We start from the raw sequence: 57,671 nt of genomic DNA, 5'->3' as shown, positions 1-57,671 counted from the left end.
TCGTCCCACGTGACGTCGGATGGCGTGATCTCCTACCTGCGTTGCGAGTGCGGCGCGTGGGAGGTGCGCACGGCCGATCACGAGAACGTCGCGACCACTCCGGCTCAACGGGTGATCACCGTGTGAAGATCGTGACCACTGGTGAGGGAACCGCCGAAGGTAACTGATCCTGACCATCGACTGACACACCGCATTCGGCCTAGAGTGCGCACCAAGTCGTCCCCCTCACCGGAGGTCAGGAATGTCCAGCATTCCCGCTCTGTTGCGCGATCGGATCAAGGCCACCCCCGACGCCGAGGCCTATCGTCACCCAGCGGGCACCGGATGGGAATCGCTCACATGGGCTCAGGTGGGCGAGCGGGTGCGCCCGCTGGCGCTGGGCCTGGCCGAACTCGGCGCCTCCGCCGAGGCCAGGGTGTCCATCCTCTGCTCGACGAGGCTGGAGTGGGTGCTCACCGACCTGGCCGTGCTGTCCACGGGGGCGGCCACCACGACGATCTACCCCTCCAACACCGCCGCCGAGTGCGCGTACGTCATCAACGACTCCGGCAGCACGCTGGTCATCGCGGAGAACGACGACCAGGTCGCGAAGCTGGCCTCCGTCCGCAAGGACCTGCCCGGCGTCCGCCACGTCGTCGTCATCGACGGCACCGCGAGCGAGGACGGCTGGGTCGTCCCGATCGACCAGGTTCGCGCCGAAGGCGACTACGACGCCATGATCGACGTGATCAAGCCGGAGGATCTGGCCACGCTCATCTACACCTCGGGCACCACCGGCAGGCCCAAGGGCGTGGAGCTGACCCACGACAACTGGCTGTACGCCGCGGACGCCGTCCGCAAGATCGATCTGATCGGCCCCGACGACCTGCACTTCCTGTGGCTGCCGCTGTCGCACTCGTTCGGCAAGCTCCTCGAGGTCGTGATGATCGACATCGGCGTGCCGACGGCGATCGACGGCCGCCTCGACAAGATCGCCGAGAACCTGGGCGAGCTGAAGCCGACGTTCATGGCCGCCGCGCCGCGCATCTTCGAGAAGATCCACAACACGGTCGCCGCGACGGTCATACGCGAGGGCGGCGCGAAACTGCGGATCTTCAACTGGGCCAAGAGGACGGGCATCAGGGTCAGCAGGGCCCGCCAGCGTGGCGCCGCGCTCCCGCTGACCACGCGCCTGGAGTACGCGCTGGCCGACCGCCTGGTGTTCGCCAAGCTCCGGGGACGCTTCGGCGGGCGCATCCGCTACTTCATCTCGGGTGCCGCCCCTCTCTCCCAGGACGTCGCCGAGTTCTTCGACGGCGCGGGGCTGACGATCCTCGAGGGGTACGGTCTGACCGAGTCGTCGGCGGGCAGCTTCCTCACCAGGCCGGACAGCGTCCGCCTGGGGACGGTCGGGCCGCCGCTGCCCGGCACCGAGGTCCGCATCGCCGAGGACGGCGAGATCCTCATCGGCGGGCGCGGCATCATGCGCGGCTACCACGGGCTCGCGGAGGAGACCGCCGAGACGCTCGAGGACGGCTGGCTGCACACCGGCGACATCGGTGAACTCGACGAGGCGGGGCGGCTGCGCATCACCGACAGGAAGAAGGAGCTGATCAAGACCTCGGGCGGGAAGTACGTGGCGCCCACCTACCTCGAGGGCCGCATCAAGGCGGCGTGCCCGTACCTGTCGCACGTGTTCGTGCACGGGGACAAGCGCAACTTCTGCACCGCGCTGGTGACGCTGGACATGGAGGTCGTACGGCCGTGGGCCGCGGCGGAGGGGCTGCCTGACGACCCTGAGAAGCTGCGCGAGCACCCGCGGATGCGGGAGGAGGTCGGCAGGGCGGTCAAGCAGGTCAACGAGGGGCTGGCGAGCTACGAGACCATCAAGGAGTTCGCGATCCTGGCCAACGACTTCACGGTGGAGACCGGGGAGCTGACCCCCAGCCTGAAGATCAAGCGGAAGGTGGTCGAGGAGCACTACGGGCAGACGCTGGACGCGTTCTACACCAACGCCAACGTCGTCTGACCTGCCGGACGTTGTCGAAGCAGGCCTCCGCCGCCCTCCGGCCTCCCGTGCGTGCGAGGTCTTCGGCGGGGAGCCGTGCTTCGCCGGATGGGCGGCGCTGCCGGCGGGGTTCGGGTCAGCGGAAGACGTGGAGGGAGCGGGGGCGCTTGGCGAACGTGAGCGGCCCGCGGGCGGTGACCGTCTCGCCGTCGCGGGCCAGCCGTACCGCCCCGGAGGGCGTCTCCACGCGCACGGTGTCCGCCTGCCATTGCCGGTAGTGCCGTGACAGCCCGAGCCGTCCGCCCACCGCGCTCCCGAACGCCCGTACCCTGGGCAGCCGCCGGGCCGCGGTCATCAGCCTGACGTCGAGCAGCCCGTCCTCGAGTCTGGCCCGCCGCCCGAGACCCGGGCCGCGCGAGCCGTACCGGCAGTTGCCCACGAACAGCCACCACGCCCGGTACGGCACGCCGTCCACGACCACGTCGACGGGCTCGACGTCGCGGCGGAGCACCTCGGCCAGGCCCCACAGCAGCGCGGGCCACTTGCCGATCCGCTTCTGCCTGGCCTCCGTGCGCCCGGCGAGCGACGGGTAGATGCCGAGGCCCGCGTTGTTGACGAAGACCCCGCCGGCGACCTCGCCCACGTCGACGGCGGCGAGCTCGCCCGCCCGGTAGGCGGCGACTGCCTCCTCCACGTCGGCGATGCCGAGTTCGGCGGCGAAGGGGTCGAGCGCGCCGGCGGGGACGACCAGCAGCGGCTTGCCGTGGTCGAGGGCGGCCTGGGCGCCGCGGTTGACGGTTCCGTCGCCGCCCGCGACGGCGAGCGCCTTGCCTCCTGCGTTGTCGATGGCGGCGAGCGGGACGAACTCCGCCCTGGGGAAGGCCTTGCGGAGCGTCTCCTCCAGCTCGTCCGCGGCGGGGTCGACGGCGACGGCGAGCCCTTCGCCCGAGGGGTCGACGTCGAAGGCGGGGGCGGTGGCCGAGGCGCGCGCCCTGCCCGCTTCGGCCGCCTCCGGCCAGATGCGGCGGGTGATGAGCCCGGCGGCGACGCCGATGGCCGCGCCCGCGAGCACGTCGCCCGGGTAGTGCACGCCCGTGTAGACGCGGGAGAAGCAGACGGCCGCCGCCAGCGCCGACACGGGGACGGCGACCGCTGCGGGGGCTTCGAGCGCGACGGCCGTGGCGAAGGCCGCGGCCGAGGCGGAGTGGCCCGAGGGGAACGACGCCGACAGCGGCGTCTTGAGCAGCCTGGCCAGCGGCAGCGCGTCGGAGACCGGGCGCTTGCGGCCGAAGGCCTGCTTGCCCGCCAGGTTGACCAGAGGGCTGGCGAGGCTGACCGCGAGCAGCCCCCTGGTCGCGGCTCTGCGCAGGCGTCTCCTGCCGCTCAGCGCGAACGTGCCCGCGACGCCGGCCCACAGCAGCGCGTTGTCGGCGGCTCTGGACAGCGGCGGCAGGACGCGTTCGAAGCCCGGCAGCCTGGCCTGCGCGACGGCGGCGTACAGGTGCTTGTCGAGGCGGTGCAGCCGTGATCGGAGTCGCATGTGTATCTCCTGCCCACGTTCGTGCGTTTTCAGCGTCACCCGATGCCGCCCCTGGGCCACGGCGGGCCGGCCGGATTCGCGTGCCGCGCCACACCACGATGGGGCGATGGGTTCACAGGTGAGGGTACGGCCCCGGCACCGCGACGCTCAGGGATGCCCCATGCCGCTCAAAGGATCCTCTTGGCGCCGGGCAGCGAGCGCGTCAAGGAGGCGAGGCCCCAGCACAGCGGCAGCGCGAGCGCGGAGACGACCGCGAACTTGACGATGGCGGCTACGTGCAGCCAGGCGAAGGCGTAGGCGAGGCCGACCAGCACGACGGGGTGGATGATGTAGACGGTGTAGGCGTGCTCGGACAGGAACCTGCCGCGCGCCCCCTGCGCGTTGAAGCGCTCGCGGAACAGCACCAGCAGGCCGATGATGACACCGACAGCGAACACCGCCTCCCATGTGGCCTGCGCGAGGTCGGCGACGGCTCCGCCGGACATGAAGCGCACGGGGAGCAGCACCAGCGTCCCCAGCCCCGCGGCGGCGAAACCGAGTCTGCCCGCCCGCCTCGACAGCGTGGCGAACCAGCCACGCCGGTGGGCGAGCACGCCGATCGCGAACATGCTGGCGTACTGCGGCAGGTGGGACGGCGTGGGCAGGCCGAGGACCGGGACGTAGAGGCCGATGGGCACGACCAGGCGCCAGGCGAAGGTGACGGCGGCGAGCGCGAGCGTGTAGGCGGCGATCGGCGCCGCTCCTGGCGCCTGCTCGGGGCCCGACCTGGGGATCCGGCCGTAGCGGCGGATGACGGCGTAGACGGCCGCGAAGACCAGCAGGACCTCCACGAACCACATCGGACCCGGGTCCCACGACCCGATGTAGAACATCCAGTACGGCATGTCGAAGTCCTGGTAGACGCCGATCATGGCCAGGGGGCGGAGTAGCAGGAGGAAGACGATCAGCGGGACGCCCAGCCGTACCAGCCGGTCGCGCATGAACGCGCCGCCGCCCTTGCGGTCGTAGGAGCCGGGGGTGAAGAAGCCGGAGATGAGAAAGAAGAAGCCCATGAAGAACGCCTGGTCGAACATGACCAGGACGTCGAGCGCCACTCCGGAGGGGTCCTTCGCCGGCTCGAAGACGTACCAGGCGTGGATGGTGCCGTAGGTGAGGGCCATGTGGTGCAGGATCACGAGGACCGTGAGGACCACGCGCAGGTTGTCGACGTAGGCGAGCCTTCTCACTGCGGCCCCTTCGTGGCGCGGACGAAGATCTCGGCCAGTTCCCTGGCGTGGGCGTCGAGGTCGTGCTCGGGGTGGACCGACCAGTAGGCGAACATGTTGTCCACCGCGGCCGAGTGGGTGATCGCCATGACCCGCGGGTCGAACTCCCTGAACTCGCCCGTGGAGTGGCCGAAGCGGTAGATCCGCTCCAGCGACTGGTAGAGCTCCTCGTTGGCGGCGATGCCGTATCTCGGGGAGCCGTCGGGGAGCCGGAGATTGGTGAAGATCTCGCCCAGGGCCTTCAGCTGGGTGCGGTGCTCGCGCATGTGCTCGGCGACGGTGAGGATCTGGGTGCGCAGCAGTTCGGTGGCGGTGGTCTTGTCCTCCATTCTGGCCAGGACGAATTCGGCGATGTCGGAGTAGACGTGGTTCACGACCTCCTCCATCAGGTCGTCCTTGCCGGAGAAGTGGTAGGAGATGACGCCCTTGCTGATGCCGGCGTGCTTGGCGATGAGGGCGAGCGAGGCTTTGGCGAATCCCACCTCGGCGATCACCTCGATGGCCGCGGCCATGATCTGGGCTCTTCTGGCCTTCTCGATGAACGATCGCGGCTTCTGGCCGGTTGCCTCATTTTCTGACCGCATGGCCAAAATCTAGCACAGTCGACCAATGTCGCACCCCGCGCCGCCCCGCGCGGTGGCCGTGCGATCGGGAAAACAATCTTAACGACCGATCGGTCTTATTGTGCTACCGTGAAGCCATGACTGACGGCAGGAAGGCGCGCGGGCAGCGCAGCAGAGAGGCCATCCTCGAAAGCGCCGTGGCGCTGGCCTCGGTCGACGGTCTCGGCGGGCTGACGCTCGGCCGTCTCGCCGAGGTCGCAGGAGTCAGCAAGTCCGGCTTCTTCGCCCACTGGCGCGACAAGGAGCAGCTGCAGCTCGACGCCGTCGAGTGGGCGAGGCGGCAATGGGTGGAGCACGTCGTCACCCCCGCCCTCGCCGCGCCCAAGGGTGTGCGCAGGGTCCTGGCCCTGCACGAGGCCAGACTCGCCTTCTACGAGAAGGGCGTCCTGCCCGGCGGCTGCTTCTTCTTCGTCGCCCAGGTCGAGTTCGACGACCGTCCCGGCCCTGTCAAGGACAGGGTGGCCGAGGCGATGAACGACTGGCTCGGCTACCTGGAGAAGTCCGTCCAGGAGGCCGTCGACAGGGGCGAGCTGCGGGCCGACCCCGCCCAGCTCGCCTACGAGATCGAGGCGCTCGGCGAGGCCGCCGTCACCCACTCCCGCCTGCGCGACGGGCCGCGGGCCTTCGGCCATGCCCGCAGGGCGGTCCTGGACCGCCTGCGGGCCCTCTCCCCCGATCCATCGCTCCTCCCGGAGGATTGACCTTGTCCCACACCCGTCCCGTCCAGGTCCACTTCGACGACCTCGACGCCATGGGCCTGCTGCACAACGCCCGCTACTCCGTGCTCGTCGAGCGGGCCATCACCGCGTTCTGGACCGAGCTCGGCTGGAACTTCGACCCCGCCCACTCCCGCTTCAAGGACGTCTTCCTCGCCGTGCGCGAGTTCAGCATCACCTACCACGTGCCGATCATGGGCGTGGGCGAGCCGCTGGTGCACTTCTGGATGGAGCGGATGGGCAACACCAGCGGTGTCTACGGCTTCCGCGTCCTGTCCCCCGACGGGCAGACCGTCCACGCCGAGGGTCGCAGGGTGAACGTCAACCTCGACCCCGCGACGCTGCGGCCCACCCCCTTCAGCCCGGAGATCCGCGACGCGGCGAAGGTGCTCGCCGCGTGATCAGGAGCCGGTGGATCCCCGGCCCTGAGCCGAGGGGCACGGGGGCCGTCGTCGTCAGCCTCACCGACTTCCGCCTGCACAGGGCCGCGCACCTGCCGCGGGCCGCCCGTACCGGATGGCGGCTGGGCAGGCTGTGGCCTGAGCTGGACGGCGCGGTCGGGCTGTGGCTGTGGGCCGAGCCGTGGGCGCGCCGCATCGGCTCGGTGTCGGTGTGGCGCTCGGAGGCCGACCTCAGGGCGTTCGTCCGGTTGCCCGCCCACGTGGAGATCATGCGCGCGTACCGGAGCAGGGGCGCGCTGGTCTCCGCCACGTGGACGAGCGAGGCGAGCGACCTCTGGGAAGAAGCCTGGTCCCACGTGGTGGAGGATTCCGCATCCGCGTAGTGACAAATGCCGCCCCACGGAATCAGGCGCGTCGCCGCACCGTGCCAGGATGACGGCACGCGAGGCGGGAGAGGCCATGTGCGATGATCCGATGCTGCCGGCGACGGTCGCGGCCGCGCTGCGAGAGTACGGCGGGCTGCTCGGCGAGCACGGCATCACCTGGGGTGAGCCGGAGATCCACTACGTCAAGCTGTTCAAGGTCAGGGCGGTGCTGCCGCCCGAGCTGATGGACCGCTTCTGGGGGCTGGCCTTCACCCGGCTGGCCGAGCGGCACCCCGGCGCGTCGTCCATGGAGCTCGGCGCCCGCCTGCGCGAACCCGACTACGACGTGCTCCTGCGCGACACGCTGGAGGGGCGGCTGCCCGGCTCGCTGGCCGCGCTCAGGATCGCCGATGAGGGGGTGCGCCTGGAATGCACCCCACGCCCCGTCCTCGGCCCGCCGCCGAAGGTGCCGCTGCTGATCGACTCGTGGCGCGACGGTCCCGTGGCGGTGGAGGTCGACGGGGTGCGGCGCGAGCTGCGCGGGGCGGGCGCGTGGCTCGCCGAGGTCGCGGCGGGCAGCGAGCTGACCGTCGACGGCATGCCGGTGAGCCTGTCGCGGCTGGCCAGGACCGTGCCGTCGGCCAGGCTCAGGCTGAGCGCCGGGTTCCCCTGCCGGTGGAGCGTGTTCGGCGCCGACGGCCACGGCTGGTTCCCCGACGGCGCGCCACACCGCCACGACTTCCACGGCCTGCCGTACTTCCACGGCGACGACCTGGTGCTGGACGTGCCCGCCGACACGCTCACGGTCACCGTCACCAGGGGCATGGAGTACGGCGAGGCGCTGACCGCCGTCACCCTCGCCCCCGGCGAGGAGCGGACCCTACGGCTGACACCGCGCAGGGTCCACGACGCGGCCGCGCGCGGCTGGTATGGCGGCGACATGCACGTGCACCTCAACTGGGCGGGCGATCGCGTCGCCGCTCCCGCCGACGCCGCGGCCGTCCAGCTCGGCGAGGACCTGCACGTGTTGAACCTGCTGGCGGGCAACGTGTCGGGCGCGCGCGTCTACGACAGGGAGGCACTCGATCACTGGGTGGGAGCCGACCTGCCGTGGTCGGACGGCACGCACGTGGCCAGGATGGGTGTGGAGTACCGCAACGACCTGCTCGGCCATGTCTACGCCTTCGCCCCCGCCAAGCCGCCCGAACGCTTCCACACCGGGTTCGAGGGCGAGGCCGACTGGCCGCCCAACGCCGACGCGCTGCGCGAGCTGCGCCAGTCGGGGGCGCTGCTCGGCTACAGCCACCCGTTCGGCCTGCCGCTGGCCGAGGACGACCCGCCCCGGCGCCTGGTGCGTCCGGTGGCGCGCAACTGCTCGGCCCGCGAGCTGGTCGTGGACGCCGCGCTGGGCCTGGTCGACAGCCTCGACGTGCTCACCCACGCCCACATCGGCGCCACCGCGATCGTCTACCGGCGGCTGCTCGGGGCGGGCAACCGCCTGGCCGTCAGCGCGGGGACCGACACCATGCTGTCCTTCACCCACCTGGACCGCCAGTCGAGCCCGCCGGGGTGGGCGCGGGTGTACGCCAGGGTGGAGGGCGCGCTCAGCGCCGCCTCCTTCGCCGACGCGGTACGGCGCGGCAGGACGTTCGCCACGACGGGGCCGTGGCTGGAGCTGTCGGTCGACGGGCAGGAGCCGGGCGCCGTGCTGGACCTGGCGCTCGGATCGGAGGTGGGCGTCACCGCGCGGGTCGTCGGCGCCGAGGTGTCGGAGCTGCGCCTGCGCACGGCGGACGGGGTGCTGGCGGTGTCGGAGGGCCAGTCCCTGACCGCCTCGCTGCGGGTCTCGTCGCCGACCTACGTGCTCGCGGAGGTGGTCGGGGGGCCGAGCCCGCGCTCGATGACGGGGGAGACGTACGCGCTGACCAGCCCGGTGTACGTGGAGGTGGAGGGAGCGGGCGTGGCTAGGCACGAGGACGTGCGGTGGTGCCTGGACTGGCTGGACGAGCTGGAGGAGCTGCTGCGCGAGCACGCCGTCCTGCGCACGCCCGAACAACTCGGCGACCACCTGGGACTGCTGGAACGAGCCCGCGAGGTCTACCGGGCCCGCCTCCGCGCGACCTGACCACCAGGCCACCGCCTCCCTGCCCCCGTGCCCTGCCACCGTGCGGTCCGGCCCGCGGCGGATCCGCGCCCGCGCATCGGCGGCCGTGGGCGGTCAGAGACGCTTGAAGACCGACAGCAGGCGTTCGGCCGCCAGCGACGGTGTCAGGGTCCCTTCGAGGACCTCCCGCTCGACCTCGGCCGTGATCGCCGCCACCGACGGGTTGCCGCGCAGCTCGGAAAGCAGCCGATCGCGCACGAGCGTCCACGTCCACTGCACCTGCTGGCGGCGCCGCTTGGCCGCCAGGTCGATCCGGCCCTGGTGGGCCATGACCTGCCCCCACACCTCGTCGAGCCCGCCGCCGGTCAGCCCACTGCACGTCAGGACGGGTGGCGGCGGCCCCTCGGAGCGGAGCATGCGCAGCGCGCCCGCCAGCTCACGGGCCGCCTTCCTGGCCGCGAGCTCGAACTCCCCGTCCGCCTTGTTGATCGCGATGACGTCGGCGAGCTCCAGCACACCCTTCTTGATCCCCTGCAGCTGGTCGCCCGTCCTGGCGAGGCTGAGCAGCAGGAAGGTGTCGACCATGTCGGCCACGGCGGTCTCCGACTGCCCGACGCCGACGGTCTCGACGAGCACGGTGTCGTAGCCCGCGGCCTCGACGACGACCATCGCCTCCCTGGTGGCCTTGGTGACGCCGCCGAGCGTGCCGGAGGTCGGAGAGGGCCTGATGAAGGCCTGCGGGTCGGCCGACAGGCGGGACATGCGGGTCTTGTCGCCGAGGATGCTGCCGCCCGTCCGCGTCGACGACGGGTCCACGGCCAGCACCGCCACCCTGTGGCCCTGCTCGGTGAGGCGGGTGCCGAGCGCGTCGATGAACGTCGACTTGCCGACGCCCGGCACGCCCGAGATGCCGACCCTGCGGGCGTGACCGGCCAGCGGGGTGAGCTCGACCAGCAGCCGCTGGGCCAGCTCGACGTGGTCGGCCCTGGTGGACTCGACGAGGGTGATCGCGCGGGCGATCCAGGCGCGGGAGCCCGACTTCACACCGTGGACGTAGTCGTCGAGCGTCCTCACCCGCGCCACCCGCCCGGCCTCCTGTGCCCGGGGCGCGAGCCGTGGAGCATCAGTGGCCCAACCGCGAGGACAGCTCGCGCACCAGGTCGAGGGCGGCGTCGGCGATCACCGTGCCGGGCGGGAAGATCGCGGAGGCGCCCGCCGCCCGCAGCTCGTCGAAGTCGCCCGGCGGGATCACGCCGCCGACCACGATCATGATGTCGTCCGCGCCCAGGGTGGCCAGCGCCTCCCGCAGCGCGGGGACGAGCGTGAGGTGGCCGGCGGCGAGCGTGGAGACGCCGACGACGTGCACGTCGGCCTCCACCGCCTGCCGCGCCACCTCCTCGGGCGTCTGGAACAGCGGGCCGACGTCCACGTCGAATCCGAGGTCGGCGAAGGCGGTGGCGATCACCTTCTGTCCGCGGTCGTGCCCGTCCTGACCCATCTTCGCCACCAGGATGCGCGGCCGCCGCCCTTCGGCGACGGCGAAGTCGGCGCATGCCTGCCGTACCAGCTCGATGCCCTTCACCGGACCCGCCTCGTCGCGATACACCCCGGAGATGGTGCGGATCTGCCCCGCGTGCCGTCCGAACACCTTCTCCAGCGCGTCGGAGATCTCGCCGACGGTCGCCTTGGCGCGGGCGGCCTCGACCGCGAGCGCGAGGAGGTTGTCGCCGCCCGCCGCGCCCTTGGTGAGGTTCTCCAGCGCCTGCCGTACGGCCTCGCCGTCCCTGTCGGCCCGCAGGCGGCGCAGCTTGTCGAGCTGCTGCGCCCGCACCGCGCTGTTGTCGACCTTGAGCACCTCGATCGGCTCGTCGGCCTGGGGCCGGTACTTGTTGACGCCGATGACGGGCTGCCTGCCTGAGTCGATGCGCGCCTGGGTGCGGGCGGCGGCCTCCTCGATGCGCAGCTTGGGCAGCCCCGCGTCGATCGCGCGGGCCATGCCGCCCGCCGCCTCGACCTCCTCGATGTGCTGCCACGCCTTCTCCGCGAGGTCGTGGGTGAGGCGCTCGACGTAGTAGGAGCCGCCCCACGGGTCGATGACGCGCGTGGTGCCCGACTCCTGCTGCAGCAACAACTGCGTGTTGCGGGCGATGCGGGCGGAGAAGTCGGTGGGCAGCGCGAGCGCCTCGTCGAGGGCGTTGGTGTGCAGCGACTGGGTGTGGCCCTGCGTGGCGGCCATGGCCTCGACGCAGGTGCGGGCGACGTTGTTGTAGACGTCCTGGGCGGTGAGGGACCAGCCGGAGGTCTGGGAGTGGGTCCTGAGCGAGAGCGACTTGGGGTTCTCGGCCCCGAAACCCGACACCAGCCTGGACCACAGCAGGCGGGCGGCCCGCAGCTTGGCGACCTCCATGAAGAAGTTCATGCCGATGCACCAGAAGAACGACAGCCTCGGCGCGAACGCGTCGATGTCGAGCCCCGCCGCCATGCCCGCCCGCAGGTACTCCACGCCGTCGGCGAGCGTGTAGGCCAGCTCCAGGTCGCAGGTGGCCCCCGCCTCCTGGATGTGGTAGCCGGAGATCGAGATGGAGTTGAACTTCGGCATGTGCGTGCTGGTGTAGGCGAAGATGTCGGAGATGATCCGCATCGACGGCCCCGGCGGGTAGATGTAGGTGTTGCGGACCATGAACTCCTTGAGGATGTCGTTCTGGATGGTCCCCGTCAGCCGCTCGGAGGCGACCCCCTGTTCCTCGGCGGCCACGATGTAGAGCGCGAGGATCGGCAGCACGGCGCCGTTCATGGTCATCGACACCGACATCCTGTCGAGGGGGATGCCCTCGAACAGCTGCCGCATGTCGTAGATGGAGTCGATGGCGACGCCCGCCATGCCGACATCGCCCGCCACGCGTGGGTGGTCGGAGTCGTAGCCGCGGTGCGTGGCCAGGTCGAAGGCGACGGACAGGCCCTTCTGCCCTGCCGCGAGGTTACGGCGGTAGAAGGCGTTGGACTCCTCGGCGGTGGAGAAGCCGGCGTACTGCCTGATCGTCCACGGCTGGTTCACGTACATCGTCGGGTAGGGCCCGCGCAGGTACGGCACCGCGCCCGGGTAGGTCCGCAGGAAGTCGAGCCCTTCGACGTCGTCCGCCGTGTAGACCGGCTTGACGGCGATGCCCTCAGGCGTCTCCCACGGCTCGCCCTCGGCGCCGCCGCCGGATCCCACGGGCGCCAGCGGGATGTTCGTGAAGTCCGGGATCATCGAACCACTCCCAGGTCGTCGAAGGTCGTGTGGAGGACGTCCAGCGCGTCGCATCCGGCGTACAGGGTCGCGTCCACGCCCTCGTGGGATCCCTTCCCCGCCAGCCAGATCCTTCTCGCCCCCGCCCGTCTGAGCGCCTGCGCGACGGCGGTGGCGTGCTCGCCGTACAGCTTGTCGGTCGAGCACAGGCACGCGACGGCGGCGCCGCAGTCGGTGAAGGCCCGTGCGATCTCCTCGGGGTCGGTGCTCGGCCCCGAGGAGACGGTCTCCAGGCCGCCGGCGTGGAAGAGGTTGGCCGCGAAGGAGGCCCTGGCGGTGTGCGCGGCCACGGGACCGATCGTGGCGAGGAAGACCCTGGGCCGCTCGGGCTGGGCGTCGGCGAGGTCGCGCAGCTCCTCGTAGGGCCGCGCGTACCGGACCCCGCCGCTCCTGGCCCCCTCGCTCCTGGCCGGGGACGGCCGCAGGGGGCGCTCACGCGGGTCGGGGAACTCGCTCACGCCCGTGATCGGGAAGCGCCGGTGCGCGACGTCGTCGTCCCTGCGCGCCCTCGTCTGCGCGATCCGCGCGGTCACCAGCTCACCGGCATCCTGGACGCCGCCGGCCGCCTCGATCTCCTGGAACCACGCCCAGGCCCTGGCGGCCAGGTCGGCGGTGCGCCGCTCGACGTACCACGATCCGCCCGCGGGGTCGGCGACCCGTCCCACGCCCGACTCCTCCAGCAGCAGGACCTGCGTGTTCCGCGCGATCCGCCTGGCGAAGGCGTCGGGCGCGCCCACGGCGGCGTCGAAGGGCAGCACGGTCACCGCGTCGGCGCCGCCGACGCCCGCGGCGAAGCACGCCAGCGTGGTCCGCAGCATGTTCACGTACGGGTCGCGCGCCGTCATCATCGCGGAGCTGGTCACCGCGTGCTGGAGCTGGACGCCCTGCCCGCCGCAGACCTCGGCCACCCGCGCCCACAGCAGTCGCGCCGCCCGGAGCTTCGCGATCGTCGCGAACTGGTCGGCGGTGGCCGCGTAGCGGAACTCCAGCTGGCCCAGGGCGGCCTCCACGGGCAGCCCCGCCGCGGTCAGCGCCCGCAGGTGCGCCACCCCCACCGCCAGCGAGCAGCCGAGCTCCTGCGCGTCGCTCCCGCCCGCGTCGTGGTACGGCAGGCCGTCCACGACGATGGCCCGCAACCCCGGATGCTCGGCCGCGCACCGCAGGGCCAGCTCGACGGCGTCGCCGCCGAGCCCCGCGCCCAGGTTGCCCCTGACGGAGGCGCCGAGCCCGAGCAGGACGCCGGCCGCCTCGGCGGTGCGCTCTCCCGCCTCCAGCACGACGGGCGCCAGGTCGAGGTGGACGCCGTCGAGCGTGCGCGCCAGGTCCTCCACGGGGACCGCCAGCCACAGCGAGGTGACCCCGCTCTCCAGGTCGGCCAGCACCGCCTCGTTGTCGGGTACGGCATGCCGCTGCCGTACGTCCCAGCCCCGGTGCGGGGCGCGGGGGGCGCGCAGCTCGGGCAGGTCGCCCGCGTCGTAGAGAGGCGCTATCCGCACACCGTCATAGGTGTCGGTGCCCAGAGCGGCTTCGGGCGAGTCCGACTCCACGCCCGACTTGCGCAGCACGCCCAGCGCGAGGGCCCGCCAGTCGTCCCGGGTCGTCGACGGAAAGTCCGCGGCGAGTCTCATGCCTTGGATGGTAGGCGCACCCGCTCCAGAACATTGATCCGGGGGCGGGTATCCGCGGCTCGTGACGGGTCAGGGCAGCGGCGCTTCCCAGGTGAGCCGCCAGGTCGTGGGGCCGACGACGCCGTCGTCGGGGATGTTCTGGTTGCGCTGGAAGCGGCGGCACACGTCGCGCGAGTCGGATCCGTAGGCGCCGTCGACGTCGAGGGTCCAGCCGCGCTTCTTCATCTGCCGCTGCCAGGTGCGCACGTCCTCGCCGCGCATCACGGGCGGGAACCTCAGCAGCCGCCCGGGGAAGGCGGGGGCCTGCGGAGGCGTCGGCGGCTCCTGCCCGCCGGGCCTGGGCGCGCCGCGCCTGACCCAGCCGTAGAGCGAGTCGCCGGGGCAGTCGGTGTTGAAGCCGTCGCGGTGGCCTTTGATCTCGCGCCCCGCCATGCCCTCGTCGCGCAGGTGCTGGATCGCGTCGAGGATGGCGTGCAGCACGCCGTCGGGCGGCTGGATCAGACCCGCGTTGCCGACCAGGCCGAGCACCGCGTAGTGGCCCGAGTTGAGCCCCGCCCCGTTGGCCGCGGGCAGATGGTGCGCCCCCCGACCCTCGAACACCTTGCGATGCGGGCACCCGATGTAGGTGTTGCCGGTGAAGTAGACGGTGCCGTTGCGGCGCGCCAGCCAGCTCTGGTTCTCCGTACGTGGGCACCAGATTTCCCCGGTGTACGTCTCGCGCGTGACAGCGAATGTCGACTGGCGCAACGCGGCGGGACGGGGGCTGAAATGGTGCAGACGCCCCAGTTTGACCTGCCACATCTCGCTGGAGCAGCTTGTGGTTGGAGGCCTCACGCGCAAGGACGCCGCCTTGCCTGAAAGGATCACGGCGAACATGAACGCTTCGGCTGCGGCCCGGCTCTTCTGCGCCAGAATCTCCTCGCCCGCGTTGTCCGCGGCCAGGGAAGACTCGATGAAGAGGGACAACTGCGCCCGGGTGAGGGAGAGCAGGAACTCATGGCTCGGCACCCTGTCAGGCGCGACCTCCAGCAGGCGCCGTCCTGCGTCCGCGGAGAGATGGAACTCCGCCAGATGCCGGTTGACGCACTCGCGCCATCGGGGATTCCCGTCGGTACGTGCGCCGACGCGAGGGAACTCCTCGACCGGTGGGCCGAACGTGGCCGTCAGCGCGGCTCTGATGCGCGCGACGTAGCCGGGATTGGTTTCCATTGACTGGTACAGGGCCACGCTGGTGGCCCGGCGCCCGTCTCGAAGCCTCTTGATATGCCCTTCCGTCCAGAACCACGCGACGAGTTCGACGAAGGCGTCGGACCATTTCGGCTCCACCGGCAGGTCTCCGCACGGAGCGGCGATCGGGATCCGGTCCCAATAGCCGAGTGTCTCTGTCGTCGCCCAGAGCCGCTCATGTGTCGTCAGTGCGCGAGGAGCCTTGCCCGTCGGCAGCCACTCCCCGTCTTGGCCCTTCTGCCGTGTGGTGCCGGTGCGCCTACGGAAACGCTCCACCGGCCAACGGTGCTGCGGAGTGGTGAGCGAGGAATGACTGACGCCCTCCATCCGGATCATCTCTCGTTCTCTGGACGGAAAGACGCACACCTCGAGGATCGGCTGCCACTGCGAGACGCCGAGCTCATGGTTGAGGGTGAGAGCGAGATCTCCGACGTCAAGCTCCTTGTAGGACTTCCAGCCCACCTGAGTGAGGATTTCCGTCTCTTCGTCCACGCAGTAGCCGATGTCGATCCAGCCGTTGGAGTCCATGTGGAAGTTCTGGATGGACTGCACCAGCGCCACGCACTTGGCATGGTCGCGCACGATGCCCGGATCGACCCTGCCGCCCGTGTAGTGGACCTTGACTCCCCTGGTGGAGTCGAGCTGGGTGTAGCTGCCGCGCGGGGAACGGGCGCGCCAGTCACGGCGCGAGACAAGATCGATGGCCACGACGATCTCCCGGGTGAGGATGGTGACAACCGAGCGTAACGCGGGGTGTACGGACAGATCCCGGAAATGTCGATTATTGGTCTGGCTAGGGCCTGAAGACCCGCCGGTCCGTAACGATGGCGGAGATCAGGTCGTGGGGCGTCACGTCGAACGCCGGGTTCAGCGCGCGGGCGCCCTCGGGCGCGATGCGCACGCCCCGGACGTTCACCACCTCGTCGTCGCCCCTGTCCTCGACCTCGATGTGCTCGCCCGAGGGGGTGGCCGCGTCGATGGTCGTCTCGGGGGCGACCACGATGAACGGCACGCCCGCGCGCTCGGCGCCCAGCGCGAGCGAGTAGGAGCCGATCTTGTTGGCGGTGTCGCCGTTGGCGGCGATCCTGTCCGCGCCGATCAGCACCGCGTCCACCCCGCCCTTGGCCAGCAGGTACGGCCCGGCGGAGTCGGCGACCAGCCGGTACGGCGCGCCCATCCGCTCCAGCTCCCACGCGGTGAGCCGCGCGCCCTGCAGCAGCGGCCTGGTCTCCAGGGCGAGCACCTCGGCCAGGCGCCCCCGCTCGTGCAGGGTCTGGATGACGCCCAGCGCGGTGCCGCGCTCCACGGTGGCGAGAGCACCGGTGTTGCAGATGGTCATGACGCGCAGCCTGTCGCCTTCGAGCAGGTCGGCGCCGCGCTCGCCCATGGCCACGCAGGCGGCGATGTCCTCGTCCCTGATCCGCTTGGCCCTGGCGAGCACCGCCTTGCGTCCCTCCTCGAGGTGCGCGGCGGCCTGGTCGACGCCCCATGCCAGATTGGCGGCGGTCGGCCTGGCGGCACGCAGGCGGGCGATGGCCTTCCTGTCACCGTCGGCCAGCACCACGCCGAACGCCCCCGCCACGCCAAGGGCGGGGGCACCCCTGACGGCCAGGCGCCGGATCGCGTCGACGAGCTCGTCCACGGTGGTGATGCGCAGCTTGACCAGCTCGTCCGGCAGCAGCGTCTGGTCGATGAGCTCGATGGCCCCTCCGACCCAGTCGATCGTCCTCACACGCGCACGGTACCAATCGCACGGACGGTCACATTTCACATCGGCCGATCGTCATGGAGATGAGCCACGATTCGACAGAGGAGCAGGACGACCATGAGACTCGCCATCATCGCCGCCACGGGCGGCGTCGGCAGGCACCTGCTGGAGCAGGCCGTCGACGCGGGGCACGACGTGACAGCGGTCGTCCGCGACCCCGCCAGGCTGTCGCGGCCCGTCAGCGCGGTGAGCGCCGACCTTTCGGCGGCCGGCCCCGCCGGGCTGGAGCCCGCCTTCGACGGCGTCGACGCGGTCGCGTCCTGCCTCGGCCCCCGCTCGGGTTCGGAGGCGGGCGTCACGTGGCGCGGCACCACGGCCATCACGCTGGCGATGAAGGCGACGGGCGTCAGGCGCCTCGTCGCGGTCAGCGCGGCCCCCGTCGGGACCGTCGCGTCGCCCGGCCGCCCCCACTCGCCCCGGCGCGACCCCGGCGACGGGATCGTCATGGGCGACCTGCTCTACCCGGTGCTGAAGGCCGTCCTGCGCAGCACCTACGCCGACCTGGCCAGGATGGAGGACGTCCTGCGCGACAGCGGCCTCGACTGGACCGCCGTGCGGCCCGTGCGACTGACCGACAAGCCGCTGACCGGGACCTACAGGACGGCCTTCGACCGCAATCTGAAAGGCGGCAGGTACATCTCGCGCGCCGACGTCGCCCACTTCCTGCTGAGGGTCGTCGAGCGGCAGGACAGCGTCGGGAGGAGCGTGGGAATCGCCTACTGATCAGGGCACGGCGTGACGGCGGGGTCCGGAGTCCCGCTGGAGCGCGCGTGGACGACGGGCGGCCACCGGTGACCCCGGTGGCCTGGGCCCGGCCCGCCGTACGGGATCTAGCGCTCGGACAGGACGATCACCGAGTCGCCCGCGGCGAGCGTCACCGGCTGGTTCTTACCCGGGTTGAGCACCACCCCGTAGTGCGGCGCCTGGTTGATGCCCGACGCGAGCCGGTAGCCGATCGCCGTCTCACCGCGCCGCCTGGCCGACTCGATGACGGTCGAGAACGACACCCGCGCCCCCGGCGTCACGTACGACGCGGCGGGCCTGGGGTAGATCTCCGAGCCGCGCGAGTCGAAGAGGTAGCCGAAGACGTCGGCCAGGTGCCTGTTCTCGGCGAGCTGGGCCAGCAGCAGGCCGATCACCGTGTCGCTGATCACGATGTCGTCGGCCTCGGTCACCTCCGCCAGCGAGCGGTTGTTCTCGTCGTGCATCTCGCTGACGATCGAGTACCGCTCGCCCGTCGCCGTCTGCATGTCGCGCAGCTGCAGCAGCGTCATCAGCGTGCGGGTGTCGGCGTGCTGCGGCTTGAACCTGTCGTCGGACAGCACGATCACGTGCTGGTAGAGGCCGACGCCGAGCGCCTCGAGCGCGTACCTGTCGGTGGTGTCGCACTCCTTGACGTTCACGGTGAGGTTGCGCAGGCCGCTCAGGCCCGTGCCGGCCTTCGGGTGGTCGGCCGCCACGTCCAGCACCGAGCCTGGCGCGACGTAGCCGTCCAGGTAGCGGACGATGTGCTCGGCGCGGGCGTTCCAGTTGAGGATGAGCGTGCGCTCGGTCTCCGGCGGCACGGCCTGCGCCGTCGCCATGTCCTTGTCCGAGTACGAGGCGGCGCCCGAGGCGAGGTGGATGAGCGAGTCGTCGTGGGCGATGACGATGACCTGGTCGTCGGCGCCGATGACGGTGTCCATGGGCGGGTTGAGCACGACACCGGAAGGGCGGCGCAGGCCGATGACGGTCGCCGTCTCGTAGGCGTGCAGCGCCTCGCCGTACGACTGGCCGGTCAGCGCGGCGTCGGAGCGCAGGTAGATCTCGCCGCCGTCGAAGTTCAGCAGGTCCATGCAGACCACGGACATGCCCGACTGCCGGGAGGACTGGACGATCAGGCGGGAGGCGGTGTCGTCGGAGTCGACCAGGTGGACCTGGCTGCCGCCGGCCAGGCGGGCGGCGGCCATGTTGCGGCTGGAGGTGAGCGAGGCGACGACCGGCGGGTGGTCGCCCGCGCGCTTGGCGAGCGCCAGGAGGATCTTGATGACGTGGGCGTCGGGGTCCTCGCCGTCGGGCGACAGGACGACGATGGAGCGGGCCCGGCCGAGGTTCATCAGGCGCAGGTCGCCCGGTTCGGTGGGCCGTCCCGTACGGCAGACGAGCCTGGTCCTTCCGGTGTCGCCGATGCGCTCCCTGATCTCCTCCTCCATGTCGAGCTTGTCGCGGTCGGCCATGACGGCGATGACCGAGCCGCGCTGGCTGGCGTGCGCCTTCACCAGCTCGCCGACGATGGTGAAGATCTGGTCCGACCAGCCGAGGACCACGGTGTGACCGCTCTCGGCGACCATCGACCGGCCCCTGCGCAGCCGGTCGATCTTCTGCTTGAGCCCGTTGGACAGCAGGCCGACCAGGATGCTGACGATGAAGATGCCGGCCAGCGAGCCGATGAACATCACCGCGAGGAAGGCGGTGCTGCCCTTGTCGCTGGCGACCTTGCTGGGCGTCATCGCGTGCATGAGCGCCAGCCACAGCACCTCGCCGGGGCTCGAGCCCTCCGGCTCGTCGGTGAGCCAGACGGTCATTCCTGCCACGACCAGCACGATCGCGACGGACACCACGGCGAGCCAGCCGATGAGCGAGGCGGTCCCCTTGGACATGGTGTTGTCGAACCAGTAACGCATGCGCTCGCGCACAGACACCGATTACCTCCCCGTGAATGAACCTCGACCAACGGCAAAAGGTACAGGGGCTTTCATGCGACGAAAAATCATGACCGAGGGGGCGCTTACCCTTGTCCCGTGACCACCGCGAACCTGGCCTACGAGACGCTCAAACGACGCATCGTCGAGATCGAGCTGCGCCCTGGCGAGCGGTTGATCGAGCGGGACCTCGCGGCCGAGCTCCAGGTGTCGAGGATCCCGCTGCGCGAGGCGCTGCGGCGGCTGGCGGCCGAGGGCCTGGTGGTGCTGGTGCCCGGCAGGGGCGCGCTGGTCAGCCCCTTCACCCCCGACGACGTGCGCGACCTGTTCGACGTACGGGAGAGCCTGGAGGCGCTGGCAGCGCGACTGGCCGCCGAACGGGTCGACGCCGAAGGGCTGGCCAGGCTGCGCTCGTGCATGGAACGGGCCGGGGAGGCGATCGCGAGCGACGACAGGGCCGGCATCGCGGCCGCGAACGCCGACTTCCACCACGAGCTGGTCTCCCTCTCGGGCAATGCGCTGCTGGCCGACCTGATGCGGCCGCTGGACGCCCGCCTGCACCGGCTGTTCCGCCTCACCTCCGACCGCGATCCCGGACGGCAGAGCCAGGAGCACGCCGAACTCTACGAGGCGATCGCGGCGGGCGACCCTGCCAAGGCGGCGGCCTGCGCGCTGCGCCACGTCGCCGACGGCAGGCAGGATTCGCTGGCCATGGCGCGCGGCTGGTCGGTGGAGGACATCGACCCCATTCAGGCCACTCATTCGCGGCGCAGGGCTCGGTAGTGTAGCGCTCGTGCTCACCCCCCTGACGCCTGACGACCCTCTGGAGCTAGGCGGGTTCAGGCTGGCCGGCCGCCTGGGCGAGGGTGGCCAGGGCGTCGTCTACCTCGCTCACGACCGCTCGGGCAGGCCCGTGGCGGTCAAGCTGCTCACCCACAGCGACCCGGAGACCCGCGCCAGGCTGGCGAGGGAGCTGGCCGCGCTGGAGAGCGTCGCCTCCTTCTGTACGGCCGCCGTGCTGACTGCAGGGACCGAGGGGCGCCGCCCCTACGTGGTCAGCGAGTACATCGATGGCCCCTCGCTGTTCGAGCGGGTGCGCGACGGGAGCCCGCTGCGCGGCGGTGACCTCGAACGCCTCTTCGTGGGCACGGCCACCGCCCTGGCCGCCATCCACGCGGCGGGCATCGTGCACCGCGACTTCAAGCCGTCGAACGTGCTGCTCGGCCCCGACGGGCCCCGAGTGGTCGACTTCGGCATCGCCAGGGCCGAGGGCTCCTCGACGCAGACCTCCGGCCTCATCGGGACGCCCTCCTACCTGGCGCCCGAGCAGATCGGCGGCTCTCCCGCGTCGTTCGCGTCCGACGTGTTCGCGTGGGCGGCGACGATGGTGTTCGCGGCCACGGGGGTCACGCCCTTCGGCGCCGACACCGTGCCCGCCGTCCTTCACAGGGTGCTGCACACCGAGCCCGACCTGTCGGCGTTGCCACCCCGGTTGCGGGGCATGGTGGCGGACGCGCTGGCCAAGGATCCGGGGCGGCGTCCGTCCGCCCGGACGCTCATGATGTCGCTGGTCGATCCACGATCGGGTCCCGCGCGGGCCCCCGCCGACGCGCCCCCGCCGAGCGGCCCGCCGAACGCTCCCGGCACCGCGCCCCCGCCCGGCGGCCCGCCGTACCCTTCCGGGGGCGCACCCCCGCCCGGCCCGCCGCACCTTTCCGGGGGCGGCCCCACGGATCCTGGGCGGGCGTCGCTGACGACCCAGGGCGGCGCGCGGCGCGGCCGGCGCGGCCTCCTCCTCACGGCCGCCGCCGTCACCGTGGCCGCGCTCGCCGGCGGCACGATCGTGCTGATCAACCTGCCCAGCCTCAAGACGGCCGATCGGGGCGGCGCCTCGCCCACCGCCTCGTCTTCCCCGACCGGCCGGCCGTCCCCCGCCGAGCCGGTCTCGTCCACCGGCCCGACCCCGTCGACCGGCCAGGCATCCTCGACCGGCCAGGCCTCCTCGCCGCCGGCGTCCCAGCACGCGCAGGAGCTGAAGATCCCCGCCGCCTTCGCGGGCCGCTGGTCGGGGCACACCAGCAGCACCAACCCGCTGGACCCCGACGGCGCCGACAACACCGTCGTACTGAGGACCGGCGCGAGCACCGCGGCGTGGACCGAGAAGGACGCCCAGGTCGCCTGCGAGGAGGACATCAAGCTCACCAAGGTCGAGAAGACCAGGCTCACCTTCGAACTCACGCAGCAGAGCGGCTGCGTCCCCGGCACGATCGAGCTGAGCCTCGGCGGCGGCGTGCTGCGCTACCTGTGGCGCGACGTCCCAGGTCTCAACATGGTTCAGCAGACCGGAGACCTGCGCAAAGGCTGAAAAGCAGTCGACGCGGGCGGGCGGAGTCTGGATCATTGACGGCATGTCCGTGCTGAAGGAGGTCCGCTTCCCCGCCGCCGCCGAACTGCCGATGAACATCTGGGTCGACGACTCCGACTCCGCCGTCGACATCGTCGACGCGCTCGCGCTGTCGCCGTTCGCGACGGGCACGCAGCCGTGGGCCCGCCTGGCCAGCCTCGAGCGGGTGCGCGCCGAGGCCGCCCTCACCCCGCCCGACGGCCGTCTCGTGCGTACCGCGCAGGAGGAGGACGGCTCCGACGCCCGCCTGTTCTGCGGGGACGGCTGGACGCTGCGGGTGGTGCGCCACCGCAACCGTTGCGCCACGGTCAGCGTCACCGCCGTCAGCGAGGAGCTGGCCCGTTCGGTGCTGGCGAAGACCACCGAGGGCGCGGTCGAGCCGCCGCCGGAGACCGACCACATCGAGATGGGATTCTGGTGGTTCGGCCCGCACGGACCCCGTCGCTCCGACAAGCCCATCACCTCGCCGTCGTGGGAGCAGATCAGCGGCAACTACTCCGCGCGCGTGCGCGAGGCCGTGGGACGGGTCATGACGGTCACGCCCGCCGAGGTGAGCGGCAGGCTGCTCCTGCTGCACGGGCCGCCAGGAACCGGCAAGACGTCGCTGCTGCGGACCCTCGCGAGAGAGTGGCGGCAGTGGTGCCAGGTCGACTGCGTGCTCGATCCCGAGCGGCTGTTCAACGACCCCGGGTACCTGATGGAGGTCGCCATCGGCGACTCGGGCGAAGACGGCGAGCGCTGGCGGCTCCTGGTGCTGGAGGACTGCGACGAGCTGATCAGGGCGGGCGCGAAGGAGGCGACGGGGCAGGGGCTGTCGAGGCTGCTGAACCTCACCGACGGCCTGCTCGGCCAGGGGCGCGACGTGCTGGTCGCGATCACCACGAACGAGGACCTGGCCCGCCTGCACCCTGCGACGGTCAGGCCGGGCCGGTGCCTGGCGCAGGTCGAGGTGGGGCCGCTGTCGCGCGAGGAGTCCGTGCGGTGGCTGGCCGACGGCGGGGCGGAGGAGTTCGCCGGCCAGGTGGGCGCCGACGGGGCCACGCTCGCGGAGCTGTTCGCCGCCCGCTCCGGCCGCGCCACCACCCCTGCGGCCGCCCCCGACACCCCCGGCCTGTACCTCTGACCGACCGCCACCCTCGAGAGCCGCCCTCGTCACCGCTCGGGTGAGGGTTGCGGCGGTCCGGTCCGAACGGTTCAGGCGGTCAGGGTGGTGTGGAGGCGGCGGGATTCGGTGACGAACCGGCTCGACCCCCTGCCCGACGCCACCGCGGCCAGCCCGCGGATCTCCCCGCGTGCCCCCGCCCACCCGGCCACCAGCCGCGCCCGCTCGATCAGGTGGGCCAGACCGGCCCTGGGGCGGGTTCCCGCGACCGGCAGCAGCAGCGGAAGCAGTTCGGCGAACACCTCCCACACCTGCGCGTGCGCGCCCTTCCTCGCCGCCGCCTCCAACGCGTCGGCGACCGCCCTCAGCGACACCTCTCCCCCGTCGATCAGCTCCATCAGCCGCCGCCCCAGCGCCGAGGAAGGCACCGCGCCCATCGCTGCCAGCCGCCGCAGCGCGGCCACCGCCTCGTCCCTGCTTGTCGCGTCCACGAGCGCCCCGGCCAGCAGGACGGCCGTGGCCGGCCCCGCGGGTCCGTCGGCTCGCACGATCGCCTCCAGCCACCGCCCGGGACCGAGCGGCCACCGCGAGGTCAGCCTGGGGACGAGGTGCGCGGCCAGCACCTCCCGATGCGAGGGCAGCATGCCAGGCCACCAGTCCATCGCCCCGACGACGAAGGCGTCGTGCCAGGTGCCTCTGGCGAGTGCGTCGATCTCCGGCAGTCCCGTCGGCTCCCCTTCCAGGGTGCTCACCAGCCGGTGCGTGGGGTCGTTCCAGTACAGCCGGCTTCCTGAGACCACCGTGGTCACCGTGGAGAGGGGGTCGGCCAGGCCGCCGCCGGCCAGCCACGCCGCCGCCGTACGGCCGGCCGCCGAGGTGCGCGCCGAGGCGAGCGCCGCGGCCCGCTCGACCGCCCCGGCGGGGATCTGCCTGGGCAGTCTCAGCAGCGCCTGCTGGAAGTCGGCGGGCAGCGGTTCGTGTCCCGCCCCGATCACCGCCTCGAGCCGGTCGAGGAACACCCACGGGTCGAGACGTCCGTCGGACCTGGTCGGCGTCGCGAGCAGCAGCGGCGGCAACGTGTCCTTCCTCAGCGCCTCGTAGACCTCGGCGCAGCGCCGCAGCACCAGCGCGAACGGCGGCGCGGACGCGGAGGCGGGATCGGTCAGCCAGTGCCTCCGCCGTTTGAAGATCCTGCGGGGCTTGACGAGCTCGACGGCCAGGTCGATGAACCACAGCGTCGGCTCGGGCAGCCCGCCGCTGTACCTGTCGTCGAGCTCCGCCACGCTCGCCAGGCCCGTCCTCAGCCCGGCCCTGTCGCTCGCCGCGAGCCTCACGAACCCGGCGAGGAACCGTTCGGACGCCGCCCATCCCGGCCGGTGGAGGGTGGCGGCGAGCGCCTTGGGCGTCGAGGGGAGGTCGGGGAAGTCGTCCATCACGGGCAGCGGCGGCAGGCCCGCCGGCGTGAACGGCTCCTCCGGCACGACCTCGCCGCCGTACCCCTCGGCCAGCCGTGCCGACAGCGATGGCGGGAGCAGCTCGCCCGCCGTCCTGATCGTCTCGGCGGCGAGCGGGCCGAAGCGCGCGGCGTGCTTGAGCGCGACCCGTGTCGCGTGCTCCTGGACGGCCCGCGACTGGTGGCCCAGCGCCATGGCCAGCGACGGGACCAGCTCGTCCGCCCGGTCCCCTGCGTGCTTCATCGTCCGGTCGAGCCAGGACAGCCCGCTCCTGACCAGGCCGCTCTCGGCCCTGAACAGCACGGCCTCCAGCGCCTCGGTGACGGTGGCGGGGTCGAGGTCGGCGGCGCGCAGGTGGGTGAGCGCCACCTCGGCGGCGGGCGCCGCGGACGAGGGCAGCAGCCGCAGGTAGTCGCGCAGGCGGGGCCGGACCTCGTCGGGTGCCGGGGCGAGCGTCTCGTGGAGGCGGGCGAAGAAGCGCAGGTCCTGAGGGGCGCCACCACGCAGGAAACGGCTGACGCACCCGTCGAGCATCAGGCGTCTGGTGGCCGGGCTCTCCGCCGCGAGGTCCCGCAACCCGTCGAGCCACCCGGACCTCGCTCCGGCGCCGTTCCCGAACGTCCCGCCGTCCGCCGCCCCCCAGGAGGAGGCCATGGGCGAGGGTGCCGTGCCGGGCCCGTGCGACCTCACGGGCTCACGGGTGTTCTCGGGTGAGGCTCCGCCTCGGGACACGCCCCTGAAGGACGTCACGCCGAGAGCCGCCGCCCAGGATGTCGCGGCCACGGGCGGGGCGACGGCGCGTGGGCCGGTGGTCGGTGTGAGAGCGGCCGTGGGAGTCGTCGGTGTGAGAGCGGGGGTGGGCGTCGTCGGTGTGGGCGCGGTCGGCGTGGGGGACGGGCCGGCAGGTCCGGGAGGGGGAACGGCGGTGCTGGGTTTGACGTGCTGGAGTCGGCGGCCGACGCCCTCGGCCTCGAACAGCCGCGGCAGGAGCGTTTTCAGGAGCGGGTCGGCGCGCAGGGCCGCGACGCCGTGCGGGACGTCCTCGGCCACCCATGCCACCACCAGTGGATCGTGCGCGGGCGGGGTCGCCCCTGTCCGGCGCAGCAGGGCGAGCGCCAGCGGCACGCCCGGGTCGTCGGCGGCGCGGATCCGCAGGGCCGTCCGGGTCGCCAGGTCCGCGAGCCACGGTTCGCTCCGTGATGACAGTACGTCGAGCAGCAGCTCGGTGTCGTGCAGGACCGCCCATCGAGGAGCGAAGTCGCGCCGGTGCAGCCATGACACCACGCCCGCCGCCCCGCCGATCGTGCCCGCGCCCGCGACCCGCAACGGCGTGACCCGCTCCCCCACCCTGGCGTGAGCTCGCAGGGCGGCCAGATATCCGGGCAGTTCCGCGGCGACCGCCTTCCTGTCGTCCGGGCCCAGCTTCACGACCAGGGCGGCGACGGCGGCGGCGTCCTTGCGCTCGATGTGCCGCCGCACCCTGTCCCATGCGCCGTCCCGCTCTCTGTCGGGTGCGCTGATCCATGCGCTCATCGCGTGGCTCCTTCCAGGAGGTGGTGGAGGTCGCGGGCCGTACGGGAGAAGCCGCTGGCGCCCTTGCGAGCGGCCGCCCTGGCGACGGCGGGGAGCGGGCCGCGAGCGCCCGCCCATCCGGCCACCCGTACGGCCAGCCCGAGCGCCTCGGTGTGAGCCGCCTGCGGGCGCTCGCCGTCGCCGGGCAGCAGCGCGGGCAGCAGGCCGGCCAGGACCTGCCACACCTCGCGGTGCGCGCCGGCGACGGCCGCCGTCTCGAGGGCGTCGAGGGCGGGCGTGAGCCTGGCCCTTCGCGTGCGAACCAGCAGCGCGAGCTGGCGGCCGAGCTCGGCGGCGGGCAACTCTCCCCTGGCGGCCATCGCCGGCACCGCGTCGCCTTCCTGTTCGGTGAGGAGGACGGCGAGCAGCAGCGCCGTCCCCTCCCCCGCCGGCCCTTCGGCGACGGCCAGGGCCGTCGCGTTCTCGGCGCCCGCGTCGCTCCACCGGTTGAGCACGTACGGCAGGCAGTGCGCGGCCACCACGTCCCGGTCGGAGGGCAGGACGGAGGGCCACGACGCCAGCCGTTCGCCGTGATCGCGCAACGGGTATGGCGTGACGCCGGTCATGAGGAGGTCCACAAGCTCCAGCCCGGTCGGCTCGGCCTCGACGCGTGGGACCGGCATGCCGCTCCAGTCGATGGTGACGCGGGGTCGCGGCCGGTCGGCGAGCCACGCGGCGGCGGTCCTGCCTGCGGCGGCGGTCAGCGCCCGCGCCCTGGCGACGATCTCCGGCGGAATCAGGCGGGGCAGGCGCAGCAGTGCCTGCTGCAGGTCGGCGTCCATGGCGGCGACTCCCGCGCGCTCGTAGCCCTCCAGGCGGGTGAGCAGCACGTCCGGGTAGAGGTGGCCGTCGGTGACGGTCGGGGTGGCCAGCAGGTACGGCGGAAGCCTCCCCTCCGCGTACGCCGTCCTGATCTCGGCGAAGCGTCGCAGCGTCACGTAGTGCGGCGCCGAGACCTCGCCGGAGTGCGGCATCCGGCCCTGCCGGGCGCCGGGCTCATGGCCCATCGCGAGCGCCCACTGGTGCTCCCACAGCCACCCGTCCCACGTCCCGCGGCCCGTCCTGCCGCCGCGGGCGAAGGCGTCGCGCAGGGCGCCGGGGTCGTCGGCCGCCTGGCGGACGAACGACGCGAGCCAGGACTCCACCCCCTGCCATCCGGAGTCGGTCTCCAGGCCGCGAGCCAGCGCCGCCGGCGGCAGGGCGCGCGGATGGAACGGCTCGGGTCCGCGCACGCGCGGCAGGATGCCGGGCGTGAACGGGTCGGCGTCCGCGGCCCGGCCGCCGAAGGCCGCGGCCAGCGGCTCGCCGACCGAGGGCGGCAGCAGGGGCAGCGCCGTGCGGATGGCCTCGGCCCCCGCGGGAGAGAAGCGGTCGGCGAGGGCGATGGCCAGGCGGCCCGCCCTGTCCTGAACCTCCCGCGACGTGCAGGCGAACGCGCAGGCCAGCGACGGTGCGAGCGCGTCGAGGCCGGCGAACTCCTCGACCGCCTCGTCCAGCCAGCGCAGCCCTTCGACGACCAGCTTGCGTTCGGGTCTGGACAGCAGGCCGTCGAGCGCCTCGGCGAGGTCTGCGCGATCGAGCCTGAGGCGGCGCAGGTGACTGAGCGCCAGCCCGGCGACGCCGGCAGGGGCTGTGGGCAGCAGACGCAGGTAGTCGCGGGCGCGGGCGTGCACCTCGTCGTGGGAGGGTTCGAGCAGTTCGTGCAGGCGGGTGAAGAAGCGCAGGTCGGTGGCCGAGCCGCCGCGCAGGAAGCGGCGGAGGCAGCCGTCGAGGAGCAGGTCGCGGTCGACCGCGCGCTGGTTCTCGAGCACGCGGAGGCTGGCCAGCCAGGTGCCCGCGGTCAGCGGCTCGCTCCGCTCGTGGCGCAGCGCCCTGCCCACGCCCTCCGCCTCGAAGATCCTCGGCAGGAGGGCGGGCAGCAGCGGGTCGTGGCGCAGGCCGTGGGCGCTGGGCGGGCTGGAGATCCAGGCGGCCACGAGGGGGTCGTGCTCCGGCGGGGTGGCGCCGGTCCTGCGCAGCAGCTCGACGGCGAGGGGCAGGTTGCGGTTGCGGACGGTGCGCGCGCGCAGGGTCAGCCGGACGGCGAGGTCGGCCTGCCAGTCGAGCGGGCGCGCGGCCAGGACGTGGAGCAGGAGGGCGGGGTCGGCGGCGGCTCCCGTCCGCGGTTCGAGGTCGCGCCTGTTGAGCCAGGACACGACCGCGGCGACGCCGCCCAGCGTGCCGGCGCCGGCGACCCGCATGCCCTCGGTCCACGCGGGCTCGCCGAGCCAGGCGCGCCCTTCGCGCAGCGCCGCCGGTAACTCGGCGGCCACCTCCCTGCGGCCCGCCTCGTCGAGGCGGGTCACCCTGGCCGCGACCGTGGCCGGGTCGCCGGTGCGCAGCGCCGTCCGCACGGCCTCCCAGGCGCTCACGCGACCACCTCGGGCGTCTCGGCGTCGGACTGCACGGTCTGCCAGGCGCTCACACGACCACCTCGGGCGTCTCGGCGTCGGAACGGGCGGCGATCCTGGCGGCGAGCACGTGCTTGCAGGGCCCTCGCGAGCCGCGGTGGTCGAACCACCACTCGCAGGTGCACGCGCCCTCCCCGATGCGCACCCGCCGCACGCCGCCGGAGGTGGTGACCTCGGCCGTGTCGGCGCCCGTCAGCCGCACCGCGCCCGTCTCCAGCAGGCGGCGGGCCGCGAGCAGCCGGGGGTTGAGCTCGGCGACGTGGACCCTGTCGTAGGGCAGCTCCCTGTGGAAGTGGCCTGCCTCGTGCAGGTCGTAGCCGACCCTGCCCGCCGTGCCGAGCTGGGTGAGCGCCGCCCGCACCCGGGTGACCGGCAGCCCGGAGCGTTCGGCCAGAAGGCCGAGTTCGACGGAGGGCTCGAAGTTGAGCAGCATCCCCACCACGTCGGCGTCGTCGGCGGCCGTGTCACTCGACAGGTCGTCGAGGACCGCGCCCTCGCCGGAGAAGCCGCGGTACGGCTGCGGCGACACGCACAGCGTGTAGCGCATGCCCGGCAGTTCGAGCTCCCACGCGCTGGCCATGTGGTCGTCGGCGGTGGCGGGGCCGTACACGCGCAGGGCCCTGGCGAAGCGCAGCAGCGGGTGGAGGGTGGCCAGGCGTCCGGCCCCCGCCAGCCGTACCGCGCCGGGGCCGCGGGTTTCGGAGACCCGCAGGTCACGGCCCGCGGGCACGGCCCACACGTCGGCGCCCGCGCGCTTGGGGAGCGAGCGGAGGAAGCGGACGGCCAGCGGCCCCTGCAGCTCCGCGCGCAGGTCGAAGCCCGCCGCGATCACCTGCACCTCGGCGAAGCCGCGCAGCCAGCGGGCGGGCAGCGGCACCTTCTTCTCCACCACCGCGCCGTCGAGCGTGGTGACGGCCAGTTCGTCGGGGCCGACGCCGAGGTGGAGCGGGTCCCTGCCGCCGACCCGCGCCAGCGCCTCGCGCAGCGGGCCGTTGACGTCGACGTTGGTGGTGCCCCTGTCGACCACCTCGCCGTCGAGTGCGGGACCGAGCACGTCGAGCCTGGCGTAGACGCCGCCGCAGGCGGAGAACGACTCGAACCTGAGCCGGTCGCCGTCGCAGGTCACCACCGGGTCGCGGGTCCAGCCGGGGCGCGGCTGGTGGTAGCGGGCCATGGCGACGTCGGCCACCGCGAGCAGCGCGGCCGCGGCCGGAGCGGCCTGGGTGAGCAGGCCGCTGAAGAATCGGGGATGGGCCTGTGGTCCCGTCAGCGCCCTTCCGCCGGAGGTGGACAGGCCCAGCTGTCCGTGGGTGAGGGTGGAGGGACCGGCGTAGGAGTACGCCTGCACCGCGTTCGTCATGCCGGGGACGATAGAGATCGTCTCCGACAAAACGGCGGGCCGCGAGTACGTAAACCTTCCGATGCGCCCCACCTGGCCTTCCTCCACAATCGGCCAGGTGATATCCCGTGTCGCCTTCCAGCCCTCCGCGCCGGTCGAGCGCGGTTCCCGCGGCTATCACGACCCGTTCGGCGGCGCGGCGGCGGTCTGGGACTACGCCACCTGGACGAGCCTCGAGGTCGATACCGGCTTCCCCGCGGCCGAGCTGGTGCCGTCGTGGACGGCGCGCACCCCTGCGGGCAGTTGGCTGGAGGTGGAGCTGCGCGGCAGGACCGCCGACGGCCGCCGCACCCGCTGGTACGTCATGGGCAGGTGGGCGGAGACCGCCGCCGACATCCGCCGCACGTCGCTGCCCGGTCAGGGCGACGAGGACGGCGACGTGGCCGTCGACACCCTGGTGGCCAAGCGCCCGCTGGTCGCCTACCAGGCGCGGGTCACCCTGTACGGCACGGGCGCGAGCGTGACCTCCTTCAGCGTGATGGCCTCCGGCTCTCCGGCCCCTGTACGGCCGACGCCTCCCGGCAGGGCGAGCGGGATCGAGCTGCCCGTTCCCGCGCTCTCGCAGCGGGTGCACGCCGGCCACTACCCGGAGTGGGACGGCGGTGGCGGGTCCTGGTGCAGCCCCTCCTCGGTGACGATGGTGCTCGGCTTCTGGGGAAGGGGCCCGTCTGCCGAGGAGCTCGCGTGGGTCGATCCGGCCGATCCGTGCCCGGCCGTCGACCACGCGGCCCGCGACATGTACGACCACAGCTACCAGGGGTGCGGCAACTGGCCCTTCAGCGTGGCCTACGCCGGGCGGTACGGTTTGGACGGGTTCGTGACGCGGCTGCGCTCGCTGGCGGAGCTGGAGCTGCTCATCGCCGCGGGCATCCCGGTGATCACCTCGCAGTCGTTCAAGGAGCACGAGCTGCCCGGCGCCGGCTACTCCACGACCGGTCACATCATGGTCGTCACCGGATTCACCGCCGCCGGCGACGTGATCGCCAACGACCCCGCGACGGAAGGCGTCCGGCGGGTCTACCCGAGGGCGGCGTTCGAGAACGTCTGGCTGCGGGGCTCGGGCAGCGCGGGCATCGTCTACGTCCTCCACCCGCCGGAGGTCCCCCTTCCCCCATCCGACGGCAACTGGTGATCCATGAGGGTCATCACGACGAATGGGGTTGGAGTGGAGTACGGCGGGCGGCGGGCGTGGCTCGCGCGCGACGGACGAGCCTGGACCGAGACTGTCGCCGCCTCCTGCTGAAACGACCTTTGTGGGGATGATGTGAAGAGCGTTGCCGAGATCTGCTCCGACCTGATCAGGTTCGACACCACCAATCCCGGCTCGGGCGAGCGCCCGGCCGCCGAGTACGTCGCCACGCTGCTGGCCGACGCGGGCCTCAAGCCCGTCGTCTTCGAGTCCGCGCCACGGCGCACCACGGTCGTGGCGCGCGTCGAGGGCGACTCGCCCGACGCGCTGCTCGTCCACGGCCACCTCGACGTGGTCCCCGCCGATCCCGCCGAGTGGCAGATGCATCCTTTCTCCGGGGAGATCGTCGACGACTGTGTGTACGGCAGGGGCGCGGTCGACATGAAGGGCTCGTGCGCGATGACCATCGCCACCGTGCTCGATCTGCAGGCCAGAGGGGTGCGGCCGAAGCGCGACCTGGTGCTGGCGTTCCTGGCCGACGAGGAGGCGACCGGCGACTACGGCTCCCGCCACGCCGTCACCGAGCACCGCGAGCTGTTCGACGGCGTCACCGAGGCCATCAGCGAGTCCGGCGGGTTCAGCGTGACCTCGGGCGACGTCAGGGTCTACCCGATCGCGGTCGGCGAGCGCGGCACCTCGTGGATGGAGCTCACCGCGCACGGCGTCGCGGGCCACGGGTCCAGGCCCGCGGTCGACAACCCGGTGGCCACGCTGGTGCACGCCCTGTCGCGGGTCGCCTCCTACCAGTGGCCGGTGCGGCTGACGCCGTCGGTCGCCGCGCTCCTGGAGAACCTGTCGGAGGTCATCGGCCGGCCGATCGACCTCGACCGCCTGGACGAGGAGGCGGCCCGGCTGGGCGCGCTCGGCACCCTGTTCAAGGGCCAGATCCGCAACTCGGCCAACCCGACGATGCTGTCGGCCGGATACAAGGTCAACGTCGTGCCCTCCACGGCCTCGGCCCACGTGGACGGCCGCTACCTGCCGGGGTTGCAGGAGGAGTTCCTCGCCACGATCGACGAGCTGCTCGGCCCGAAGATCACCCGCGAGTTCGTCAACCTGGAGGACGCGCCCGCCGCCCCGTACCCGTCGGCGTTCTTCGACGAGCTGGGGGCGGCGCTGGTGGCCGAGGATCCAGGGGCGCGGCCGGTGCCGTACGTGATGAGCGGGGGCACCGACGCGAAGTCCTTCGCGAGGATCGGCATCAAGGGGTACGGCTTCGCGCCGCTGATGCTGCGCCCCGACCTGGACTACTTCGGCATGTTCCACGGCAAGGACGAGCGCGTGCCGGTGGAGGGCCTGGAGTTCGGCACCCGTGTCCTGACCCGCCTGCTCACTCACGCCTGACCGGCCGGGGCGGTCGACGGTCTTCCGGCCGGGCCGCCCCGTTCGTCGTTCGGCCGTCCGGGGCGGGTGCATCCGCCCGCCCCGTGCCGCCGTTCCGGTATGCGGACCCGGCGTTCCGGGACGGCCGCGCGGGCCGATGACCCAGGCGGGCGACTGTGACAAGCGGTGGGAACGGCCGCGCCTGGGGACGGTCAGCGCACCGTCAAATCGGACATTTCGGCTGTATGACTACTAAACGTGCTGCTAGCATCACATACTGTGACTAATCCGAAACGCGTAGAAATCGGCTGGCCCGGACTAGGCATCACCGTGACCGCCGAACTCGATGAGCGCAACGCCGCTCTCGCGCAAAGCCTGTGGGACGCTCTGCCGTACCGCAGCCTGCAGGGCCACGCCCTGGTGGCGGGTCACCACCTCTACCACGTCGCCCCGGTCCACGGGCTGCTGCACCAAGCGGCCACCTACAAGGTCGACGACCGGCGCTTCGAACCCGACGGCACGATCTTCGCCTCGCGCCTGCAGCACCTCGGCATCAAGTACGGCGAGCTGACCGAGCCGATGCCCGCCACCCCGATCGGCAGGATCCTCCCCGACGACCTCGACTCGCTCGTCGAGGCGGGCCACGCGGTGTGGGAGGCGGTCTACACGACCAAGAAGCCCGTCATCGCCGAAGTACGCAGGGCGGGCGGGGCCGGCGGGCACAGCCTGCCGCGCCTGAAGGCCCGCGACCAGGAGACCGACGCGCTGATCGGCGACCTGCACGCCGAGACCGAACGGATCTGGCTGGAGCCGCCACAGGAACTCGTCGACCTGCACGAAGGCCGCATCCCCTCGGGGGCGGGCAGCTTCCAGACCGTCCTGACGACGGTGCTGTTCGTCAACGGCGAGACCCGCCCTCTGGGCTACGCCAGCTACGGCGGCCTGGTGCGCGCCGCCTACGAGAACATGTCGCTGGAGGCGCTGCGCCACATGGCGCGCCTCCTGATCGCCACCCCCGGAGAGTTCCTCGGGTACTGCGGCCTGGAGAAGGTGTGGTCCTTCACCCAGCGCGTCCTCGATCGCATCGACAGAATCGACGACCGCGACGACTTCGTCGCCCTCATGGCGCACATGGCGCTCTACGTCAACTGCCTCGGCGGTTGGAACCTGCACCTGTTCCCGTGGCAGCTGGGCGACCACCTGCGCCGTGAGAGCGCGGTCGCATGACCACCCACGCACAGGTCGTGGTCGTCGGCGGCGGGGTGATCGGACTGTCGATCGCCTACCACCTGGCGGAGGCCGGCGTCGGCACCATGCTGCTCGAACGCGACGCGCTCGGATCGGGCGCGTCGCGGGCCACGGCGGACGTCGTGCGCGCCTACTTCGCCGGCAACCCGGTGAGCTCGGCGATGGCCGTGCGGAGCCTTTCCGCCTATCGCGACTTCTCCATCCGGCCGGGCCTCGACCTGCCGCTGCGGCGCGTCGGCTATCTGGTGCTGTTCACCGAACAGCACCAGATAGCGGCCTTCGAGGCCGACCTGCCCGCCCAGCGGGCGGCGGGAGTCGACGTCGAGCTGATCGACGCCGACCAGGCCAGGCGGCTCAACCCGCTCATCAGCGGCGACCTGCCGCTGCTGGCGGCCGCCTGGTCGGCCGAGGCGTACGTCTCCGACACCGCCGCGATCGTCGACGGCTACGCGGAGGCGGCCAGGCGGGCCGGCGCGCGGCTGCTGACCGGCGTCCCCGTCACGGCCATCGACGCCGACGCGGGCAGGGTGGAGACCGCCGGCGGCGCGATCACGGCCGACGCCGTCGTGTGCGCCGCCGGCGCGTGGTCGGCCCCACTCGCCCGCTCGGCGGGAGTGGACCTGCCGCTCACCGAGCCGATCGTCCAGGAACTGCTCACGACCGATCCGCTGCCGCCCATGCCGGACATCCCGATCACCCTGTACGCCGCCAGCGGCCTGCTGGTACGAATGCGCGGCGACGGGCTGCTGATCGGCATGGGCTACCCGGGTCCCGACAGAGGCGCGTGGCGGCGGCGCGTCGCCGCCCAGCTCGCCGTCGTCTATCCGAGCCTGACGGGGTCCGGGCTGTACACGGCCGTCACCGGCGTCCGCGACGCCAGCCCCGACCGCACCGCGTTCATCGGCCACCTGCCAGGGCCGCCCGCGTTCCTGTACGCGGCGGGCTTCTCCGGCCACGGCCTGTGCAACGCGCCCGCCGCGGGCGAGCTGGTGCGCGACCTCTATCTCGGAAAGGACCCCGGGTTCGACACGACCATGCTGACCGCAAGGCCAGACCGAGTGGGGTGACCATGGACATCGAACACGCCGAATTCGTCCTCGACCCCGCCACCCCCGACGTGCACGCCGACAACGTGCGGCTGCGGGAGGCGGGACCGCTGATCCCGGTGGAGGTCGAGGGGGTGCGCGCGTGGGCGGCCACCCGCTACGCCACGCTGGCCGTCGTCCTCACCCACCCCGACCTGTCCAGGGACATCAGATACTGGGACCCGGCGGCCAAGGCCGCCGCGCCCCTCGACACCGCGGTCAGCAGGCTCGCGTTCGACACGTCCATGCTGAACGCGGAGGGTGAGGACCACCACCGGCTGCGCTCACCGGTGTCCAGGTCGTTCACCGCCCGCAGGGTGCAGGAGCTGCGTCCGAGGATCGCCGAGTTCGTCGCCCATCACATCGACCGGCTGGCGGCCATGCCGCCGGGCCCTGTCGACCTGCGGCTGGAGTTCGCCTATCCGATACCGCGCGACGTCATCTCCGAGCTGATGGGCGTCCCGCCCTCACTGCGGGACGAACTCCACGAGCTCACCGACGTGGCCGCCAGGGTCGGCGACACCCCCGACGACGTCACCGACGCCCGCAAACAGCTGTACAGGCTGCTCGACGAGATCATCGAGATGCGGCGCGAGACGCCGGGCGAGGATCTGATCACCGACCTGATCGCCGCCTCCGAGCAGGAGGGCGACGCGCGGCTCACCCGATCGGAGGTGCTGGACACGGTCGAATTGCTATTCATCGCGGGGCATGTGACGACCGTCAACCTCATCACCAACGCCTCCCGGGTCATGCTGACGCATCCCGAGCAGCTCGCCGCGGTCCGCTCGGGGGCGTGGCCGTGGAGCGCGGTGGTCGAGGAGACCATGCGGTGGGACTCGCCGATCGCGCACTTCCCGATGCGCTACGCCGTACGGGATCTCGAGATCGAAGGGGTGCCGGTGCGCAAGGGCGAGGCCGTCATCGGCTGCTTCGCCTCGGCGGGCCGCGATCCCGACCGCTACGGGGAGCGGGCCGACCGGTTCGATGTGACCGCCCCCACGCCCAGCCACCTGTCGTTCGGGCACGGATCGCACTTCTGCCTGGGGGCGCCGCTGGCGAGGCTGGAGGGCGAGGTGGCGCTGGCCGCGCTGTTCGCGGCCTTCCCCGACATCCGGCTGGCCAACCAGGAGAACGGCTGGCGGCCGCTCGGCACCGTGCTGGGCAACAGCACCAGGCACCTGCCCGTGGTCCTCGGAAGGAGGGCGGAATGAGCCTCGGCCAGAGCGTCTTCGCGGGCGTCAGGGCGGCGGGCCCGCGTGACGTGCTGGTGTGCGGGCGGCGCCGTCTGACCGGCGACGACGTGCTGGAGATGGTGGCGGGCGCGGCGGCCGTGCTGCGGGCCCGCGGGGTACGGCGCGGCGACACGATCGCCTGCATGTCGGGCCGGCAGCCCGAGAGCACCGTCGCCAGGCTCGTGATGCTCGAGCTCGGCTGCCCCGTCGTCCACCTGCTGCCGGGACTGCCGATCGAGGCCGCGGTCAAGACCATGCGCATGCTCGGCACCACGGTCCTGCTCCACGAGCCTTGCCGGCAGGACGACGCCGAGCGGCTGCTCGACGCCTACCCCGTGCCGATCGTCTACCGGCTCGACGCGGACCTGTTCTCGACGCCGCACGGCGGCCTCGTCGGCCCGCCGAAGGTGCTGCCCGAGTCGTTGTCCGCGGTGGCGTTCACCAACGGCACCACAGGCGGCGCCAAGGCCGTCGCCTTCAGCCAGAGGGCCGAGCGGGCGCACCTGGCGGCGGCGCGGGCGACGCTCGCGCCCGAGCCGTGGCGCTTCCTCGTGGCGCCCGGCCACTACGTGCCCGACCAGCTCGTGCTGTGGACGCTGGCGACGGGCGGCACCGCGGTCCTGCTGGACGACGCCGACGTGGGCCGCGAACCCGAGATGATCGCCGGGGAGGGCGTCACGCACACCCTGGCGGGCCGGCCGATCGAGCTGTACGAGCTGGCAGGCCGGATGGGACCCGTGGCGCTCGGCGAGGGACCCGGCACCCTGAGGCTGGTGCTGTACGGCGGCGCGGCCGCGGTGCCGACGCGCAGCAGGGAGGTGGTGATGGGGCTCGGACCCGTGGCACTGCAGTGCTACGGGCTCACCGAGGCCGGCTTCGTCACCACCCTGTCGCCGCTCGACCATCTGCGCCCCGACCGGGTGACCTCGGTCGGGCGGCCCCTCGAGGGCGTCGAGGTGTGCGTGCGCGACCTGGAGGGCCGCGCGCTGCGGGTCGGCCAGGTCGGCGAGGTGTGGGTGCAGTCGACCCAGATCATGAGCGGATACGTCGGCGATCCCGCGCGCACCGCCGCGACGCTGCGCGACGGCTGGGTCCGCACCGGCGACCTCGGCCACCTGAACGCCGACGGCTACCTGTTCCTCGTCGACCGCGTCGACAACAGGCCGGCCGACGGCGTCTACGCCCACCCGATCGAGCACGTCCTGACCAGCCACCCTGCCGTGGCGGACGCCGCCGTCCTCGGGGTGCCGTGTGAAGGCGGTCACGCGGTGGCCGGCACGGTGGTCAGGCGAGCCGGCGGTGCCGAGCCCGCGACCACCTGACGGTATCGAGACCCCGCGATGACGACGCCCGCCCGTCGTCATCGCGGCCTCATGTGGAGGCGCGTCACACGCCGAAGGCGGCCAGGGTGCCCCACGTGGTCGCGACGCCCACCAGCGCGCCCGCGATCACCTGGGCGGGACTGTGGTGGGCGAGGCGGACGCGGGCCCAGCACACCAGGCCCACCAGCGCGCCGCCCACCAGCGCCGTCGGAACAGGCGGGAGCACGTGGGCCAGGACCACGGCGGTTCCGGCCGACACGGCCGCGTGGAAGGAGATCTTCCAGCGCAGCGTCACCGGCACGGTGACCGCGAGGGCGGCCAGCATCGCGGTGACGGTGGCGACCAGAAGGGTGGGGGCGCCCAGCAGGACCAGCAGGACCAGCGCGACGAGCACGGCTGCCACGGCCGCCAGCAGCGGTCCCGTACGGCGGGACCTGTCGACCAGGTGGCGGGAGTCGAGCCGTCCCATGCGGACACCGACGGCGATGACGGTGGCGGGCACGCCGCCGCAGAGGGCGGAGGCGAGCAGCCCCCAGGCGGCGCCGCTCCAGCCCTGGGCGATCAGCCCGACGGCGGGAGGCATGGCGATCACCAGCACCTGGGGGGCGAACGCCTCGGTCACCCAACCGGCCATCCTGGTCATCACCCGCGCGTACCCCCGTCTCGGTTCATGGTCATCCAACCTGCCACGAGCCGGACGGTGGAGGCAATCAGAGCACCGGCCCCGTCCTTCCGTGCGGAGTTCGACCTGGCGCCCGGACGGCGTTTGGGCCACAGTTGATCTCGTGCGAGACAGAATGCCGATCTCCCTTGGCGAGGGAGTGGAGATGTACGTCGAGGTCACCGGGGACGGCGCGGAGCGCGAGATCGCCGGTCGCCGCACCGCCGCCTCCCTCCAGGACGTGACCGACGCCCTCACCCGTTTCTCCTCCTCGCTGACGGAGTCGCTGAAGAAGAGCGGCGCGTCGCGCTTCTCCGTGGAGTTCGGCTGCGAGGTGGCCGCGGAGACCGGCAGTCTGGTGGCGGTGCTCGGCAAGGGCAGCGCGACCTCCTCCATCAAGGTGACGCTCGAATGGGAGGAGCCCGCCACGTGAGGGCGCGGCTCGCGGCCGCGACTCGCTCGGTCTGCGTGGCGCTGGAGTCGGGCGACCTGGTCGGCTCGGGAGTGTTCGTGGGGCCCGGCGAGGTCCTGACCTGCGCGCACGTCGTGAGTGACCCCGATGACCCCGTCACGGGGCGCTGGAACGAGCGGGAGCTCTCCCTCCGGGTGGCCGAGTGGCTGCCCGATCTCGATCTGGCGCTGTTGCGCTGCGACGGCGAGGTGGCGGACCTGTGGGCGGGGCTGTCGGCCGAGGCCGAGCCCGGCGACGAGCTGTGGGCGTTCGGCTTCCCTGGCGGCCCCTACCGCTCGGGCGATTCGGTCTCCTTCCGTTACGACGGCCCCTCACGCCTGCGCGGCAGGGACGACCTGCTGAGGGTGACGCACGGACGCGCCATGGAGGGCTTCAGCGGCGCGCCCGTGCTGAACTGGCGCACGGGCGGGGTGTGCGGCCTGCTGCGCCGCTCCGACCAGCCCGCGGGCGGGCCTCCAGGCGCCAGGCTCGTGCCCGTCCCCGTGATCAGGAGCGCGCTGCCGTCGCTGTCGACCGCGCCCGGCTGGCTCGGCCTGCTGGACGACGAGCAGATCGGCGCCGGCGGCTGGCAGGCGCTCGGCCCGAGGGTGCGCTCGTATCTGGCCGCCGCGCGCACGGAGGCGGGCCGCCATCCGTACGGCCTGGGCGTCGCGTTCGCGCCCCGCCTCGACACCGTCTACGTCAGCCAGCAGGCCGACGCGCTGGCGGCCACGGGCCCGGCCCGCCACCTCGACGCGGCGTCCCTGGTCGACGAGTACGGCGGCGGCCTCGTGGTCGGCGGGCCAGGTGCCGGCAAGTCGAGTCTGCTCAGGCACCTGCTGGCACTGGCGGCCGACGACCGGCGGGTACCCGTGCTCGTCCCCGCGGCGGCGCTGGCCGGCGACCTGCCGCTGCCGAGGGCCCTGGCCGAAGGCGTCTACGCGACGCTCGGATCCAGCGTGGACGATCTCGACCTGGCGGAGCTCCTGGCCCGGCATGCCGCGCCAGGCGTGCCGTGGCTGGTGCTGGTCGACGGCGTGGACGAGCTCCAGGGGCAGGAGGCGCGGGCGCGGGTGCTGCGCGCCGTGGCGAGGTGGTGGCGCGACGACCGCTACAGGTTCGTGGTCACCAGCCGCCCGCTGCCCCAGGCCGAGCTGTCCGTCCTGCACGGCGAGCGCTTCCCCGTCGTGGAGATCCAGCCCCTCGCCGACGCCCAGCTCCCCGTCCTGGCCACGCGCTGGTTCACCGCGCTGGGCCTGGACGACGTGCCCGCCATGGTCGAGCGCTTCATGACGCGGCTGTCGCTCGGTCCGCTGGCCCGCGTCCCGCTCATCGCCACCATGATCTGCCTGGTGTTCGCCGAGTCCCCCGGCAACCCGCTGCCGCCCACCAGGGCCGAGCTGTACGAGCGGTTCGTGGGGATCCTGCTGGGCAAGGCGGGCAGGGAAGGCGACAGGCGGCTGCTGACGGACGTCGCCCTCAAGGTGATCACCGAGGACGCCGACCCCGGTGACCTGGCGCCCGCCGAGATGCTGCGCCGCAGCGGTCTCATGGTGGAGCGCTCCGGCGGCTTCGCGTTCGCGCACAGGACGATCGCCGAGTACCTGGCCGCCTGCCGGCTGGCCGAGCGGCGGCCGGGCCGGTTGGCCCGCTGGCGGATCATGCTCGGCGCGGGCAGGCAGAACTCGCTGGACCTGTTCATGGCGGCGTTGCTCAAGGACAGGGGTGTCGACCTGACCGAGCCCGTCCCGCACAGGTTCCTGCTGCCCCGCCTGGCCCACGCCAGGCTGGTGGCGGCGCTGGCCCGCGAGGGCGTCGCCGTCCGCGGCGGGACGCTGGAGGCGGCCGAGCGGACGCTGCGTGAGGTCGTCGAAGGCCGCCTCCAGGCGGTGCCGGAGGCGTTGAGGGAGTTCGGCTGGAATGGGCCGACGACAGTGTCCTGGCCGCCACCTCGTTGGCGTTGCTGAACAGGTCCGCGGGTCTGGAGGCGCTCGCCCGGCTCGCCGCCGACCCGGAGGTGGGCGGCTTCACGATCCACGACGCGGGCGGGCACATGGCCGAGCTGCTCGACGTGGCGCCCGAGGAGGGGCGGGCGCTGCTGGGCAGGCAGGCGGCCGACCCGGCGAACAGGAGCCACGACCGGCTGGGCATCGCGCGCTTCCTCGGGCAGCCCGAACTGCTGCGGGCGCTCAGCGCCGATCCGAGCATGGACGACGACGACCGCCTCGCCTGCGCGAGAGATCTGGACGAGGCCGACCTGTACGCGGCGCTGCTGGAGGACGGCACGGTCGCAGTGACATGGCGCAGAGCCGCGTTCGAGCGGCTCAAGGAGCTGCGGCCCGGCACCCCCGACCCGTTTCCTCCCGCGCCGGACCAGGCGTGGGAGCGCATGGCGCACGTGGCCCGCGCCAAGGATCCCGAGCAGGCGTGGGCGGCGCTTCGGGATCCGCGGGTGCCCGCCCTGCCCAGGGTCTTCGCCTGCCTCCTGCTGCAGGACTGGTCCCCCGAGGACGGCAGGGCGGCGCTGGACGAGCTGGCCAACGATCCCACGCTCGGCGGCTTCCACCGCGTCTTCTGGGGGCAGGACCAGGCGCGGCTGGCCGCCGACCCCGGCCTCGGCCGGCAGTGGCGGGTCTTCGCCGCCGAGCAGCTGGGCGACCCCGCGCTGCTGTCGCGGCTGGCCGCCGACCCGACCTTGGACAGCCGGCATCGGCGGCGATGCGACATGATGGCGCGGTGGATCAGATCACGCTGAGCGCCTGCGCCGAGGTCGGGTTCCAGGTGGCGGGCCGTAAGGGCGCGCATGGCGCGATGCGGGCGTTACGCCGGGTGATCCCGCTGGACGCCTACGAGTTCGTCGCCTTCGACCCGGTCACGGGACGGCACCGCAGTCTGGTCTCCGACGGGCTGAGCGGCGTACCCGTCATCAGGGAACGGCGGGGCGGGGGGAGCGAGCCGTACCCGATGGACCCCGCGCAGCTGGCCTCCTACGGCTGGCGGCAGGGGCTGACCACGCCGCTGCTGCTGGCCGAGGGCCGCTACACGGGGTTGTTGCACCTGTCGGCGCCCGGCTTCCCCGAGCACGCGCGGACGGTCATGGCGGCGCTGTCGCCGACGCTGGCCCACGTCACCGACCTGACGCGGTGCGTGATCGACCCCGTCGGGCTGCCGAGCGGCTTCGCCGCCGTGGCCTTCGACCGCGGCGGCGTGGTGCGCGACGTGGCGGGCGCGGCCAGGTCGGACGTGGTGGCCGCCGACCCGGCCATCGCCGCCCACGCCCGGGCCTTCCTCGACTCTCGGGAGCTGAGCAGGCACGGCCTCTGGCAGGACTCGGGCGGCCAGTGGCGGGAGGTGCGGATGCTGCGCGCGGGCGTCGGCTCGCACGGCGAGCTTCAGGGGGTGGTGGTGGCCGAGCGGGCCTGCTGCCTGCCGTACGAGCTGACAGGGCGGGAGGTGCAGGTGCTGACCAGGGTGGCGGCGGGCGACTCCAACCCGCAGATCGCCGCCGCCCTCGTGCTGAGCGTCCGCACGGTCACCACCCACCTGGAGCACATCTTCGCCAAGCTGGGCTGCGACAGCCGTACCAGGGTCACCACCAAGGCCCTCGCGGAGGGCCTGTGCGTGATCGACCTCTAGACGCCCGCCGCCGCCCAGCCCGCGGGCACGGTGACGAGCAGCAGTTCGAACCAGACGGTGTTGACGCCGTTCTCCCTGGTGTAGCCCCAGCGGTGGCTGAGCGCCTCCAGCAACGGCAGGCCCCGCCCGTTCTGCGCGGTCGGGGAGGCGGTACGGCAGGCGCACGGCGGCCCTTCGGACCCGCCGTCCTTGACGCACACGCGCACCCTCGTCCCGGTGGACAGCACGGTCAGGGTGAAGGTGCCGCCGTCACGCGAGGCGGAGTGCACGACGGCGTTGGTGACCAGCTCGCTGGTCAGCAGCACGCTGTCGTCGTGCAGCGGATGTCCGGATCCGAGGGCGGTGGTCACCAGGCGGCGGGCCGTGGCGACCTGGTCGGGTGCTCCTGGCAGGGTCCAACTGTCGTACTCCGGCGGTTCCACGGCGACCTCCCCGACTGCGGCGACCTTGTAAGGACGCGGCGCCCCGCGGGCAGGAGGCGTCACGAAAAGGTAGGAATGCTCTTGCTGGGCGGAACCGGATCAGGTCCGGCGCCATCACGCTCCGGCCTGGCCGTCGTCGATCCGCGCTTCCTCCTCACCGGCGGGCGGGTCGTCAACCGGGGCGGCCGACCGAGTACGCTGCGATCGGATGAGGCGACTGGAAGGGGAACCTGGGCGTGAGCAGCCTGGAGGCCGTCTGGGTGCAGCCGTACGAGCAGCCTGGCGCAGCGGTCGTGACGGGTGTCTTCGACATCCTGCACGTGGGCCACGTCCGCTACCTGCGGTCGGTGGCCGAACGCGGCCTGCCGCTGGTCGTCGGCGTGGAGGACGATCCGCGCGTGCGCGCGTGGAAGGGCCCGAGCAGGCCGCTGAACCCTGCCGCCGAGCGGGCCGAGGTGCTGGCGGAGTTGCGCTCGGTGTCGGGGGTGTTCATCGTGACCGGCCCGCCGGAGGCGCACGGCCCCGAGGACTACATCGACCTGCTGGCCCCGATGCAGCCCGGCGCGCTCGCGCACACGGCGGGCGATCCGCACGCGGGCGGCAGGTGCGCGGCCGCGGCGCTCCTGGGCGCGCGCTGCTGGGAGCTGGAGATGATCCCCGGCCGTTCGACGACCAGGATCGTCAACGCTGGGCTAGGATGACCCCCATGCAGCGCGCCATCGTCACGACGACGCCGGACCCGTTCCCGGCGCGCTGATTCCATGCTCCCCGGGCGAACGCCCGGGGATCGCTGGTCGTTCGCCCTCGTTTTCCGAAGGGTTCATCATGAACGACCATCGAAGGCTCGGCCGCGAGCTCGACCTCTTCGACACCCACCCGCTGATCGGCTCGGGACTGCCGTTCTGGCTGCCCGCGGGCGCCGCCGTGCGCAGGGCTGTCGAGGACTACGTGCACGAGCTCGAACGCCGCAACGGCTACCAGCACGTCAACTCGCCCGTGCTCGGCAAGCGCGAGCTCTACGAGAGATCGGGGCACTGGGCGCACTACAGCGACGACATGTTCCCCGCGATGGAGGTCGGCGGCGAGCAGTTCGTGCTGCGGCCCAGCCTGTGCCCGCACCACGCGCTGATGTTCGCCGCCAGGCCGCGAAGCCACAGGGATCTGCCGCTGCGCCTGGCCGAGCTCGGCGGCATGTACAGGGGCGAGCTGTCGGGCGTGCTGGGCGGACTGTCGAGGGTGCGGGCCATCCAGCTCAACGACGGCCACGTGTTCTGCCCGCTGGACGCCGCCGCCGCCGAGGTGTCGGCCGCGCTCGACCTGATCGAGGCCGCCCACGGGCAGCTCGGCGTCGTGCCCGCCCGCTACCGCCTCTCGCTCAGGGGCGACGGCGCCAAGTACGTCGACGACCCCGCCATGTGGAGCAGCGCTGAGGCCATCCTGCGGGAGGCGCTGCGTGCCCGGGGCCGCACCTTCGACGAGGAGCGCGGCGAGGGCTCGTTCTACGGCCCGAAGATCGACATTCAGGTGGTCGATCCTCAGGGGCGCGAGAGCACCCTGTCGACCGTCCAGGTCGACCTGTTCCAGCCCGGCCGCTTCGATCTGTCCTACATCGGCCCCGACCAGGCGCTCCACCGGCCCGTGATGGTGCACAGGAGCCTGGTCGGCAGCCTCGAACGCCTGATGGCGCACCTCGTGGAGATCCACGGCGGCGCCTTCCCCGCCTGGTTCGCGCCCGTCCAGGCGGTGGTGCTGCCCGTCACCGACGCCGAGGTCCCCGCGGCCGAGGAGCTGGTACGGCGCGGCGTGGCAGCGGGTCTGCGCGCGTCGATGGCGGCGCCCGACCACGGCACCCTGGGGGCGCGCATCAGGTCGCACAGGCTGGTGCCCTACCAGCTGGTGGTCGGCCCCGCCGAGGCGGGGCTGGGCGAGGCGGCGCTGCGGCTGCGCGACGGCAGCAGGCAGGAGGCCAGGCCGATCGCGCAGTTGCTGGCCTGGATGGCGGCTAGAGCCAGCCCCGCTTTTTGAACGCCACGTAGAGCACCCCCGACGCGATCACGATGATGATCGTCGAACTCCAGAACCCGCTGCCCGACCCGAACCCCGGGTACGGCACGTTCTGGCCGTAGTAGCCGGTGATCATGGTGGGCACCGCGATGATCGCCGCCCAGCTGGTGAGCTTCTTCATGATCTCGTTGAGCCTGAACCCCTGCTGTGACATGTGGGTCTCACGGAGGTTGCTCATGAGTTCACGCAGGTTCTCGGTCCACTCGGCCACGCGCAGCACGTGGTCGTAGAGGTCCTGGTAGTACGGCGCCATCTCCGGCGTGGCCAGCAGCTGGTCACGCCGGAACAGCGTGTTGACCACCTCGCGCATGGGCGCGGCCACCTTGCGCAGCCCCGCCATGTTCTTGCGCAGGGTGAACATCCTCCTGGCGTCCTCCCTGGTCATCGGGCGCTCCTCGAACAGCTGCTCCTCCAGCTTCTCGACCTGCTCGTCGAAGTGCTCGACCAGCTCGAAGTGCGCGTCGACGACGTAGTCGAGCAGGCCGTGGAGCAGGAAGGAGACCCCGTTCTTCGCCAGGGCGCCGGCGGCGTCCCATCGGGCGGTCACCTTGCCGATGTCGAAGTGCTCGCTCTCGCGCACGGTCACCAGGGCGTTGCGGGTGGCGAAGGCGTCGACCTCGACGGAGTGGAGCCTGCCGTCCTCCAGGTGCAGCCAGTAGGAGGTGATGAACAGGTGGCTGTCGTAGACGTCGACCTTGGGCCGCTGGTGCTCCTGGAAGACGTCCTCCACCGCCAGCGTGTGCAGCCCCAGTTCCTCGGCGACGCTCTCCAGGTCGGCGGCGGTGGGCGCGCACAGGTCGAACCAGACGACGTTGCCGGGGTCGGAGACGTGGTCGGAGACCTCCGCGACGGGAAAGCCCTCCGACACGAGGACGCCGTCGCGATAAAGGCGGGTTCGCACCATGACCGTCCACCTTAGACGAGCTCGGCGAACCGCGCGGCGTTGCGTACGGCGGCACCTCCTGGATCGTTGTTGAAGTAGACGTAGGCCTCCCGCCATCCGGCCTCGTGCACGCGTCGCGCCCATGTTCGGAGCGCGGCCTCGCCGTACGCGGGCCTGGGGGTGGCCCTGCCCTCGTGCAGCCTGACGTAGCCCCACCTCGCGGTCCGCCACGGCGGGTTCAGCACCCTGCTCTCCCTGTCGGCCCAGCACAGCGCCGCCTCGCGGGCCTCCAGCACGCTCCTGACCTCGTCGGTCCACCACGAGGGATGCCTGAACTCCACCGCCACCCGCACCCTGCGCGGGAAGCAGGCCAGGCAGCGGTCGAGCTTGCCGGGGTCGGCCTTGAGCGTGGGCGGCAGCTGCAGCAGGATCGGGCCGAGCTTGCCCTTCAGGCCCTCGACCGCGGCCATCAGCCGTTCGACCGGCTCCTCGGGGTCGGTCAGCCGCTTGATGTGGGTGAGGTACCTGCTGGCCTTGACCGCCATCACGAACCCGTCGGGTGTGCGCTCGGCCCACTCCTCGAACGTCCGCGTGGACGGCAGGCGGTAGAAGGCGTTGTTGCTCTCGACCGTGCGGAAGTGTTGCGTGTAGGTCTCCAGCCACAGCCGCTGCGGCACCTTCTCCGGGTACAGCACGCCCCGCCAGTCGCGGTACTGCCAGCCGGAGGTCCCCACGAGCGTCTCCATGCCGGGCCCCTACCCCTGCCGGGGCGAGCCAGGCGGCCTCAGCCGGATCCGGCGGGCAGCGACGGCGAGCCTCCGCCGCTCTGGAGGGCGTCGGGGCCGTAGGCGGCGGACAGGATCCTCTCCGCGCGCGTACGGCACTCGGCCGCGGCGGCCAGGTCGTCGAGGTGCTCGTGGACGGCGGCCAGGTCGAGCAGGGCGCGCCCCACGTCGGGATGGCCGGGGCCGAGCGCCCGCTCGGTGCCGGACACGGCCCGTTCGAGCAGTTCCCTCGCCTCCACCACGCGGCCGCCGAGGAGCCTGGCCACGCCGAGCCTGCGCGCGCCCAGCTGGGCGTGCGGGTGGTCGGGGCCGAAGACCGAGGAGAAGACGCTCATGGCCCGTTCCTGGTGCGCCTGGGCCATGTCGTGGTCGCCGATGTCCTGGTAGACCAGGCCGAGGTTGGTGAGCGGCATGCCGACCTCGCCGTGGACGGGGCCGTAGCAGGCCTCGAGGATGGCGAGCGCGCGCTCGTGGCTCATCCTCGCCTCGTCGAAGCGGCCCACCAGGCGCAGCGCGTAACCGAGCTTGTCGAGAGTGTGGGCCACCTCGGGGTGCTCCTCGCCGTAGACGCCGGCCAGCAGCGCCAGCGCCTGCTCCTGCAGCTTGATGGCCTCCTCGGCGCGGCCGGCGTCCTGCAGCACCAGGCCCAGGCCCGACAGCGCGTGGGCGACGTCGGGGTGGCCGGGGTCGAGCAGGCTGCGGGAGGCGGTCAGCGACCTGGTCAGCCACTGCTGGGCGGCGGCCAGGTCACCGGCGAGCCACGCGGCGAAGCCCAGGTCGCGGCCGATCCTGGCCAGCTCCCTGCCGTCGGCGTCGTCGCGGGCGGCCAGAATGCCGTGGCCGCGTTCCAGCGTCTGCCTGGCCTCGGGCAGTCTTCGCTGGCAGACCAGCACGTCGCCGAGGCGTTTCAGCACGTAGGCGACGCCCGGATGCTCGGGGCCGAAGGCGCCCTCGGCGAGTGTGAGCGCCTGCTCCTGCGCGGTCCTCGCGCCCTCCAGGTCGCCGACCACCTCCAGCAGCTTGCCCTGCTCGGTCAGCACGGCCGCGAGATCGGAGTCGGAGCCGCCCGCGCGTCGCAGCAGCGTCAGCGAGGTCTCGAACAGCCACGCCGCCCTGTCGAAGGCCGCGCGCGTGGTCAGGTAGCGGCCCGCGCCGCACAGCAACTGGGGAAGGGCGGGCGGCACGGTGTCGAGGTTGTCCGACTGCCCCGCCAGGTGGATCAGACCGGGCAGCACCTCGTCCCAGTGCGGCCAGTTCGTCGGGTTCTCCGGATCGGCCGGCGCCGTGGCCTCGACCAGATGGACGCCGCGCAGCAGCCACTCCTGCCGGCCCTCCCGCGACAGCGTGGCCATGGCGGCGACGCTGACCATCTTGTGCATCCGCAGCCGTCCCCTGTCGCGGTCGACAAGGGAGTGGCGCAGCAGGTGGGCGATGGCGTCCTGCAGGCCGACCTCGTCGGCGACGGCCGCCTCCAGGGCGGGCGGCAGCACCCCGGCCAGGCCGCGCAGCAGCCGCAGCGACAGGCCGTCGCCGCCGAGGCACGCGCACAGGTAGAGCAGCTCGGTGGCCGAGGCCGAGGCGGCCCGCACGCGCTCGAAGGCGAGCTGCCAGGCGGTGGAGAAGGTCTGGTCGCGCTCCCCCGCCCTGCTCAGCAGCTTGTCGGCCCTGCGCCGGAACAGGTCGGCGTACTCCTCGAAGGTCATGCCGGTCTGCTCGCTGTAGGCGGCGGCCTGCTCCAGGGCGAACGGCAGGTCTCCGAGCTGGTCGGCCAGTTCGGGCGCGCCCGAGGAACGCCCGGGCAGGCCGAGGCGCCGCTCGAGGAAGGCGACCGACTCCTCCCTGGAGAACGGGTCGATCCGCAGCGGCACGGCGTGCAGCCCCCACGCCGGGTTGCGCGAGGTGATGATCACGTGGCCCTCGCCGCCGTCGGGCAGCAGCCGTTCGAGGAGCGAGGCGTCCTCGACGTCGTCGAGGACGATCAGCCACCTGCCCATGCCCGCCAGCCTGTCGCGCAGCGCGGTGACCAGCTCGCCCCTGTCGGCGCGCTCGCGGACGCCCAGGCGCAGCGCGAGGTCCTCCATGGCGCCGGCCAGAGCGAGCGGCTCGGCGGCCGAAGCGCGCCACGTCACGTCGTAGTCGGCGGCGTTCCTGTGGGCGTACTCCACGGCCGCCTGGGTCTTGCCGACGCCGGCCAGGCCGTACAGGGCGACGGCGCGGCTGGAGGCCAGCGCGCGGCCGAGCTCGGCCAGCAGGTCCTCACGCCCGGAGAAGACGCGGTTGCGGGCGGGCAGGTTGGAGACGCGGCGCGGGGCGGACGGCCTGGCCGACCGGGAGGGGGCCGCGCCCTGCGTGTGGGCGGGAGCGGTCAGCGAAGGGTCGTGGGTGAGGACGGCCTGGTGCAGCGCCTGCAGGGTGGGAGCGGGGTCGACACCGAGTTCGTCGGCCAGGACCCTGCGCACGCGCTCGTAGACGTTCAGCGCCTCACCCTGCCGCCCGCACCGGTAGAGCGCGGTCATCAGCTGGGCGGCGGAGCGTTCCCTGAGCGGATGGCGGGCCACGCGCTGCTCGAGCCTGGGCAGCACCTCGGCGTGACGGCCGAGCGCCAGTTCGGCGTCGGTGCGGCCCTCCTCGGCCGCGTAACGCAGCTCCTCCAGCCTGATCGCGTCGAACTGCGCCCACGGGTCGGCGCCGAAGTCGGCCAGCGCGGGGCCGCGCCATAACGCCAGCGCGCTGTCGAGCACGGTGACGGCCTCGCTCCAGTCCTGTTTGGCCAGCTCGTCCCTGCCGCGCGTCACCAGGCTCTCGAAGCGGTGCGCGTCGACCCGCTCGGGGTCGATCACCAGACGGTAGCCGGGCCCGTGCGACTGCAGCAGCGCGGTGCCGCCCAGCGTCCTGCGCAACCGGGAGACGTGGGCGTGCAGGGTGTTGGTGGCGCTGCGCGGCGGACGCCCAGCCCACACCTGGTCGATCAGCTGGTCGGCGCTGAGCACGTCACCGTGGTGGAGCAGCAGCACCGCGAGGATGGCCGCGCGCTGGTGACCGCCGAGCGCAGCAGGGATGCCGTCGACCAAGACCTCGAGCGTGCCGAGAATCCCGATCTCCACGCGGGCTTCCATGCTGCGCTTCCCTTCTGAATGCTTGCAAGCGACTGTAACGCGTCACACATTGGGCTGAAACCAAACGAATCTGGAGGTGCGCCACCTATGGCGACCGTCGAGGAGATCGTCGGCCAATCCGCGCCGCGCAGGATCGGGGAGGCTCCGTGGCCTGAGCGGCAGGATTACCACCCTTCCCCCGTCGACTGGCGGAGTGAGGTCATCTACTTCCTGCTCCCCGACAGATTCAGCGACGGCAGGGAGACCGAGCGCCCGCTCCTGGACAGGACCGACCTGTGGGCCGCGAGGCCCCAGGGATGGCGCTGGGACCGGTGGGCCAGATCAGGACGGGAACGCTACCAGGGCGGCACACTGTCGGGGGTCGCTTCACGGCTGGAGTATCTGGACGATCTGGGCGTAACGGCGCTGTGGATCGGTCCGGTGTGGAAGCAGCGCCCCGTCGCCGGCGTCGAGGGCGCCCCTGCCGAACCCGACGACTACCACGGCTACGCGGTGCAGGACTTCCTCGAGGTCGACCCGCGCCTCGGCAGCCGGGCCGACCTGGTCGACCTGGTGAAGCAGGCGCACGCGCGCGGCATCAGGGTCATCCTCGACGTGCTCCTCAACCACTCGGGCGAGACGTGGGACTACGACCTCGGTGAGGAGGGGGCGCCGCGCTACGAGCGGCGCCCGCCGTACAGGGAGAGCCCGCCCTACGCCTTCGGCGCGTGGCGCGACGGTAGGGGCGGCAGGCTGCCGCACGGGGCCTCGCCCTCGCTGCCCGACCACGGGGTCTGGCCGGAGGAACTGCAGCACCCCGACGCCTACACCCGGGCCGGCGGCGACGGCGGTGGTTTCGGCCCTGGCGGCGACGAGGACCCGAACGCCCCCTACAGGAGGGCCGACTGGTTCAGCCGCGACATCGACATGCCGAGCAGGCTGCAGACGATGATCCAGATCTACAAGTACTGGATCGCCCTCGCCGACCTCGACGGCCTGCGGGTGGACACGCTCAAGCACGTCCCGCTCGAACACGCGCGCGCCTTCTGCGGGGCGATCAGGGAGTACGCCGAGCAGCTCGGCAAGTCGAACTTCCTCATCGTCGGCGAGGTGGGCGGCGGCGACACCATCCAGGAGAAGTATCTGAAGCTGGTGGGGCAGAACCTGTCGGCCGTCCTGGAGACGGGCGAGACCCGGGCGACGCTGCGCTCGGTCGCCGAGGGACAGACCAGGGCCGAGGACCTGTTCGGCCGCTTCACGCTGCCGCTCGACATCACCCACAGGGCGCTCGGCAGCCGCTACGTCTCCATGCTCGACGACCACGACGACCTGGCGATCTTCCCGCAGTCACGGTTCGGCTCCGCCGAGTCCTCGCCCTCGCGGACGGTCGTCGGCGCGGGCCTGCTGCTGTTCCTCCTCGGCATCCCCTGCCTGTACTACGGCATGGAGCAGGGCCTGACCGGGCCCGAGCAGGAGGAGCGCAAGTGGCTGCCCGGATGGGGCGTCAGGGATCTGGCGGGCGACATCTACCTGCGCGAGGCGATGTTCGGGCCCGACCATCCACGCGTCCTCGGCGGGCACGCCCCCGACCCCGACCTGCCCGGCTTCGGGCCCTTCGGCACCTCGGGACGCCACGTCTTCGACCAGGACAACGACGTCTACCAGCGCGTCAGGATGCTGCTGCGGGCCCGCAAGGAGCACCCCGTCCTGTCGGCGGGGCGGCAGTACCTGCGCAGACTCGGCAGGCAGGACGGCTCCTTCACCGCGCCCGAACCCGGCGAGGTGGTCGGCTGGTCGCGCATCCTCGCCGACGACGAGGCGCTGTGCGTGATCAACCCGGGCCACGCCTCCCGTACGGCGAGACTGCACGTGGACGCGGGGATCAACGCGGGTGTCACGGCGTTCACCGTCGTCGCGAACACGGCGGAGGTGGGCGGCGGCACCAAGCACCCCGTCGGGTCGACGGTGCCCGTACTCGCCGCGCCCGACGGGGCCCGCTACGTGGAGATCCACGACCTGCCGCCGCTGTCGGTCCTGGTGGCCGTCAACCGCTGACGGCCCCGCCGGGGGCGACGGTTCGCGCCGCCGCCCCCGGCGGATCAGGCACCCGTCCGCAGGCCAGCAGGACGGCGGCCACCGGGAGGGAACGGGGCACCGGCCCACCGCCCTCTTCGGCGGCGCGTCAGCCGTTGACGAGCCGGTCGGACAAGCGCATCGCGAGCGCGGCCAGGGTGAGCGAGGGGTTGGCGGCGGGCGAGGTCGGGAAGACCGACAGGTCGCACACGTAGAGGTTGCGCCTGCCGTACACCCTGAGGTCGGGGTCGACCACGCCGGTGGCGGCGTCGGCCCCGATGCGCATGGTGCCCACCTCGTGGCCCACCGCGCCGAGCGTGGAACGCATCGGCTGGGGGTGCAGCGGCGTACCGCCGACGGCCGCCATCACGGCGGCGCCGACCTCCGCCATGGTCTCCTCCAGGCCGGGCACCTCGACGTGGTGCATGACGAGGCGGGGGCGGGCGCTCCTGCCCTCGCCGCGCACCTCGACGCTGTTGCGCTCCTCCAGCGGGACCGCGGTGAAGAAGACGACCTCGCACGGCATGTCCGCCTCGTCGAGGTCGAGGTCCTCGTCCACGTGGTACTGGTTGAGGTTGACGCCCATCTCGACGACGGCGTTGAACGGCGTCTCGCCCGCCGTACCCCTGAGCAGGAGCTTGGCCGCGTCCCTCGCGCTGTAGCCGGGCGCGCCGTCCTTGACGGAGAACTTCCAGTAGTAGGTCGGGTGGTCGGTGATGCCGCGCCCGACCAGCTCGTGCTCCAGCCCCGCGTTGTGGGCGAGCACCGGGGTGCCGACCGTGCCGCCCGCCAGGATCACGCTGCCGCCCTCGGCGAGCCTGTACGTCCGCTGGACGCCCGCCGCCAGGTCGAACGCCTCGACCGCGGTCACCGCGTCGCCGTCGAAGACGAACCCGCAGACCTGGTGGTGGAGGTTGACGTGCAGCCGGTCGGTCCACGAGACGCGCAGCACGTCCTCCATGAGCAGCGCCGCGGTGGAGAAGATGCCGGAGGGGATGCCGAGACCGTTGACCGAGGCGTGCTCGGCCGCGAGCATGGCGTCGTCATCGGCCAGGTCGGGCAGGTGACCCTTCAGGAGCGACTGGATCGCGCCGCACAGCGTGTCCTGCGGCATGGCCGTGCCGTTCAGCAGATCCTCGGCCCTGGCGTACCAGGTGCCCTCCAGGTCCTGCCTGATCCGCTCCGGCCACCCCGCGAACTCGGCCGGCGTCATCCGCGGCACCAGCGCGCCCCAGAACAGCGACCTGCCGCCCAGGCAGAACGCCTGGGCCACGTCCATCGGCTGGTCGGTGTCGTAGCGCCTGACCTTGAACTGGTTCCACAGGTCCCAGACGCTGCGGTTGACATAGGGGCCGTGACGCCTGGGCAGGTTGCCGACATGCGTCGGGAACAGGTAGCCGCCGGCCTCGAGGACCAGCACCCGCGCCCCGCCGTCACTGTCGGCCATCAGGCGGTGCGCCAGCGTGCCGCCGCCCGTGCCGCTGCCCACCACGATGTAGTCGAAGAGCTGGTCGGCCGAGACCGGAGGAAAATGCACGCGCGCGGCCAGCGAGTCGGCCACAGGGATGTCGTCAGGCTGCTCGAACAGGTCGCCCAGGCGGCCCTTCATCGTCGCCACGTGCTCGCCGTCCACCACCCGGTTGGGCCCGCGCTCCCAGGCGCCGTCGCAGCGGAACTTGAACTCCACGGGGCCCTCGCCCTGAAGCTCGACGCGCCACTCGTCGGCTCCCCTGACGTACTCGCACGGAACGTCCGCCTGCCAGCCGTCCAGACCGCTGCGGACCGACAGCCTCGCGTCCGGCCTGACGCCGCCGCCGCGCAGCACGATCGTGAGAGTCCCCATCTTCGTTTACCTCCCGCCTTCAAAGGATCTCACTGCATGGGGCTTTCATGACGCTTGTGAACGGCTACAAGGTCCTGACAACCGGACGGGGGGATCCTGGGTCCAGGCGGGAGCGCGAACCGGGAGTGATCACGGGGCGCCTGGGGGAGGCGCGGTTCGTTTCCCGCCCCACACAGCGACGGGGACCGGCGAGGGCGGCCGGAGCGGCGGAGGCACCTCCAGCCGCTCCGGCCCGAGCTCGCCTTCGATCGTGGTAGTGTTTTCCACGCAAGGCCGCCGCGGAACGCCTCCCAGAGAAGGTTCCGAGGGGCTTGGCGGGACGTAGCGCAGCTTGGTAGCGCACTTGACTGGGGGTCAAGGGGTCGCAGGTTCAAATCCTGTCGTCCCGACCAGATATTCGCTGGTCGATGAGGGTGTCATCCGGAAGGGTGGCACCTTTTCGCATTCCTGAGTGACTAACTGCGTGACTATCGGGTGAAGAGCTCATCCATCACCTCAGCTCCGCCGAGCAGGACGGGGCGGATCTGCTTGCGGTAGACCGCCTCGGTGACGGCCGTCCCGCTGTGGCCCACGAGCCGGGCGATCTCCTCCAGCGGGACGCCGGAGTCCGAGAGCAGCGAGACGAAGCTGTGCCGCATCTCGCGTGGCGTCCAGTAGTAGGCGCGCAGGCCCGCGTCCTTGATGATCCTCCGGAAGGCCCGCCGCACGTTGTGCGCGTCGAGCGGAGTGCCGACGAGTGAGGCGAAGACGAGACCGTGATCTTTCCACTTCTTGCCCGCGTCCGCCTTGTCCTGCCGTTGCTGTTCCCGGTGCGCCTTGAGCGCCTCCACGCACCGCTTGGGCAGCGCCAGAGATCGTCGCGACCGCCGGGTCTTGGTGTCACCCCCGGCGCGTACCGACCGCCACACGGCGATCCACGGTGGGACGTCCTTGTCGGGATCTCCGACGAGATCCACCTCCTCCCAGACCAGCGCTCGCAGTTCCTCCGTCCGGGCGCCGATCAGCAGCGAGAGGACGACGTAGGCGTACATCCTGGTCCCCTCGGCCGCCTGCACGACGGCCACCGCCTGGTCCAGGGTGAGCGACTTGGACGGGCGCCCCTCTCGTCCTTCGGGGATCTCGGACAGGCCGACGACGTTGCGCTTGACCTTGTCGCGTGCCTGGGCGAACTTCACCGCCCGGTTGAGGCAGGAGTGGAGAAGCCGAACCGTGCGGGTGCTCAACACCTTGGCCTTGCCGATCAGCCACTTGTCGACATCTTCGGCGCTCAGCTCCCGCAGCTTTCGCGCGCCCAGGCCCGGGATGATGTGCTTCTCGCAGAGCGTGCGGTAGTTGGTCACCGTGTTGGGGTCGCGGCCGTGGAGACCGTACGTGAGCCAGCTCGTCACTGCCTCGGCGACCGTGTAGTGAGCCGGACCGCTGGCGAGACCGTCATCGTGATCACGGATGATCTCTTTCAGCTTGGCCTTGGCTTCGGTCTTGGTCTTGCCGCTGGCCCTCTTGACGATGCGCTTTCCGGCCGGGGTGTAGCCGACCGTCACCGAGGCGATCCAGCGCTGGCGTTGCTCGTCCCAGTGCAGGCCGCCGTCTCCTCTGCTGCGTCGCGTGGTCATGATGCCTCCCGTTCGAGTAGGGCGATGTAGTCGTCGATGGCCGAGGCCGGGATCAGCCGGGTCCGGCCCTGGGTGACCGAGCGCAGGCGGCCCGATCGGATGAGTTCGTAGATCACGCTGCGGCTCAGGCTGAGCAGGCGCATGGCGTCGCACACGCGGTAGAGCCGCCGCGAGTGGATCAGGATGGGCGCGCTCATGACTCCTCCCGCTCTGCGGCGATGCGGCGGGCGGTCTGAACGCGCTGGCGGATGTGTTCGGCGATGATCGCTTCGCCGGGGGTGTAGCCGATTCCGGCGAAGCGCCAGTGGCCCAGGACGAGGGTGGTGGCGTCGTCGAGGGCGGGCAGGCCGTGTTGCTGGCGGGCTTGCGCGGCCCGATGGCGAGTGCGTGCGCTTCTTAGGTCGCCGAGGTTGAGGGAGTAGGCGCGGCTCTTGCTGGAGAAGTGGCCGCGGAACCCGAGCATGTGCGCCCACGGCCGCAGCCGCAGGCCCTTGAACTCGGGGCGGGCGCCGAGCTCCCAGCAGGTCCGGATCATGGCGCGGGCGTGGTCGCTGACCGGTAGCGCGTCCAGGTGCAGGCCGGGCTTGAGACCGGTGCCGTGACACAGAGCGCACGACGCCATCAGGCTGGTCCAGCCATGCCCCCGGCAGGCCGGACAGGACAGCCGGTAGTCGATGGTGCCGGAGGCTTCGGCGCCCTTGGTGGCGTACTTGGCGATGTAGCCAGCCACCGCGCGTTCGCTGAGCCCGTCGGCGCGGGGGTTGAGGAGGATGGGGCGGATGTCGAGCTGATCGCCCCAGGCGAGGGTCCACCGCCCCAGTTCGCTCGCGGGTGAACGCAGTTCGACGGCTTGCGCCGCAGGGGGGATCGCCCGGACCAGCAGGTGGTGATCCGCCCAGTCCGGTGGTGGCTGATCGCGTCCGTCCGGGCCGTCGAGGCGGATGATGGCGTGGAAGTGGACCAGGCCACGCCGCTGGTACTCGGCGACCTTGGCGAAGGAGACGCGTACCAGCTTGGCGAAGGTACGTCGGCTCGCCCCTGTCTGGTCTGCCAGGGCTTGCCGCAGGGCCAGGGTGAAGCGGTGCCAGAGCGCGCCCGCGTGGGCCTGCCACAGCACCGCCCCTCGGTAGTCGTAGCAGCCGGGGCAGAGCGGCTGACCGAGGCGGTCATCCTGCGGATGGTGGTGGGTGTGGCAGCCGACCGGCCGCCCGTGCTCGCACACGGCGCCGGGCTTACGGGGGCGGCAGGCGCGGCCGTCGCGATGGGAGTGAACGGGACCGAACGAGGGAGCGGTCAGGGTGACGAACGCCCGGGGGTGGGCGCTCACGGTCTCGGGGACGCCTTTGCCGCCGGACAGGCCCGCGCGGATGAGGTGGAAAGTATCGGCCTGGTAGACCTCAGAGCAGGCCGGGCAGACCGAGGCGCGGCGGTTGCCGCAGGCTTTGAGCAGGTGGCCGCCGGGTTCGTCGACGGTCTGGTAGTCGTGCAGGATCTCGCCGGTTGCGGCGTGGACGATGGCCGAGCCGCCGCTCAGGTGGACGGGTCGGGCGCAGCCGCCGGTCGCGGCGACCATCCGTTGCCATCGGGCGTATGCGGGGTCGTTGATCAGGCGTGCTAAGTCGGACATCCAGTCGGGTTGTGGGGCTGTCATGGCGCATCACCGTCCTCTCGTCTAGGCCGCTCCAGTGCTTCAGCATGTAGTACAAGTTGTGTCATGCTGACATCGTACGTCATCCTGTAGTACAAGTGGAGAGACGAGCGGAGGAAAGTACATGGAATTCGACGACACTCCCGACATCCCCGACGAGCCCACCGGGCAGACCGACGACTCCATCTGGCGCGTCATCGCCTCAGCCCTGCGCGCCGACATCCTCGACGGCCACTACACCCCCGGCAGCCCCCTGCCGAGCGAAACCCAGCTCGCCAGCCGCTACAGCGTCTCCCGCCCCACCGTCCGCCAAGCCCTCAAAACCCTCGTCCTCGAAGGACTGGTCACCATCGTGCGCGGACGCGGCACCTTCGTCCGCACCATCCCCGACCGCTTCCTCATCCTGCTCGGCGCCGAACCTCGCCCCGACCTGGTCGACCTGCGCTTCAACGAGATCAACCAGTCCTGGGGGTGGCTCCGCCTGCCCATCCCCGGCGAAGACGACGGCCAAGGCGGCGAGATCTACGGCCGCTCCCTCACCATCCCCGCCAACCGCGAGATCGCCGCCATGCTCGGCACCCGTCTCGGCCACAAGGTCATCCACCGGCTCAACCTGTGGATGCACGTCAAGAAGCGCTTCATCGAGGTCAACTCCTACACCAACGCCGACGTCATCCCCCCACCGGTGAAGAGGAACGGCCGCGTCCAGCCCAGGAACGAACCGTTCTACGAGCTGATCCAGGCCGACCGGGGCCCGATCGAGTGGTTCACCACCGTCACCGCCCGCATGCCGTACGAGACCGAACGCCTGCGCCTGCGCCTGGAAGTCGGATCGCCCATCCTGCTGATCCGCCGCATCATGCTCAGCCGCGACGGCCAGCCGCTGGAGGCCACCGAGATCAAAGCCGCAGCCGAAGAGTTCGAGACCACCACCATCAGCGAAGCCGCCATCGACCACACCCACACCCAACCCGCGACCGACGAGCAGACCGGATGGCCGGAGATGAGCCCGGACGGCCCGATCGTGCTCGCGCTGTGACTGGCTCAGAGTTTCTTTACTGGGTCAAGGGCTCGCTCCGCTCGCCACGCCGCCGCCCGCTCCGGGCGGCCTGGGGGGCGG

The 57,671-nt window shown here is 72.2% G+C and carries 45 protein-coding genes and 1 tRNA gene (1 of these 46 running past the window's edge); 25 read left to right on the top strand and 21 right to left on the bottom strand.

The window, feature by feature from the left end; genetic code table 11:
- Both AC3EO4_RS50300 and AC3EO4_RS50295 read left to right on the top strand, forming a co-directional pair.
- A protein-coding gene (locus tag AC3EO4_RS50300; protein ID WP_379578666.1) for a hypothetical protein crosses the window boundary here: on the top strand, positions 1-126 show its 3' portion. 21 nt of this gene lie to the left of the window's left edge; 126 of the gene's 147 nt are visible here — the last part of the coding sequence; the start codon falls outside the window, past its left edge; it ends in the stop codon at positions 124-126.
- A gap of 115 nt (positions 127-241) precedes the next feature.
- Positions 242-2,008, top strand: coding sequence for an AMP-dependent synthetase/ligase (locus AC3EO4_RS50295; protein WP_431903166.1), 1,767 nt, complete (start codon positions 242-244; stop codon positions 2,006-2,008).
- Between the two features lie 115 nt (positions 2,009-2,123).
- On the opposite strand, the gene AC3EO4_RS50290 is transcribed toward AC3EO4_RS50295, so the two are convergent.
- The 3 genes from AC3EO4_RS50290 to AC3EO4_RS50280 all read right to left on the bottom strand — a co-directional run bounded on the left by AC3EO4_RS50290 (position 2,124) and on the right by AC3EO4_RS50280 (position 5,376).
- A complete protein-coding gene (locus AC3EO4_RS50290) occupies positions 2,124-3,527 on the bottom strand; it encodes a bifunctional phosphatase PAP2/diacylglycerol kinase family protein (protein ID WP_379578669.1) in 1,404 nt (467 codons plus the stop codon).
- Positions 3,528-3,694: 167 nt separating this feature from the next.
- Positions 3,695-4,753 (bottom strand): acyltransferase family protein, encoded by a 1,059-nt coding sequence (locus AC3EO4_RS50285; RefSeq protein ID WP_431903164.1) that lies wholly within the window; start codon positions 4,751-4,753, stop codon positions 3,695-3,697.
- Positions 4,750-5,376: a TetR/AcrR family transcriptional regulator gene (locus AC3EO4_RS50280; protein ID WP_379578672.1), complete on the bottom strand. Its 627-nt coding sequence runs from the start codon at positions 5,374-5,376 to the stop codon at positions 4,750-4,752. Before AC3EO4_RS50280 ends, AC3EO4_RS50285 begins: the two co-directional genes overlap by 4 nt.
- 116 nt (positions 5,377-5,492) lie before the next feature.
- Between AC3EO4_RS50280 and AC3EO4_RS50275 the strand changes: the two genes are divergently transcribed.
- From AC3EO4_RS50275 to AC3EO4_RS50260, 4 genes are read left to right on the top strand one after another with little or no spacing between them, the layout of a single operon-like run.
- Positions 5,493-6,116, top strand: coding sequence for a TetR/AcrR family transcriptional regulator (locus AC3EO4_RS50275; protein ID WP_431903162.1), 624 nt, complete (start codon positions 5,493-5,495; stop codon positions 6,114-6,116).
- 2 nt (positions 6,117-6,118) lie between these two features.
- A complete protein-coding gene (locus AC3EO4_RS50270) occupies positions 6,119-6,532 on the top strand; it encodes an acyl-CoA thioesterase (RefSeq protein WP_379578676.1) in 414 nt (137 codons plus the stop codon).
- Positions 6,529-6,915 carry a hypothetical protein gene (locus AC3EO4_RS50265; protein ID WP_379578678.1) on the top strand — a complete coding sequence of 129 codons (387 nt, stop codon included), beginning with the start codon at positions 6,529-6,531 and terminating at the stop codon, positions 6,913-6,915. Before AC3EO4_RS50270 ends, AC3EO4_RS50265 begins: the two co-directional genes overlap by 4 nt.
- A gap of 49 nt (positions 6,916-6,964) precedes the next feature.
- Positions 6,965-9,022, top strand: coding sequence for a CehA/McbA family metallohydrolase (locus AC3EO4_RS50260; RefSeq protein WP_431903159.1), 2,058 nt, complete (start codon positions 6,965-6,967; stop codon positions 9,020-9,022).
- A 93-nt stretch (positions 9,023-9,115) separates the two neighbouring features.
- Here the strand turns inward: AC3EO4_RS50260 and meaB are convergent, their stop codons facing one another.
- The 5 genes from meaB to mtnA form a co-directional block, all read right to left on the bottom strand.
- Positions 9,116-10,084 (bottom strand): methylmalonyl Co-A mutase-associated GTPase MeaB, encoded by a 969-nt coding sequence (meaB, locus tag AC3EO4_RS50255; protein ID WP_379578682.1) that lies wholly within the window; start codon positions 10,082-10,084, stop codon positions 9,116-9,118.
- 40 nt (positions 10,085-10,124) lie between these two features.
- Positions 10,125-12,251 carry a methylmalonyl-CoA mutase gene (scpA, locus tag AC3EO4_RS50250; protein WP_431903157.1) on the bottom strand — a complete coding sequence of 709 codons (2,127 nt, stop codon included), beginning with the start codon at positions 12,249-12,251 and terminating at the stop codon, positions 10,125-10,127.
- Positions 12,248-13,918 (bottom strand): methylmalonyl-CoA mutase family protein, encoded by a 1,671-nt coding sequence (locus AC3EO4_RS50245; RefSeq protein ID WP_431903155.1) that lies wholly within the window; start codon positions 13,916-13,918, stop codon positions 12,248-12,250. The genes scpA and AC3EO4_RS50245 overlap by 4 nt, the downstream gene beginning before the upstream one ends.
- 69 nt (positions 13,919-13,987) lie before the next feature.
- Positions 13,988-15,853: a peptidoglycan-binding protein gene (locus tag AC3EO4_RS50240; RefSeq protein ID WP_431903153.1), complete on the bottom strand. Its 1,866-nt coding sequence runs from the start codon at positions 15,851-15,853 to the stop codon at positions 13,988-13,990.
- Between the two features lie 85 nt (positions 15,854-15,938).
- Complete coding sequence (mtnA, locus tag AC3EO4_RS50235; protein ID WP_379578688.1) at positions 15,939-16,877, bottom strand: S-methyl-5-thioribose-1-phosphate isomerase; 939 nt, start codon at positions 16,875-16,877, stop codon at positions 15,939-15,941.
- A gap of 93 nt (positions 16,878-16,970) precedes the next feature.
- Here mtnA and AC3EO4_RS50230 point away from each other — a divergent pair, with 93 nt between their 5' ends.
- Positions 16,971-17,636, top strand: coding sequence for an NAD(P)-dependent oxidoreductase (locus AC3EO4_RS50230; protein ID WP_431903151.1), 666 nt, complete (start codon positions 16,971-16,973; stop codon positions 17,634-17,636).
- A 107-nt stretch (positions 17,637-17,743) separates the two neighbouring features.
- On the opposite strand, the gene AC3EO4_RS50225 is transcribed toward AC3EO4_RS50230, so the two are convergent.
- The gene (locus AC3EO4_RS50225; RefSeq protein ID WP_431903175.1) at positions 17,744-19,576 is read right to left on the bottom strand and encodes a CASTOR/POLLUX-related putative ion channel; all 1,833 of its coding nucleotides are present in this window, start codon (positions 19,574-19,576) and stop codon (positions 17,744-17,746) included.
- 117 nt (positions 19,577-19,693) lie between these two features.
- On the opposite strand from AC3EO4_RS50225, the gene AC3EO4_RS50220 reads away from it, so the two are divergent.
- The 3 genes from AC3EO4_RS50220 to AC3EO4_RS50210 are packed head-to-tail and all read left to right on the top strand — an operon-like array spanning position 19,694 to position 23,121.
- On the top strand, positions 19,694-20,377 hold the full coding sequence (locus AC3EO4_RS50220; protein WP_379578694.1) for a GntR family transcriptional regulator: 684 nt from the start codon (positions 19,694-19,696) through the stop codon (positions 20,375-20,377).
- A 10-nt stretch (positions 20,378-20,387) separates the two neighbouring features.
- Positions 20,388-21,959: a serine/threonine-protein kinase gene (locus AC3EO4_RS50215; protein WP_379578696.1), complete on the top strand. Its 1,572-nt coding sequence runs from the start codon at positions 20,388-20,390 to the stop codon at positions 21,957-21,959.
- Positions 21,960-22,002: 43 nt separating this feature from the next.
- Positions 22,003-23,121 carry a DUF5925 domain-containing protein gene (locus tag AC3EO4_RS50210; protein WP_379578698.1) on the top strand — a complete coding sequence of 373 codons (1,119 nt, stop codon included), beginning with the start codon at positions 22,003-22,005 and terminating at the stop codon, positions 23,119-23,121.
- A gap of 71 nt (positions 23,122-23,192) precedes the next feature.
- On the opposite strand, the gene AC3EO4_RS50205 is transcribed toward AC3EO4_RS50210, so the two are convergent.
- From AC3EO4_RS50205 to AC3EO4_RS50195, 3 genes are read right to left on the bottom strand one after another with little or no spacing between them, the layout of a single operon-like run.
- Positions 23,193-26,087: a hypothetical protein gene (locus AC3EO4_RS50205; RefSeq protein WP_431903148.1), complete on the bottom strand. Its 2,895-nt coding sequence runs from the start codon at positions 26,085-26,087 to the stop codon at positions 23,193-23,195.
- Positions 26,084-28,537 (bottom strand): hypothetical protein, encoded by a 2,454-nt coding sequence (locus AC3EO4_RS50200; RefSeq protein ID WP_431903146.1) that lies wholly within the window; start codon positions 28,535-28,537, stop codon positions 26,084-26,086. Before AC3EO4_RS50200 ends, AC3EO4_RS50205 begins: the two co-directional genes overlap by 4 nt.
- A 49-nt stretch (positions 28,538-28,586) precedes the next feature.
- Positions 28,587-29,936, bottom strand: coding sequence for an SWIM zinc finger family protein (locus AC3EO4_RS50195; protein WP_431903145.1), 1,350 nt, complete (start codon positions 29,934-29,936; stop codon positions 28,587-28,589).
- 97 nt (positions 29,937-30,033) lie between these two features.
- Between AC3EO4_RS50195 and AC3EO4_RS50190 the strand changes: the two genes are divergently transcribed.
- From AC3EO4_RS50190 to AC3EO4_RS50165, 6 genes are all read left to right on the top strand, one after another.
- Positions 30,034-31,107 (top strand): C39 family peptidase, encoded by a 1,074-nt coding sequence (locus AC3EO4_RS50190; RefSeq protein WP_431903143.1) that lies wholly within the window; start codon positions 30,034-30,036, stop codon positions 31,105-31,107.
- Positions 31,108-31,239: 132 nt separating this feature from the next.
- Positions 31,240-32,508 carry a M20/M25/M40 family metallo-hydrolase gene (locus AC3EO4_RS50185; protein ID WP_379578708.1) on the top strand — a complete coding sequence of 423 codons (1,269 nt, stop codon included), beginning with the start codon at positions 31,240-31,242 and terminating at the stop codon, positions 32,506-32,508.
- Positions 32,509-32,766: 258 nt separating this feature from the next.
- Complete coding sequence (locus AC3EO4_RS50180; RefSeq protein WP_431903141.1) at positions 32,767-33,714, top strand: cucumopine synthase-related protein; 948 nt, start codon at positions 32,767-32,769, stop codon at positions 33,712-33,714.
- A complete protein-coding gene (locus AC3EO4_RS50175) occupies positions 33,711-34,802 on the top strand; it encodes an NAD(P)/FAD-dependent oxidoreductase (RefSeq protein ID WP_431903139.1) in 1,092 nt (363 codons plus the stop codon). The genes AC3EO4_RS50180 and AC3EO4_RS50175 overlap by 4 nt, the downstream gene beginning before the upstream one ends.
- A gap of 2 nt (positions 34,803-34,804) precedes the next feature.
- Positions 34,805-36,034: a cytochrome P450 family protein gene (locus AC3EO4_RS50170; protein ID WP_379578714.1), complete on the top strand. Its 1,230-nt coding sequence runs from the start codon at positions 34,805-34,807 to the stop codon at positions 36,032-36,034.
- A complete protein-coding gene (locus tag AC3EO4_RS50165) occupies positions 36,031-37,377 on the top strand; it encodes a class I adenylate-forming enzyme family protein (protein WP_431903137.1) in 1,347 nt (448 codons plus the stop codon). The genes AC3EO4_RS50170 and AC3EO4_RS50165 overlap by 4 nt, the downstream gene beginning before the upstream one ends.
- 64 nt (positions 37,378-37,441) lie before the next feature.
- Here the strand turns inward: AC3EO4_RS50165 and AC3EO4_RS50160 are convergent, their stop codons facing one another.
- On the bottom strand, positions 37,442-38,020 hold the full coding sequence (locus AC3EO4_RS50160; protein WP_379578718.1) for a phosphatase PAP2 family protein: 579 nt from the start codon (positions 38,018-38,020) through the stop codon (positions 37,442-37,444).
- Positions 38,021-38,162: 142 nt separating this feature from the next.
- Between AC3EO4_RS50160 and AC3EO4_RS50155 the strand changes: the two genes are divergently transcribed.
- Genes AC3EO4_RS50155 through AC3EO4_RS50140 form a run of 4 tightly spaced genes read left to right on the top strand, consistent with a single transcriptional unit; the run spans position 38,163 to position 42,125 of the window.
- Entirely contained in the window at positions 38,163-38,471 is a 309-nt protein-coding gene (locus AC3EO4_RS50155; RefSeq protein ID WP_379578719.1) for a CU044_2847 family protein, read from the top strand.
- Positions 38,468-40,456: a trypsin-like peptidase domain-containing protein gene (locus tag AC3EO4_RS50150; RefSeq protein ID WP_431903135.1), complete on the top strand. Its 1,989-nt coding sequence runs from the start codon at positions 38,468-38,470 to the stop codon at positions 40,454-40,456. Before AC3EO4_RS50155 ends, AC3EO4_RS50150 begins: the two co-directional genes overlap by 4 nt.
- Positions 40,450-41,244: a hypothetical protein gene (locus tag AC3EO4_RS50145; RefSeq protein ID WP_431903133.1), complete on the top strand. Its 795-nt coding sequence runs from the start codon at positions 40,450-40,452 to the stop codon at positions 41,242-41,244. The genes AC3EO4_RS50150 and AC3EO4_RS50145 overlap by 7 nt, the downstream gene beginning before the upstream one ends.
- Positions 41,226-42,125, top strand: a complete 900-nt coding sequence (locus tag AC3EO4_RS50140) for a helix-turn-helix transcriptional regulator (protein ID WP_379578723.1) — start codon at positions 41,226-41,228, stop codon at positions 42,123-42,125. Before AC3EO4_RS50145 ends, AC3EO4_RS50140 begins: the two co-directional genes overlap by 19 nt.
- Here AC3EO4_RS50140 and AC3EO4_RS50135 read toward each other — a convergent pair.
- Positions 42,122-42,547 (bottom strand): ATP-binding protein, encoded by a 426-nt coding sequence (locus AC3EO4_RS50135; RefSeq protein WP_379578725.1) that lies wholly within the window; start codon positions 42,545-42,547, stop codon positions 42,122-42,124. The two genes, AC3EO4_RS50140 and AC3EO4_RS50135, sit on opposite strands and share 4 nt — an antisense overlap.
- 236 nt (positions 42,548-42,783) lie before the next feature.
- Here AC3EO4_RS50135 and AC3EO4_RS50130 point away from each other — a divergent pair, with 236 nt between their 5' ends.
- Entirely contained in the window at positions 42,784-43,248 is a 465-nt protein-coding gene (locus AC3EO4_RS50130) for an adenylyltransferase/cytidyltransferase family protein (protein WP_379578727.1), read from the top strand.
- A 124-nt stretch (positions 43,249-43,372) separates the two neighbouring features.
- On the top strand, positions 43,373-44,572 hold the full coding sequence (gene thrS / locus AC3EO4_RS50125) for a threonine--tRNA ligase (RefSeq protein ID WP_431903130.1): 1,200 nt from the start codon (positions 43,373-43,375) through the stop codon (positions 44,570-44,572).
- On the opposite strand, the gene AC3EO4_RS50120 is transcribed toward thrS, so the two are convergent.
- The 3 genes from AC3EO4_RS50120 to fxsT are packed head-to-tail and all read right to left on the bottom strand — an operon-like array spanning position 44,550 to position 49,395.
- Positions 44,550-45,515, bottom strand: a complete 966-nt coding sequence (locus AC3EO4_RS50120; protein WP_379578731.1) for a magnesium transporter CorA family protein — start codon at positions 45,513-45,515, stop codon at positions 44,550-44,552. The genes thrS and AC3EO4_RS50120 overlap by 23 nt on opposite strands.
- 11 nt (positions 45,516-45,526) lie before the next feature.
- Positions 45,527-46,240, bottom strand: a complete 714-nt coding sequence (locus AC3EO4_RS50115; RefSeq protein WP_431903128.1) for a DUF72 domain-containing protein — start codon at positions 46,238-46,240, stop codon at positions 45,527-45,529.
- Between the two features lie 38 nt (positions 46,241-46,278).
- Complete coding sequence (gene fxsT, locus AC3EO4_RS50110; protein WP_431903126.1) at positions 46,279-49,395, bottom strand: FxSxx-COOH system tetratricopeptide repeat protein; 3,117 nt, start codon at positions 49,393-49,395, stop codon at positions 46,279-46,281.
- Between the two features lie 87 nt (positions 49,396-49,482).
- Here fxsT and AC3EO4_RS50105 point away from each other — a divergent pair, with 87 nt between their 5' ends.
- The gene (locus AC3EO4_RS50105) at positions 49,483-51,429 is read left to right on the top strand and encodes an alpha-amylase family glycosyl hydrolase (RefSeq protein ID WP_431903124.1); all 1,947 of its coding nucleotides are present in this window, start codon (positions 49,483-49,485) and stop codon (positions 51,427-51,429) included.
- 127 nt (positions 51,430-51,556) lie between these two features.
- On the opposite strand, the gene AC3EO4_RS50100 is transcribed toward AC3EO4_RS50105, so the two are convergent.
- Complete coding sequence (locus tag AC3EO4_RS50100) at positions 51,557-53,290, bottom strand: GMC oxidoreductase (RefSeq protein WP_431903122.1); 1,734 nt, start codon at positions 53,288-53,290, stop codon at positions 51,557-51,559.
- Between the two features lie 315 nt (positions 53,291-53,605).
- Here AC3EO4_RS50100 and AC3EO4_RS50095 point away from each other — a divergent pair.
- A tRNA-Pro gene (locus AC3EO4_RS50095) sits at positions 53,606-53,682 on the top strand.
- Positions 53,683-53,757: 75 nt separating this feature from the next.
- Here the strand turns inward: AC3EO4_RS50095 and AC3EO4_RS50090 are convergent.
- The 3 genes from AC3EO4_RS50090 to AC3EO4_RS50080 are packed head-to-tail and all read right to left on the bottom strand — an operon-like array spanning position 53,758 to position 56,530.
- Positions 53,758-54,903: a tyrosine-type recombinase/integrase gene (locus AC3EO4_RS50090; RefSeq protein ID WP_431903120.1), complete on the bottom strand. Its 1,146-nt coding sequence runs from the start codon at positions 54,901-54,903 to the stop codon at positions 53,758-53,760.
- Positions 54,900-55,100, bottom strand: coding sequence for a helix-turn-helix domain-containing protein (locus tag AC3EO4_RS50085; protein WP_431903119.1), 201 nt, complete (start codon positions 55,098-55,100; stop codon positions 54,900-54,902). The genes AC3EO4_RS50090 and AC3EO4_RS50085 overlap by 4 nt, the downstream gene beginning before the upstream one ends.
- On the bottom strand, positions 55,097-56,530 hold the full coding sequence (locus AC3EO4_RS50080; protein ID WP_431903117.1) for a replication initiator: 1,434 nt from the start codon (positions 56,528-56,530) through the stop codon (positions 55,097-55,099). The genes AC3EO4_RS50085 and AC3EO4_RS50080 overlap by 4 nt, the downstream gene beginning before the upstream one ends.
- A 145-nt stretch (positions 56,531-56,675) precedes the next feature.
- Here AC3EO4_RS50080 and AC3EO4_RS50075 point away from each other — a divergent pair, with 145 nt between their 5' ends.
- Positions 56,676-57,590, top strand: coding sequence for a GntR family transcriptional regulator (locus AC3EO4_RS50075; protein ID WP_431903115.1), 915 nt, complete (start codon positions 56,676-56,678; stop codon positions 57,588-57,590).
- The last annotated feature ends 81 nt before the right edge of the window (positions 57,591-57,671 follow it).

Source organism: Nonomuraea sp. bgisy101, from assembly GCF_057708945.1.
This window is presented reverse-complemented; position numbering and strand designations above follow the sequence as displayed.

Coding starts and splice junctions, on each gene's coding strand:
- fxsT (WP_431903126.1), bottom strand. CDS start 49,395: ATGGAAGCCCGCGTGGAGATCGGGATTCTCGGCACGCTCGAGGTCTTG.
- AC3EO4_RS50175 (WP_431903139.1), top strand. CDS start 33,711: ATGACCACCCACGCACAGGTCGTGGTCGTCGGCGGCGGGGTGATCGGA.
- AC3EO4_RS50105 (WP_431903124.1), top strand. CDS start 49,483: ATGGCGACCGTCGAGGAGATCGTCGGCCAATCCGCGCCGCGCAGGATC.
- AC3EO4_RS50115 (WP_431903128.1), bottom strand. CDS start 46,240: ATGGAGACGCTCGTGGGGACCTCCGGCTGGCAGTACCGCGACTGGCGG.
- AC3EO4_RS50225 (WP_431903175.1), bottom strand. CDS start 19,576: ATGCGTTACTGGTTCGACAACACCATGTCCAAGGGGACCGCCTCGCTC.
- AC3EO4_RS50120 (WP_379578731.1), bottom strand. CDS start 45,515: ATGGTGCGAACCCGCCTTTATCGCGACGGCGTCCTCGTGTCGGAGGGC.
- AC3EO4_RS50165 (WP_431903137.1), top strand. CDS start 36,031: ATGAGCCTCGGCCAGAGCGTCTTCGCGGGCGTCAGGGCGGCGGGCCCG.
- AC3EO4_RS50290 (WP_379578669.1), bottom strand. CDS start 3,527: ATGCGACTCCGATCACGGCTGCACCGCCTCGACAAGCACCTGTACGCC.
- AC3EO4_RS50085 (WP_431903119.1), bottom strand. CDS start 55,100: ATGAGCGCGCCCATCCTGATCCACTCGCGGCGGCTCTACCGCGTGTGC.
- AC3EO4_RS50100 (WP_431903122.1), bottom strand. CDS start 53,290: ATGGGGACTCTCACGATCGTGCTGCGCGGCGGCGGCGTCAGGCCGGAC.
- AC3EO4_RS50205 (WP_431903148.1), bottom strand. CDS start 26,087: ATGAGCGCATGGATCAGCGCACCCGACAGAGAGCGGGACGGCGCATGG.
- AC3EO4_RS50160 (WP_379578718.1), bottom strand. CDS start 38,020: ATGACCAGGATGGCCGGTTGGGTGACCGAGGCGTTCGCCCCCCAGGTG.
- AC3EO4_RS50275 (WP_431903162.1), top strand. CDS start 5,493: ATGACTGACGGCAGGAAGGCGCGCGGGCAGCGCAGCAGAGAGGCCATC.
- AC3EO4_RS50090 (WP_431903120.1), bottom strand. CDS start 54,903: ATGACCACGCGACGCAGCAGAGGAGACGGCGGCCTGCACTGGGACGAG.
- AC3EO4_RS50230 (WP_431903151.1), top strand. CDS start 16,971: ATGAGACTCGCCATCATCGCCGCCACGGGCGGCGTCGGCAGGCACCTG.
- scpA (WP_431903157.1), bottom strand. CDS start 12,251: ATGATCCCGGACTTCACGAACATCCCGCTGGCGCCCGTGGGATCCGGC.
- AC3EO4_RS50245 (WP_431903155.1), bottom strand. CDS start 13,918: ATGAGACTCGCCGCGGACTTTCCGTCGACGACCCGGGACGACTGGCGG.
- AC3EO4_RS50295 (WP_431903166.1), top strand. CDS start 242: ATGTCCAGCATTCCCGCTCTGTTGCGCGATCGGATCAAGGCCACCCCC.
- AC3EO4_RS50080 (WP_431903117.1), bottom strand. CDS start 56,530: ATGTCCGACTTAGCACGCCTGATCAACGACCCCGCATACGCCCGATGG.
- AC3EO4_RS50195 (WP_431903145.1), bottom strand. CDS start 29,936: ATGACGAACGCGGTGCAGGCGTACTCCTACGCCGGTCCCTCCACCCTC.
- AC3EO4_RS50075 (WP_431903115.1), top strand. CDS start 56,676: ATGGAATTCGACGACACTCCCGACATCCCCGACGAGCCCACCGGGCAG.
- AC3EO4_RS50280 (WP_379578672.1), bottom strand. CDS start 5,376: ATGCGGTCAGAAAATGAGGCAACCGGCCAGAAGCCGCGATCGTTCATC.
- AC3EO4_RS50210 (WP_379578698.1), top strand. CDS start 22,003: ATGTCCGTGCTGAAGGAGGTCCGCTTCCCCGCCGCCGCCGAACTGCCG.
- thrS (WP_431903130.1), top strand. CDS start 43,373: ATGAACGACCATCGAAGGCTCGGCCGCGAGCTCGACCTCTTCGACACC.
- AC3EO4_RS50170 (WP_379578714.1), top strand. CDS start 34,805: ATGGACATCGAACACGCCGAATTCGTCCTCGACCCCGCCACCCCCGAC.
- AC3EO4_RS50260 (WP_431903159.1), top strand. CDS start 6,965: ATGACGGCACGCGAGGCGGGAGAGGCCATGTGCGATGATCCGATGCTG.